Consider the following 57010-nt stretch of genomic DNA (forward strand, 5'->3'; position numbering starts at 1 on the left):
TTTGCGGAAAGATGAACCACATCCAGTGCGACTTCTTTTTGCCATCACGCAGTTCTTGCAAAGCGTTGTCATATACCTCGTATTGCGCTTTGACGAACCGCCCCAAGTCAAATCCCATTTCTTTGTCTTTCGCTCGCCGTGTGAAATTCGGGTTGGTAGGAGACGATAACCGCGTCGGTCCATTTCCAACTACGCGATCATGCAGCCCCCAGCCGACATAGGTCACGAATTCTTCCGAAATCGCGGTCATTGAAGACGGAACTCCGTCCTTAAAATACGTTTGTTCATTCTATGTTCCGGCCGAGGAGTCAATACAACTGAGCGGCAGGAATTCAGTCCTAAGAATTGACAGTTCGGAGATTTGAAAACGGAATCAAAACCCTAGCAGACACGCGGCGGCCCGGAAAAACTTGAGCTCGACTAACTGTCCTGACCAACTACGGTAGGACCAAAAGAGAACCTGGAGATTGCTTTCACTCATGGTCCGCTTTGCGCCCTCGAAGCGGACATTTGCGATTGCCGGCGAACTGCCTATTGTGCGACGTCGAAAAAGTCGGGAAAGCAAGTGTCGCTTTAATTGGGCAGACCGTCTGAAAACTAAGACGGTTTAGTTGCGGCCATGGAAGGACGTGATGCCATGCGTGCCCACCATTCCTGTAGGTTTGCGTGTTCGCGGATGAGTTCTGCCCCCTCGGATGTCATAAGGAAATAGTCGAACATGGGAGCGACGTACAAATCAGCTAGGGTTAGTTGCTCGCCAACGAACCATGGGGCATCTCTCATCAATTGAGACATCGCGGCCAAGCAGTTCCGTGCTTTCGGGAGCGCCGCGAAGAACTTGTCCTCGTCGGTGGGAACGCCTCTGCCAGGCTTTGATATCCGCTCCACGTAAACTCCCCACACCAGGTTAGGATACGCATAGTTGTCAGCAATGCTCATTAACTGATTGCATCTTGCACGGTGTACCGGGTCTACGGGCTGAAGTTGCGGGCCGTCGAAAGCTTCATCGATATATCGAGTGATCGCACTGGTCTCATAGAGACTAAACTTTTCATGCTCGAATGCAGGAATCCGTCCGAACGGGTGCTTCGCTAAATAGTCGGCTGGAGGTCCACCATCTGCAAAGATATCGAGCGGAACAAGTTGATGTTCGATGCCTTTCTCAATCAGGCACAGTCGAGCAATCCGGACGTAAACGCTGTAATCTGCTCCAAACAGGCGCGGTTTTGCTGTCATCTGCTCACCTTCGTGCAAGTGCGAACGCGTTGGGATTCAAAGCAAGCCGCGTCCATGGTAGTTTATGGCATGGCACATCTTTCAGGAACAGATCGCGCGCAATTGCTGCTTCTGCCGGAGGCGGTGGACGATTACGTGGGGCAGGACAACCCGGTCCGCTTCATCGAGGCCTTCGTGGATGGCCTCGATCTTGCTGCCGCGCCGGTACCATGGTGACTCCATCAGTTTCGAGGCATCGAGATAGAATATATCGATCTTGTTGAAGGGCCTGAAGTGAGAGACGCAGTGAAGCGTACCTGGCAGCCACTCGTTGAACAAAAAACCGGGCCACTGCTTCGGAAATTCCCGGCATTAGGTAGCAAAAACCACCGAAAGTGGCCTACGTATTTGAATTTGAGAGTGATTCCGCTAGGCGTTTTCATAGCGCCCAATGCGCGCATTCGTTGTCAGTTTGATAAGGGTTGAGCGGTAGGGATTGTCTCGGGCGCGCGACTTTCTCGCTTTCGGCGTGTCTTTCATGTTGATTTTTACGAAGAACTTCGTATATTGAGGGTGAAATGGCTTTCAAGGGCGTCACGTATCGCGTCATCAAGGCACTAAAGGAAGGTACTTATCAGCATGCGGCTCGTGGGAGCATCGAGGACAAGAATGCCTTGATGACCGGCGATATTTCCCCCGAGGACCTGATAAAGATCATCGATAGGTGCAATGGTACGCATCATGAGAGTTCTGAACACCATGAGTTCAAGGGCGTTGAAGTACACATCCTCAAGCGAGATGACTGGTACATAAAATTCTATTTCGTTGACCCTGACACGGTCTTCATAAGTGTACATCCATCAAGGTAGGCGAACATGAAAATCTGGTATGCTGGAGATAAGAGCAAGGCGCTCTGCGAAAAGTGCCGAAAAGTTGTTGCGACGACTTTCGACTATCACGATGTGCCTTTCGAAAGCGGGATCGGCGTAGCGAAGCAGATCATGGCGGCTACCTGCGACGAGTGTGGTACCGTTGTGGCTATCCCGCCGCAGTCGACGCCAGCAATCCGTGTTGCTCGCGAGATTGCCTCCAGACCCCTGGAAGTGGTTATGGCTGCGCCGTTTATGGACACGTTGGACCTAGCGTCCTATCGGATCGATCCTTCGGCTGGCGTGATCCTTCGAAAGTCACTGATCGCGTACTTCGTGCACAGGTCTGTAAACGACGATTCCTTGGTGGAGAGGCTTCGCAGAAACGCAGAGGTCCATCGCGAGAAGTGGAAAAGCTGGCACGATACACCGTCTAAGCGTCTTTCGATGAAAGTGACCCCGCGCGTTGGCGACGAGTTTAACGAGCTCGTCAAGAAGAGTGCGTTGAATAAGACAACGTTGGTCAAGTCCATCGTCATGGATATTGCCTCGGAAATCGTTGAACCTGAAGAGCCGCGGATGATGCCCGAGTTGCGCAGGATGGCGGCGGCGCTTGCAGCGTAGGGCAAGCCCGTTAACCATCTGATCCTCCTCCGATCAACTCATCATAAGATTCCAGGTAAGAACTTGGGTCATGTTCAGGATGATACGCATACAGCTCTGATTTTCCGGCGGTCGTAATCGGCCGCCGATCCGCTGTGTCTGCCGTCGACTTCTGGAGCCTAAACATGACCATCACCACCGCCATCGCCCATCCGTCCCACGCCGCCGTGTTAGCCATCAGTACCTTGGGCGGCGGCTTAGAAATACGCCCGACCTTCCTCCGGATCGCGGAGGGGTTGAGCCATGGCAACCCCCGAAGACACGCGCAAGGGCCAGCACTTCCTGCAGTCGCCAGAGTGCCGAACGCTGACAGTGCTCCATCTCGTCAAGATGCGGGATGCGACAAACTACGACCACCTGTGCCTCCCCGAAAGTGAACCAAAGCCAGCACCACTTATGAATCGCCCGCAAGGGACCGGCTCAACCGCAGCGTTGTATATGGAGTGCCAGCGATTACAAGAAGAGCGGCGACTGAACAGCATTCCGGCTCGCGTCCGGAGAAATGCAAATCCGCGACTTTTCCAGGTCTATCCGTGCCAAGTGAGTGTCGGCGCTCCGCCGAACACCCCTGAGCGATACCACCAGCTTGAGGCAATATCGAAGAGCGTCAATGACCGAAGCGAGCGCATGCCACTAATGCTGCTTTCAGGACTGTTGAGCTTGTTTCTGAATGGCCCATATGGGTCGTAAGCCGCGATCGGCAGATAGGCATTGAACTGCAGCTTTTCGGATCACGTTCTGGAAACGGATTCCGTCGGCGGCCTTTTGAGGGCCTCAGAATGACTATGCTACTGCATTCTGCCGAATTCGAAGAGCGTCTGCCCAGTCCTTTAGGGCCTTAATATCGTCCGAGATCTCCGATGGCGGCGGTGGCTCCTCATTACGAACGCGCGACGGATCATGCGCCTCGATGATGTCGCTGCATTTCTTGAACGCTGCTCGGAACGCTTCCGTATCCGTCTCCAAGAGCGCGGTGACCTTCTTCAAATGCTTGGTATCAATGTAGTCCCGGTGCCGCATCAGCACACCCGCGAAAACGATCTCCTCGAGCGCGCGCTCCCACGTAGCCCGCAGAAAACCGTAAAGTCTGACGGCGGAGCTGCGGTAGGCGTCTTCGTCGTTGGCATCATAAAGAGTCTTGGCAGCCCGTTGGTCTTTCTCGAGCCGATCCAGGCGCGCCTTGACGCCAGCATGATCCCACGGCAATCCATCGCCCACGATACCGGTACCTTCCGGGCCGCGTGAGAGGTTTGCAAGCTTGGCGGGAATGCCTTGGCCGCGGGCACTGTCATTCAGGTCGTTCACGAACACCAGGTCGTGGGTGAAAACAATGATTTGACGTTCCTTCGCCTCGTCCACGAGCCTTTGCGCTACCTTCTTGCGCCAGCGGTGGTCGAGCGATGTAACAGGGTCGTCGAAGATGAGTGCGGATTTGTGTGTGGCTGTCGCGAGCTCGGTTAGGAACGCTGCCAGTGCTACGCAGGTTTGCTCGCCTTCGCTCAGCACCAGATGCACCTTGGTCTTGGGATTTGCGAACAGACGGATCTGGTAGTTTGGCGAGCCGTACTGGCCGCCGGAACGCACCACCTCAACACGCACCTTTTCCGCCGCAAGCCTGACAATCTCTCTCTGGAAGCGGTCACGCATCCGGGGAGTGATGATGTCATCGGCAAGTTCGTTGCCAAGTTTCGTGATAGAGGTCGTCGCTGTCTGGCTCAGGCACTTGGCAATGCGCTCGAGCTTTTCCAGCCGCTCGACTTCTTTCGTGGCGACCTCGTGAAGGGCCGTAGCTGCAGCTCGGTCTTCGAGCTCGTTATGCTCGGCCTGCAGGATCTGGCGGCCTCCGACATCGGCTGCCGCCTCCAACTGGCCGGCATAGGTGCGGGTGTCACTTTCAAGTGCCAGCAGCTCTGTTTCCGGGATTACTGACATCGGCGACAGGGTCATGACACCGTTGTGCTCGATATCTCGCAGACACTGTAGTCTGCGTAGATCGGCGGTGGCCATAAAGCGCAGCACGCCGGCGGCTACATCAGAGTGCTGGATGGCAATCCACCTCCGTATGTCCGCGACTAGTCGAATGTCCGGTTGACGCGTCCGGAACTCCTTGAGTGTCTTCGTGTAGACGTTCTCGGCCGTATCAGCCTGCTTTTCCGTATCATCGCGGATGAAGCCCTCGAAGCCGCCCAGCCGCGCACCGGTCTCGGCGTCTAGCGGCTGATGGCACAGCACGCAGTGTTCACCTTCCGCCGGCGGGAACTGCCGTTCAACATGCTTCGAATAGTGCCGTGCCGCCTCCCATAACTCCCGCCATACTTCCGCGCCGACGCCGGGCAAGGTGGCGTCCTTGAAGGCGTTTTCCGCTGCGATCGTCGCGGCAAACCGTTTGGTTCTGGCATCGTCTGCAAACGATTTCAGCGTGTTGAGAGCGTCGTCGGAGTAGAATTCCTCAACCTTCTTGAGATAGCGCAGGAGCCTCGCGATACCTTCGGCGAACTGGTGCTGCTCGGCGGCCGCCTCAACCGGATTTTTGGCGAGGTCTTCGGTGAGTTGCTGGAGCCGTGCCCGTTCGACATCGGTCATGACTGCGAGGTTCGCCAGCGGTTCCAGCTTGGTATTGTGCTTGAGATTGGACATGATACGCCCAACCGCTGTGGTCGCCCCCCAAGTAGGCTTCTCGAACACTGGATCGCGGAGCGCCTTGAACTGGGTCTCTTCGCTCTGCAGCAACACCTTGATTTGCGTGCAGACTGCCGCGAGGTCGTCGGGAATGTCCAGCCCGAACGGCCGGAAGGCAACCTCTGTCTTGTCCTGGATGTGGACTGCGCCGCATTCGCGGTCGAACACGCTGACGGCAGAAAGCACCGGATCAGGATTCGCGTTGTCCTCCCACGGCAACACAGGCTGCTGCACGCCGTCTTGCGAGATTGTAAAACTGGCCGTGGCCTTGCCGCCGGTCGTTAAGGAAAAAGCGTCGGGCATGATTTCACCGGCCTTGCGTGCCCTGCAGGCGCGCTTCAACACTCGCCCATATCCCGATTTGCCGGCTCCGTTGGGTCCGTAAACAACTGTCAGGCCCTGTTGTTCGAACGCAAGGGTCTGCCTCGAAGCCAATTGATTCACGCCGACGACATCGCCAAGGGAGACCAAAGTGATGGTCGCGCCGTTACCGGGGTTCGCAGGCAAATGTACCGCTTCCAGCGCTGCGGCCGTCAGTGAGATATCGGGCGCGCCGTGCTCTTTCTTACAGAGGTCTAAAACTTCGTTGATGGCCGCAGCATCAAGTGTACCACCCGTTACAATACGCCGCAGTGCATCTCGCTGCCACAGTGGACGCCCTTGCGACCAATCCAGTATCGTTTGAGGCACAGTTTTCGGCGGGCCAGCTTGGTGCATGATCACAGCTTTACTTGGAGGTGTTTTGCGACAATGGCAGCAGCCCGCAACCTATACTAGCGCATGAAACATGCAATCGATGGGGTGTCGGAACTCGTAGTTATCAACAAAACGCAGGCCCGACGCCAGCGGTGTGTTGATTTTCCCCCCATATTTCACTCCGGGACACACCCCGAACGGTGCCCCGCTTACCGCAATGCCGAATGCCGATCGATGTCTGCCATGGCCATCAATTGGTTCAAAGCCGACAGGCTGCCTCCGGTCCTTAGCGGGCATCTGGAGCAAGAGCGGCCCGATCGCCAAGCGTCATCTAGATCGGTCCACAAAAGCACGGCTTGAAATGGAAACGGAATCGCCAGACGGGTCTTTGGCATTGGCGAATACATAGCCATCGGCCTGGTGAACCGGTCCGAAAGCAAGTCCCCGATCGGAGGCAAACCGAACAAACTCGGGTACGTCCTCGACATCGAACACAAGTTTCACAAGAGCTTGCCCCTCTTTTTGGGTCTTGGCCGCAGGATGCAGCAGAATGGAGACCCCGTCGCCATTCGGACGGAGCTCGACGAGCCTGTCCCCCCGGTCGTTGCACGGCTACGAACCCGAAAGCCTCGGAATAGAAGGCGACCATCTCGGGAATACGCTTCGTATAAACGATGATGCGGCCTACACCTGAATGCATCGGATGCCTCTCGCGAATTTCTATTGAGTTTGACCCACTCTCGCGAAGTAGGCAACGACCGCTTCGGAGTCTTGAAGCGCATCGTCGATTTGCTGACCGATGACAAGGCGGCCGAGCGCCCTTGCCACAGGCAGCTATCTCTTCTTCTTCGACTGGAACACCCGGATGACCTTCGCTTCGTTCTCAACGTGAAGGGTGTAATGGGCGCAATGCCGGTGGGCATGCAATGCAACTGGCATCTGACATGGCCGCATCCGGCCCAAAGCGGACACTGCCTACCCGAGATTGACAGCAGAAAGACTTCTGCGCACAATCGCGTTCGGTAGATACAGTCTGCTGCTTGCGCCCCGTTGGGGTACGGTGAATGTATCGAGCCATCTACGGCTCACTTTGCCCGGACGAACGGGTCAGCAACGCAAGCTCCTGACGATATTCGTTCGTTTGACGCAAAGGATTATCTCATGCGCGATTTTCGCGATGCCAAAGCTATGGCGAAACGTTACGTGATGCACTTCAGGTCAAATCTGTCGTTTTGACCACCAGTGAGAGCCAGGAGCTTGTCGCTCGTATTTTCGGCCTTCGAGACTGGAACGTGTTGGCCGCGAGGATTAACGAAGCGGCACATCTGCCTGTTTCCTCTATGAGAGACAGTGCCCCGAATCTCTCCGAAGCACGCATCCCCTTGGTTCCTATGCGTGATCTTGTATTGTTCCCGCATATGATCTCCCGAATTTTCGTGGCACGCGATAAATCTCGCCAAACTGTGGAGCGCGCGATCAGCAGCGATCAGCCCATCCTCATTGTCGCCCAGAGACATGGCAAAGATGATTATCCCGACACACTCGAGGCCTTTCATTCGGTAGGCGTCATAGCGAGCGTGGTAGACCGCCAAACCCAGGTGGATGGAGCTCTCAAGGCTACTGTGCGGGGACTAAAGCGGACAAAGCTTATTCGCCTCATTAAGGGCGAGTACTTGGCGGCGGAGATTGCGCCGATAGAAGAACAGCGTGGCCAATCGAAGGAGGCGGTTGCACTTTCGAGTGCGGTTCTCGATAGCTACTAGGCCTATGCCGAAGTTGATTTTTCCGCGCTTCCATCGGGCTCCAAGGCCCGCTTTAGTCTACCTTCTATCGGCGACCCGAGCCTTTTAGCCGATACAGTTGCCCCGTTGCTATCAAACAGCATCGAAGTGAAGCAGCAAATATTGGAAGCTAGTTAGCGCTGTGCAGATGCCATGAACCCAGCGGCCAGCAGGATCATTCCGCCCGCTGTTCCGTCGATCAACCTACGCTTCTTGTCGTTGAGGTTGCCACCGCCGAGACGGGACAAAGTAAGGCTCAGGATCGAGTAAACGACCGCACACCAGAACATGAACGCGAGAGACAGGCTGATGGCCTGTAAGGTCACGTTGCCCGCCTGATGGTCCATGAACTGGGGGAGGATGGCGACGTAGATCATCATGCCTTTTGGGTTCAGGAGCGCCGTCAGGAAGCCCTTGGAAAGCTGGTTCTCGACCTTCCGTCCAGATACGGCAATGTCTTGGGACTGCATGGCCGATCTGATAAGTTTGTAGGCGAGAAAGAGCAGGTAGGCGATGCCGATCCATCTGATCGCCTCGAACAGCACGGGAGAGGCCGCGACGACGGCGGCAAGCCCAAGGGCGACCAACAGGGAGTGAACGCCGTAGCCCAGCACCACGCCGAACGTTGCACGCAGCCCGGCTTTCGATCCCCCGGACACGGCCTGGGACGCGATGAAGAGCATGTCGGGGCCAGGTGTGCAAATCAGCGGCAGAACGGTGGCGGAGAAGAGCAGGAGCAGATGTGCGTTCATATCAATGTTGTATCTGAATGCGAGCGCAATCGGGTTGCTAATGTTGCTTGAAAAAGGAATATATTGGCACGCAATGCCAAAAAAGGGCGGATTCATATGCTTCAAAAGCTCGATGAGATCGACAGGCGCATCCTGAAGGCTCTTCAAGGCGACGGCAAGATGCAGAACATCGAGCTGGCTAAGGAGGTCGGCCTGTCGCCTTCTCCTTGCCTTCGGCGGGTGAAAGTCTTGGAGGAGGCGGGGGTTATCAAGCGATACGTCGCGGTTGTTGACCAGGCGAAGGTCGGCCTTCCCCTGTCGATGTTCTCGCGGGTCTGGCTGACGGCGCAGGATGCCGAGACGATTGACCTCTTCATCGCCGCAATGCGACTTCTCCCGGAGGTGGTTGAATGCTACATCATGCTGGGGGAGAGTGACGCGCTGCTGCGCGTTGTCGTCGCCGATCTCGATGACTACCGCCGCTTCCAGTCCACGCACCTGACGCGCAAGAACGGTATTCAGTCGGTGAAGACAGACGTTCCGAGCGAGGTCATCAAGCAGACGTTTGCTCTTCCGGTTTGAACGCGGGGCAAGCACCATGTGTCCGGTGTTGGCGCAAAGGTGCCGGGTCGCTTCAGCCCTAAACGGGCAATCTTCACCTACCGTGGTATTGCAGTTCTCTGGAAAGTATCCCCATCATCAGGCCGTCTTGCCTGACGCCATCGACGAATGCAGTTTCCCGCTCGCGTCTCTCAACGATGAAGCCGCACTTTTGGTAGGCCCTGGTAGCTCGCTCATTATAGGCTAGGACCCGTATGCCAATCCGGTGGAGGTTCAGTTGCGTGAAGGCGTGGTGCAAAAGCAGTCGGATTGCTTCGCTTCCAAATCCCATTCCAAGCTGCTGGGGGTCGTAGACCGCAATTGCCATAGACGCTCGTCGATCCTGAGCATTCACACTATGGAGTTTGATTTGACCAATGAACTGCCCAGCAACTTCAATGATCCAGACGTATGGATTAGCCGCGCAGGCACGAGCCCACACTTCTGCTGCATCCATTGTCATAGGTTTGGTTTCGGCATGGCTGACACCGAACATCCGCACAATTTCCTGGTTGTATCCCAACGAAAAGCGGGCTGCGGCATCATCAGCCGTCGCGGGCCGTAGGCGCAGGCTTTGGCAATGCAGGTCATTATCGCCTCAATCGGAGTGTGATGAAGGTAGTCTACGCGAAACCAGGGTTTGCACAATGATGCAGTTGGCGCTTCTGCGCTATGACAGCCGTCGGCCCATATCAGACGCTGCGCGCCTTCAAGCCGAGGTTAATCCTATAAATATCGACGGTCGCACGCCAGGATTTCGCACAACACGTTACCGACAAATATTCTGGACGATCAGGGTGAACTGATCTTGCTTTTCGCCTTTCCAACAAAAGTTATCACTGATATGTTCCTGATTTGTTCGGCGACTCTCGAGGTATGCTGAATGTCTTACCAATACACGGGTACAGATGGCGGCTTATCTCGACAAACTGAATGATCGGCAACGTGAAGCCGTGGTGCATGGGGTCGGCAATGCTGATGACGTGGTCGGCGGACCGCTGCTGATCATCGCCGGCGCAGGTTCGGGCAAGACCAATGCGCTGGCCCACAGGGTCGCGCACCTGATCGTCAATGGTGCCGATCCGCGGCGCATCCTGCTGATGACGTTTTCGCGCCGTGCCGCCTCTGAGATGGCGCGCCGCGTGGAGCGCATCTGTCGGCAGGTGCTGGGCGACAATGCAGGCGTCATAACGGACGCGCTCGCCTGGGCAGGCACGTTTCATGGTATCGGCGCGCGGTTGTTGCGGATGTATGCCGAGCAGATTGGGCTGAATATCGACTTCACCATTCACGATCGCGAAGACAGCGCCGACCTGATGAACCTCGTCCGGCATGAACTGGGCTTCTCCAAGACCGAGAGCCGTTTCCCTACCAAGGGAACCTGCCTTGCGATCTACTCACGCGTAGTCAACGCCGAGACCTCCATCAAGGAGGTGCTCAAGTCGGCCTACCCCTGGGCGATCAATTGGGAAGAGCAGTTGAAGCAGCTCTTTGCCGGTTACGTCGATGCCAAGCAGGCACAGAACGTCCTCGATTACGATGATCTCCTGCTCTACTGGGCACAGATGGTCTCGGATGCCGAGCTTGCCGCTGATATCGGCGGGCGGTTTGATCATGTCCTTGTCGATGAATATCAGGATACCAATCGTCTGCAGGCCTCGATCCTGATGGCTCTCAAGCCCGGCGGGCGTGGGCTGACCGTCGTTGGCGACGATGCCCAGTCGATCTATTCCTTCCGGGCGGCGACGGTTCGCAACATTCTCGACTTTCCCAAGAAATTTTCGCCGAGGCCCGCAGACGTCATCACGCTCGATCGCAACTACCGTTCGACGCACCCGATCCTTGCGGCTGCCAATGGTGTCATCGATCTGGCGCGTGAGCGGTTCACCAAGAACCTCTGGACCGACCGCCAGTCCGAGCAACGCCCCTGGCTGGTCACGGTCAAGGATGAGACGGACCAGGCCAATTACATCGTCGAGCAGGTTCTCGCCGCTCGGGAGGTCGGCGTCGCATTGAAGCAGCAGGCTGTGCTGTTCCGCACCTCCAGCCATAGCGGCGCGCTGGAAGTGGAGCTGACACGGCGCAACATCCCCTTCGTCAAGTTCGGCGGTTTGAAGTTCCTCGACAGCGCGCATGTGAAGGACCTGCTAGCGACACTGCGCTTTGCCCAGAACCCGCGGGACCGCGTGGCCGGCTTCCGGCTTCTGCAGATGCTGCCGGGTATCGGACCACATAGATCGGCGAAGATTCTCGACGCGATCACCACCGATCCGGAGCCCCTGCAGGCGCTCGCGGAAATCCCGCCACCGCCGAAGACCGGCGATGACTGGCCAGCCTTTGTGACTTTGCTGTCAGGTCTACGCAAAGCGGAAGGCGGCTGGCTGAGCGCCGAATGGGAAGCGGTGAAACACCTTCAGCGCCCGCTCCCTGACGATAGTCTGGTCCTGGTCGATCCGCCCGCCAAGACCGTCCCTGGCCTCAGATCTGAGGCATGTCATGCCGACGACTGAAGCAGCCACGGTGACAACGAATGACATCCTAGAAGGCTTGTCACCCCCTCGCCTGCGCAAGATCATCCATGTCGACATGGACGCCTTTTATGCTTCGGTCGAACAGCGCGGCAATCCCGATCTGCGCGGCCAGCCGGTGGCGGTCGGCGGATCGGAAGCACGTGGTGTCGTGGCGGCGGCGAGCTACGAAGCGCGGCCTTCGGTGTGCGCTCGGCCCTGCCCTCTGTGACCGCCAGACGCCGCTGCCCAGAGCTCATCTTCGTCAAGCCGCGCTTCGATGTCTACCGCGCCGTCTCCGCCCAGATCCGCGAGATCTTTGCAGAATATACCGACCTTATCGAGCCCCTGTCGCTGGACGAAGCCTATCTCCACGTCATCGACAACAAGCACGGCATCGCCATAGCCACCGAGATCGCGACACGGATCCGCGCCCGCATCAAGGAAGTCACCGATCTCAATGCCTCGGCCGGTATCTCGTACTGCAAGTTCCTGGCGAAGATGGCGAGCGACCTCAACAAGCTGAATGGCCAGGCGGTCATCACACCAAAGGCCGGACCGGGTTTCGTGGCATCGCTTCCAGTCAAGAAGTTTTATGGCATTGGCCCTGCGACGGCCGCCAAGATGGAGCGGCTTGGAATCGTCACGGGCGCCGATCTCAGCGCAAAGCCGCTGGAATTTCTGACCGCAAACTTCGGCAAGTCCGGCACATGGTATTACCGCATCTCGCGCGGCATCGATGAGAGACCCGTGCAGCCTGACCGACCCCGCAAGTCGATCGGGGCAGAAGATACCTTCAGGGTTGATCTCTTCGACTTCGCGGCCGCGAAGGCGGAACTGGCACCACTGACGGAGAAGGTGTGGCGGCATTGCGAGGCAAAGGGAATGGGTGACCGTACAGTTACCTTGAAGGTCACGTTTGCAGACTTCCAGCAGATAACCGCAGCCGCTCACTTTTCCAGGAGCGATCGCCTCACAAGATGAACTGCTCGATAACGTAGCCGACCTGCTGGAGGATGTGTTTCCTGTTGTCGAAGGGAAGTCGACTGCTGGGAGTGACGATGTCCTCACTGAAAGCGAAGGGTCTGCGTCGACAGACGGGCAGTTGGCGCTTTTCTGAAAATGGCGATCCTACCGCAGACCAGCTAAAGAGGCCTTGCCTCTATCAGAAAGAATCCCCGTCTTCCAACTGCCCAGGAGAAGTCGCCCATTCCCCGACCGACCGCTTCTCACCCAGTACAAATTCGATGGTGAACCGTCCGTTAGGAGCCTTAACGACAACGGGCGCCTGAATGGCGGCGTCAAGAACCCGAGCGGGATCGGCTTCGAATTCTTCCCGAGTGCAGAAATCCTTGATCGGAGCTTGTTCGTGCTTCATCGACAACCAAAATTCCGTAGGCGCCCAAGTTAGTTTTTGACGCCGACATCAATCTACTGTTTTCTTCGATTCAGAGCAATTCTTGGTTTTTCGAGCGGAACGATGTTCAATGGCGATCAAAGCCCCTTGGACCGGGCCAGGCCGTTGTTGCTGCTGGACACCAACATTCTGAGCGCACGAGCCAGAGTGAGGCCGCCGGTCGGCCTAACGGAGTGGCTGAAGGAAGCATCAGACACTGTCGACTTTTGCGTCTGCTTCCCAGTTCTGGTCGAAATCAAGCGCGGCGCACTACTCGCTCTTGACCCCAGCCAAGCGAAGAGAATACGAGACGCGATCGACGCTATTATAAGAACCGACTTTATTTTCCTCGGCGCCGGGGAGGAGACGGCAGAAATCTATGCACGAATGCTCTCAACAAAAGCGTTGAAAAACATCTGGTACGTCAAGCCGTACTCGAAACACAACAGGATCAGCCAGGACCTTCTGATCGCGGCCATAGCCATCTCGCACGGCATACCCATCGTCACGTGCGATTGCGACTACCAGCTCATAGACAGCTTCTTCAAGCTTCCGGGCGTCTACGACCCAATCACCTCTAAATGGACAATTGAACCCGCCGTTCCCATTGACCTGCCAACATTACCGCAGGCACGCGGAGCTTTAGGCGCTTCCTGAACATCGCCCGGCCAGATGGCCGGCTGAAAGATGACGCACCCCGACTATCTCTTCTCGGGGATGAGCCTTTCGACGCCACCGTAAAATGTCATTGCTCGAACGGAAAAACCCGTTGTCGAATCGGATATGCCCAAATCAAATCCAGCGAAATGACCAGATCAGTCAGCACAGGGACAAACCAGATCGGCGAAATCAGTCGCACCCACAATAATTTCAAGACGTTAACCCATGTATTGGCGACCCCTGCAGGAATCGAACCTGCGACAACCTGCTTAGAAGTCTCATTTTAATTTAATAAAAACAATGGCGAGTTTCCAAACCTTTATGGATGGCCACTTATCAATTTCAATGAGTTACGGACCGTTTTCAAACCAACAGACCGCCCTTCGAGGCCATCCGGGCCGGCCATCTTTCAACGGTAACTTGATTTTAATGAACGGCAATCACGTTAAGAGAGTAAGAAGCATATATTCCCGCAACAGGAGATTTGACATGGCCACAACTAATCAATTCTTAGGAACGAATTGGACTACCGGGGCAGCCCTGGAAGCATCATGGCAGTGGAGATCCGGTGGCACCATGTCCCCCTGCGGTACGATCACGGTCAATTCGATATCTGACTTCGAAGTAGATCTCAGCGTCAACGTCACTATCCTGTCCGGCACATTCGACAACCGCGTTATAATCAAGCTGCTTGACCAGCTCCCAGAGGCAACAACAGGACCAGCCCAGGTCGCAATAGGATCGCAAAATAGCAATGTTAATTATTTCGAGGGTCCCGCACATAACCCAGGAGATTTTCATGGCGGTAATGCCATCAAAATGAATGGCATAGAATACAATCACGTCGACATTAACATACAAATTTGGCCAGTCGGCGAGAAAACTTTGCTTTATATCGATTCGTCGTATCTCTCTTTTTGGCTTGCAGCCTGAATTTATTGGCGCATCACTCGATAACCAGGGCGCGCCAATTAGCTGCCACAGCCTACCTATGAGCGGCAGCCCAGAACCTTTTTGTATTCAACATCAGTAACACGTAGATTTTTCGGCACGAGAAAATCTCGCGCACTCAAGGCGGCTTTGAAGTGAAGGCGATTAAGATCTTCCTGCTGAAATGATAGGGCTAGATCCTACGGTGCTGAACTGTGCCCGCTGAAGGCCGAAGCCGGTCGGCTGGTACAACCCCTAGTCCGCCAAAGCTAGCAGACGCTCAAGGATGAAAATAGCGAGTAAGATAACCACAGTGATTGCGTGGACGCATCAGCTGCTCTTGCCTTTCTCCAACCATTGAGCGAATTTCTCATACCGTGCAGTTTATAGGAAAATGCATAGGCAACCTCGGGGGGTGGGATGAAAGAAGCGATGAAGGTCTATCGAGCAAAGCTGCTCGATGATCGATTTAAACACCAAGAGATTGTATCTTCTATGCAATCAGGAAGACTACAATCATTTGAACTAGACTCAGCAGGCAACAGGACAGAATGCACTAGCGAACGTATAAGAGACCACGAGAGCCTAATCCAAACTTTAAACGAGGTTATCGCGGCGATTGACCGTGGAGACTTCGGGTAATTTGCTCTTACCTTCGATTTCATGCCCAGTATTTACATTCGTAACGTAAACCATCTACGAAAGGGATGAGTATGGAATTCCAAATTGGTGATGTTGTGCAGCTAAAGTCAGGCGGCCCTTTGATGACAATAGCTTCTCAAGAAAGCGGCGGCGCTTGGAATTGTGTATGGTTTAACGAAAAAGATGGGGCTCACGAGCCGAAGATTTATATCTTCAAATCCCAAGTACTAAAAAAGAAGTAGAGACCTATGTACATCCCGCCGTGTGAGAAAAATCTGCGGGATGTATTTACTTCAGCTGTCGATTTGCGGGTCCCTCCGGGCCCACCATTTTTCTTAGTTTTCAAAGGTGTTTAGCGGTGATGTGGCTAACCTTTGTTCTCGTAATATTCCGATTTCTGGCGAACCTTAAACGATTGCCGCTTTGCCGCCGTTCATGAAACCACTAATGTGCGCGGATCGTCAGACGGGAATCGACAGCGTTGAAGATCAAACACTACATCGTCACTTACAAAAACAATCCGAAGCTCGAGACGTGCGTTGAAAGCATCTTGAACACACCAACGGAGCATGACCGATCCATCTATGTGATCGCCAATCACTCGCTCGATTGCTTGCCTGATCGCTATCCAGTCAAAATGCTGCGGAACGAGCTAAGGCCTGACTTTTCGACCGGCCACCTCGCCAGAAACTGGAACCAAGCTTTGATCAACGGCTTCGTCGATCTGAAATCACCGGATGCAGACCTCCTAATCCTTTCCCAGAACGACTGCGAATTCGAGACCGGCTACCTCGATGAATGCATCCGCCTCCACCAGACTTACGACCTGGTAACGTACGGAGAGGGCGATAACTGCATCAGCTATGCGCCCCGGGCTGTTGCCCGGGTTGGTCTGTGGGATGAGCGCTTCTGCAATATCGGCTACCAGGAAGCAGACTATCTCTTACGCGCCGCGATTTACCTGAGGGACAAGGCATCAATCAACGACGGCGCCAATCATAAGCGGCAGCACAACCCGATCGATACAGTCGAGAAAGTGACGAAGCGGCTACCGACCGGCTACGATCGCAAGGAAGAATCGCACATGGCATCGATGAGATATCATCGCCATACCCATGATCTCTTCCTCGCCAAATGGAAGCGGCCTCCGGGCGATTGGGCTGATGACTACCTATCAACCCAGCAGCATTTGCTTAATCACATCTACTACCCCTATTTCGAGGCGGATGTCGAAACCCTGGCTGAGCAAAATTACTTGGCTTTTCTGTAGGATCGCACAGCGGGTGAATTAATCATTTACTTCCCCGCCGTCGCTACAGATATAATCGCAGTAATATAATCTTCAATCTGACGAACACACTGCATTAGAGCATTTACAGCTCCTTGATCAAGTTTAGATTCTAGTATATTCCCGTCTCTTGAGTATGTAATGCTATCTTCAGTCATCATTCTGCTAATGGAAACCTTACCTCCATCACTTTTAATTGTACCGGTTATTTCAAACGGCCCCTTCATAGCATTGCCCTTCCGGCGGTTCGGACGGGTATAGTTTTCAGCTTCATGTGCTACAGTGTTTCTCGCATTTTTTTGCGCCGGGAACGCGATAACGAACGTCTTATTCCAAGCTTTGGGAGCCGTTATTTGACTTAGTGGCAAATGCGTAGATTCTTTCAGCTGTACATTGAACGCTGTTAAGGCGTCATCAAAATGTGAAATTGTCATAACGCTGTCTCGGAAAGCGATAGCAGTCCAACGCTGAAGGAGAGTTAACCGACTGCGCGCCGCGCCTAAGGCTATGCGGTCCTCGACCCCGCCTGCGGTCGCCCCTCCCCGGACAGGTGCACTAATTGCCTCAGCAAGCTGACGGCATTGGGCAATCAGGCTTTCTTTCAATTGGAATGCAGCCTCAAAATTTTTGTAATAATCCTCAATGTGGCGATGTAGGTCAGTTAGGTGACGCAACTCGTCATGTACGCTTTTGCCCAAGCCAGCTTGAAATACCCTTTCCATGACTCGCGCTTCGAACGGTAAAGATGAAGAAAAATCGGACATTCACTCTCCCTGAAGGCGACGCATCAACTAGCTAACTCTAATACAAAAAACGTCGATAAGAAAAGTCTTAAACAACACGGTTTAAGCACCCATGGGATAGCGGCCTTGTGATCTTTTAGAGCGCGATCAGCTCCGATCCAAGAGTGGGCAACGGGGAAAACTCAGCCATATCTTCTTCACGATCTCGAAGCTGATGAAGGAATGCGCGCGGGTCTGAAAAGTCCAAGTCAGCAAACTGCGGGAGCGCGAAACGCCACCACCGGCTCTCGAGCAATTCGCGGCATAACGCTTCATCGAAACGATATCGAACGTGGCGGGCCGGATTACCCGCGACAACCGAGTAGGGTTCAACACTCTTTGTCACGACTGATCCGGCAGCAATAACTGCCCCCGTCCCAATAGTAATGCCTCGACCAATCAGCGCGCCTTGGCCGATCCAGACGTCGTGCTCGATGACTGGAAAATCCGGCGTCTCATCGCTGTGTCTCACTGGCACCGGAACTCCAAAATCTTCCTGAGCGTCCCTGTAGGCCAGAATTTGCCGGTCGTAAAACATGGAAGACGTGGACAAACTTCGCATCGGATGCCATCCACCCATGAACTTAACGTCGTGAGCGATACAACAATATCGCCCTACGACGACGTCAGGAAACATTTCAGACCACGAATAGCTGAAGGAGCCCATGGAACAAAATCCACTGCCCACTATGAAAGTAGCATACGGCTCAATTCTCGCCGTTTCTCGCAGGAATATAATGTGCCCTTCCGATAACCGGCATTCCTGTTCATGATGTGTGTTGATACGCCGCTCACGTAAAAAAGCGATATGTCGGTTGGTTGCAACGAACTGACGCACGATACTCCCCTTGGGTTGCGCCTGTTTACAGCACGCTTAATCTGCTCTCACAAGTACGATTTTCAGACGCGTCGTATTTGCGGATCCTCCCACGATGTCCACGACCTTTGTCGTGCCGGAGATCGTACAAGTGGCGTAAAGCTGCTCCCCTTTTTTCAAGTGAAACGATCCACCTGCATGTCCAAATCCGGTGACCGGATTGATCCCATAGCGAAATGCTACCATCGCAGTGGACGGTCCTGCGACAATGGTGATGATGCCACTGGTCGCACCTGAAAAGTCGGCTAACTGAACGTTGACATCAACTTGATATTCCCCGGAGACGGGCGCCGTGAAGGTGCCATTGGATGCCAGTCCGCCGCCGAGGTTCAGTGTGATCGCAAGCGGATTAATCCCCGACGCGCTGCCATCACCGGTGATGTTAGACAACGTAGCCGAGGTGTACCCCTCGGATGAGGGAATGGCTTTAGCCGCACCGATGTTCCGAGTAACGACATTGCCCGCGTCAATTACCGTGTTGTTGCCAGTGTTATTATCCGCCCCCTGATCGAGAATGCCGCCGGATGTCATATTGACGTTTCCATATGCATCAATTCGGTTATCCGTGACATCGCATCCAGTCGTATTGTTCCTCAGGTTTACAGGTATCGCAGCTCCAGAAACGCCGTTGTCGCTCACTGTAGCGCGGCCAATCTTTGTTGTATCGGTGATAGAACCAACGACAATTCCATACGAGTTGTTTTGTCTTGAGACGCCATTTGCATCCGTCTCACCACTTATATGAATTCTGTTGCCTCTTGCTGCAGCATAATTGCAATTTAGGATGATCGAGACATATTGAAGGGCCGAATATAATTCCGCTTCTGATCGCAGGAAGAAGCAATCCTCGACGGAGGAAAAGTCCGAACCGTTCACACTATCCGCTCCTAAAGACACCCCAATCCTGGTGGTGTCGAAATGGACGCCTTTCGCAACATGGTATTGACCCGGCGACAAGGCGACAAATCCCTGCCGCATCGCCAATATCGAACCGCTGTTGATCCGGATAGCTTCAGTCGGACGACCTTCATTCTTAACTAGGATACCCAGTTCGCCCCAGGTGACATACGGATTGTTGAGGTCAACGGTGTTGCACCCATCAGAAAATTCAACCCCAACCTGAAGATCGTTGGCCGCAAGGGAGGAGCGCCCTCGTACATAAATAGAGTTGATGACACTACCGACTGCGCGCTTGATAACGCCGCCTTTACTCCACCCTTTGTTAGTTTCAACCCCGTACAGCCGCAAACGCTCGAAATGGAGAGACCTGACGAGATTATCAGCAATGTAGTCTGACCCGACAAAACGTAATCCGACGCCAACACCATCAGTTTCCGTGTAAAGCCCCAGCCCGTCGATACCAAACGTGTTGACGAAGCCAGAGGCTACAGCTGAGTTATCAATAACGAGCCCATCAGTTCCGCCCGAGAAGATAAGTCTTCCTGCTCCGGCGGCTCTCAGCGTTGCCATGTAGCCTGAAAGTGTCTTGCTCGACGCAAGCCGAACAGGAATATCAATAACGCCGTCAACGCCCTTGTCCTGTAGCTCTGCGAAGAACTGCGAAAATTTGGTATCCTCGTTTGTCCCATCTCCCAGGCAATAGAGGCTCACTTTCAGCGGGGAGCGAATAATTGTGACGACGGACGCAACCGTCGCTGCGGTAGCCGCCTGTGCGGCTTGCGATGCCGCGCCGATATTTGCAAGGGCCTGGTCTTTCTGAGTGCTTGTCAGGCTCTGTGCGGCGTCGTAGCGAACGCGGTTGCCAAGCGCTGTTGCCGTGGTCGCGGCAAAATTGGGGTCATTGCCCAGCGCCGCCGCCAGCTCGTTCAGCGTATCCATCGCAGCTGGAGAACTGTTCACGAGCGCGGTGATCGCGGCGGAAATGTCTGCTGGCGTGGCCTTCGCGGCCAACGCCGCAATCAGTCCCGTGACCGTCGACATCGGCTGCTCGCCGGTATGTGTCGTCCGATCCCGAAGCGCGGCGTCAGTGGCATTGGCCGTGGCGCCGTTGGCAATGCCGTTCAACTTCACCTTGTCAGCAGCAGTCATCAGCCCATTGTCAGCCGTCGTCGCCAGGTCCTCGGGCTGGACAGCGCTGTCTGCCTTGGCACCCTGCGCCGACGAAGCAAAAGCCGCTGCGTCCTCATCGGCCGCACTGCCCAGCTCCATGGCTTCGCGCAACGCTGTCTTCAGTACGCCGGTATCGCCAGCGAGGTCGTATAGAAATGCGTCCTTGCTCTGGACCTTGCTCATGCGGAAGCCTCCAGGGGCGTGTAGACATAGGCCCCGTTGCGATCGATCAGGTAAAGTTCGGTGGAACCGGTGCGCACGACCCAGCCCATGCCATCGGGCGGGCTTTCGGTTGGCGAGACAGGCGTCCAGGAATAGAGAGAGCCTAGCGAAACGCCGGGCCGGCCAAAATGCAGGGGCATGGCTCAATCGCCCTGCATTTCGACGCGCAGGCCGTCGGACCCATCAGGATAGCCATAGACGTCACAGGCTTCCGTGAAGCTCGCGGCATAAGGCTTCAACGCCGTCATGGTCATGAAGTGGAAACCCACATCAGCCGGCGCGCCATCCGGATCAGGCGCCACGGTGGGTGCAGTCGCCCCTGCCGAAACGCGACGAATATACAGCGTGCCGGTCTTGGGCAGGTTGACGAGAATGTTCAAAACGCCATCCGCAATCAGCGTCCATTGCGAGGCAGCACAGAGGACAGCACCGTCTTTCAGGGCCATGGGATATCCTTTCGCCGCCACTGATTGGCGGGTCCATCAAGGGTTAGAATGTTGGACGGCGTTACGCCGGCAGCGTCAGACTCTGCAGGCCGGTCAGCCCGGGGGCCGCTGGCTGTAGAGCTGCCGCTCGAACCGATCCTGCCGGTCGCGCAAATCGATCATCAGGTCGCGGGCACTATAGGTGTTGGCCTGCCCCTGTTTCAGTTCGTCGATCTGCTTCTGCATCTGTGCGCGCTGCTGGTCTTCGGACTGCCAGGCCCTCTCCAGCTCCGCGCGCGGCACCTGGTCCTTGCGGATAGTGTCGAGCTGCATGTTCACCTGGTTGAATTTGTCGATCAGGTCCGCACGGGAAACGACCCTGTTGTTTTCATAGGTCGCCTTGAAATCGGTGAAGGCGGCGACGGAAAGCGAGTTTGCAGTCGCTACGCGCAGATCCGTTTTCGTCTCGGCAACCGCTTCCTTGATCGGGCTGAGCGCCTGCGATCCGAGCGCAACGATGATCCCGAAACAGACCCCGGCCGCTGCCCAGATCACCGGCCACTGCGTCTTGCTGCTGCTGCGCAACTCGTTCGAGAGGGCGTTGATCGAGGATTGGACACTCTGGAAACCGGTGTTCATGTTCGACCGAAGATCGATGATATCCTTGCCTTGGTTCTCGACGCGCTCGCTCAGCCTCGCCCATGATGCCATCGGGTCGAACATATTGGTGCTGGCTGCCACGTCCTGCTCTCCTGTCGCCATCAGCCCCTAATTCCCCTGCAATGAATTGATCGTCGCCGCCTTGGCAGCATTCAAGGCCCAGCAATCCGCCAGAGCCTTCCTATCCTGGCCCCACAGCCGGTATTCATCATCCCGGTCGATACCGGCCGGGATGTATGTCACACTCTTGCAATCGGCCATTACGGCGGCCGATACGTTCGGCTTGCGGTCAGCGCTTGGTGGCGCCGATTGCGTTGAGAGCGTTTCGCACCCTCTCAGGGATAGCATCGCTGGCAGCAATGCAGGCAGCAACGCCAGGAGCACTCGATGTCGCATTCTTTTTTTTCCTTTCGTCCGCAAGCGCTGCTTCCAATCCAGCAACCTGCTCGACATGCGCGGCGATGGTGGTGATCAAGGCCGCATCGGCGGCGTTGATCTGCTTTTGCTGTGCCTCGACCTTGGCGATTTGCTTTAGATCAGCCCGGCGCTGCGCCTCGGCCCACTGCTGGCGGACTTCGACCCGACCCAATTCCTTTGCTGCATTGATCTTGCCGTCGACGATCTGCCAACCGACAAGCGGCACACGCAGACCTTCATAGCTGACGGCTGTTGCGCCCCACGCCAGCAGCGCGCCGACAATGAGGCCGATGACGATCGAGAGGCCGATCTTGATAGGGTCCGTAAGGCTACTGAACATTTGGCAGCCCACTGACGCAAAGCTCGGCTTCGCCAAGTCGCTGGGCATCGCCCATTTCCCGACGGATCACGAGGCCATTCACGACCTTGCCACCGGCCCGGTTCCAAGCCGTCTGCGCCTCGCATGCCTGACGGAACTTGCCCTGCGTAACCAGCCGCGCGGCAGTCGACCGGATTTGCCCTTCGGTTCCGAAATTGTAGGCTCCCGATATCATCGAGGCCTGGACACTATCCGGCGCTGTCAGGAAGCCTTTAACGCGCTTCGCGAGAGGCAGGTAATAATCGTAAAAGACGCGCTTCTTCAGCATGCTCTCGCATTGCTGCGGCGTGAAACTCATCCCTGCCCGGACAGGCTTGCCATCGACAACAGTCTCGCCATAACAGACGGTCCATACGCCGACGATATCCTGATAGGAGACGAGCCGAAGGCCCTCATACGGCTTGATCAGCCGATCGATCGCCATCTCCACGGCAGGTGGCGTCATCTGTTGTTCGACATAAGCCCGCTCGATCTGAGCGGGCGTCGTGGTCCCCGGCGAGAAGAATGCCACCCAGCCGCCGACAATAGCGGCCGCAAGGCTGGCGGCTACGGCGGCCTTTCCGCGCTTCGTTGCGGTGATCTTATTGATCGGCATTTTGATATCCTTTGGGAGGAGCGGAGAGGCTGCGCTGCGCGACCAGTCGCGCAATGGTGCTGGCCATGGTCGTGAGGCCGGAAAGGGCGGCAAATAGGCCTCGGGGAATGCTGACCCACTGGTCGATAATTGGCAGAGCGATCTCCATGCCAGCGAAAAAGCCGGCCAGGATGTTGAGCCGAATCGACCAAGCATGCTTCAGCAGCCGCCGCCATTCCGGGAGGAGGTCCATAATCGTTTCCTTATGTTCGTTAAAATCTAGCGGCTGTCCTGGCCGGCCTTGCCCTGCGGCTCACTCAGGCTGATCGAGGTGGTGTAACCAGACGAGCGGGAAAGCTCGTCCGTCACGCTCTTGATCGTGTAGGTTCCATCTACCCCCGCACGGAGGCCGGACAGAATGCATTTGCCGCCCGGCTGCGGCGTGGCGTCGCCGTTGATGACGATCGATCCCTCTGCCTTGTCGCGCGCCGCCTTCTTCGCACCTGCCTTCGCCCGCCGGCTGGCATGATCCTCCGACGAGGCGGAGAAACCGGATTGCAGATCTGCATCCACCGTGTCGCCGCTGGCATATTGCGCGGCCAGACGGGAGGCCTTGTCGAGATCGTAATAGGTCTCGACCTTCTGTTTGATGCGTGGCCGGTCCGTCACAGGAGCAAAGCCGGAGGCGGACAGAAGCATGCTCCGGGTGACGGTGAAGGCCGAAAGGTCAGCGCCCGTCACACCTTTGCCGTAGGGCACGAACACGGCGGACGTCCCGGAAATCCGAAAGATCGCCCCATGCTCTCGGGCCAACCGCTCTCCAAAGGCAATGAAGCTCTCCGCATCCATCGCCTCCCAGTCCAAACCCGTATCGGCGTAATCGGCATGGACCGAAACCGAGATGCCGGCGTCTTCACCCGCATCCTGGAGAACGGTTTTCAGAGGCTTGCCGTCCCAGTGCTTCTCCTTGCTCGCCTTCGCCTTGCCCTTCAGTGAGACCGACCGCGCGGTTACCGAGAGAACGGAACCGGCGCTGCGGCTGAGCGACCAGCTGGCGGTATCGACCTCCCCATCGAAGACGCGGATCGCCCCACCCTCGCGGCCAAGTTCGACATGAACCTTCTGCCCGGTCTCCGGCCAGCGCAGTGTGCCGCCGCGATCGTCCAGATCGAATTGCGCGGCATCCGCCGTCTTGTCGACACCCTTGGTGATGGAGGCCGAAAGCAGAACGGGCAGGAAGTTCTTCGTTACCACCCGCCCGTCGACCGAAACCAGAAAATGCGCCTTCGCCATCAGTCGAACAGCCCGGTTACCTTGCTATTGGTCGTATCGGTTGTGAGGGCATCCTTTACCGGCACGATCAGCACAGTGCCCCGTGGGATTTCAGCGCCCTTGCGAGCAAGATCCTGATTGAGCGACCAGACCTGTTCGCACGCACCGGATATCACCTCACGATAATGGCGGGCCAGGACGCCAGACAGGGTCAGCCCATCACGGGCAACGGTGATGGTTTCCGTCTCGCTCAAGACACCAGCTCCCATAAGGTCGAGAAATAGCTTTCACCGTCCGGCGCGTCGGCCTTCTTCAGTTCGATCTGCATTTCAAGCACCTGACCCACCCCCTTGGCGTTCAGATAGGTATGCCCTTCGGTGATCCGCGTGATCACAAACCAGCCCATCACCTCGCCATCGCCGCGCAGCACCAGCTGCGGCACCTGGTTTTTCAGCAGGGTTTGTAGCGTCTTCAGGTTTGATAACCCGCCGAGCTTGTCGGGAAACAGCCGACCGGCCAGCGTCATCTGCTCCGGCCCCTCGCCCATGGCTTCCAGCGGTGGACGCTCGCCAATGACAGGCTTGTCGACAAAATCCGCCGTCGTCTCGCGCGACACCCCATCAAGGTTGAACTTGAGATCGAAGGTCACGACACCGATTTGATAGAGCATCAGGGTTGATCCACGAACTGACCATTGGTCTGCTGTTGCAAGGCCTGCCCGGTGCTGCGCGGCATACCGCCGCCGGGATTGGCCATGAATGCCCCAAGGGCACCTGATATCCGCGACAGAAAGGCAGAGCCGATCGCGTTGCCGACAGCGCTGGCCTGGCTCTGCATGTTATCAGCCGCCGCCTTCCCCGCTGCGCCACCGCCCTCGACAATCTTTTCGGAAATCGCAGCCCCCACCTGAGGAAGCTTGTCCGGCCCGGCAAGAAAGCTGTCGAGCGACTGCTGCCGCGCCAGGTCGTCCGGATTGGTGACCGGCGCAGCCGCCGGCTTGCGAAAGTGATTATACTGGTTGCCGTAGACCGGGTGATTTTTGAAATCGTCCATGACGCTCGACTGCGTCCCAGCCCCAACGCGCGCTGTGGCATTCATATAGGCATCATTGACCTGAAACCACCAGGCATCCGGATTACGCGCACGGTAGGCGTCCTTATAGGTCTTCGCTTCCGTACGCCGCTGCTCTTCAGTCTTACCCTCCTGTGACTTCATCTGGTTGCGGGCAGATTCAATTGCCGAATTCAAATAGCCAAGCGTCGGGTTTGCCACCACAGCAACGCCGGAACCGACATTCTTCACGAACCGATCCCAGTTGTTCGACAGGTCCTGTATCTTTGCAGCGCTGTCGCCAACGACCTGATTGAAATCCCGGAGCGTCGAACCATCGACATTCTTCAGTTCGGCATTGAGCTTCTTCATTTCTTCGCGCTGGCTGATCAGGCCACGCACACCGGCCTGCATCTGCGCATCCGGAAACAGCAGAGACAGTTTCGACAGATCGCCCTTGGTCGCAACCGTGCTCATATCGAGCAGGACGTCGATCACGTCCCGGCCACTCTTGCGCGCCTTATCAAGCGCCTTCGGCAGATCGATCCCAAATTTCTTGAATTTCGCTGCGGTATCGGCCGAATACATCTTCTGCATGATGTTGGCGAGATTGGTCGCCGCCTCGCCAGATGTGCCTGTCTGGTTGCGCAGGACCTGCAACATCGCAACCATTTTCTCTAGGCCTTCGGTACCCTTGTAGCCCAAGGCAGCGAATGCAGGCAGGAGACTGGGCAACTCGCGGGCCATATCCTTCAATTCGAATTTGCCGGCCTTGCCGCCTGCCACAAGGATGTCGAAGGCATGCTGCATATCCTTGGCATTGATCTTCAGGGATCCCGCCAAGCTATCAGCGGACAGCGCCATATCGGAAACGGCGGCACCCGATGCCTGCGCCGTCGTCGTCACAGCAGGCAGAAATGCCATCGCCTCATCAAGGGTTCGCCCGGACGAGACAAGCGTCTCAAGCCCTTCCACCACGTCGCCGAAGGCCATATGCGCATCTGCCGCGACATCCTGCATCTTGCCGATGGTCGGCTGGATGGCATCGGCGCCCTTGTCGGCGTTGATGACAATCCGGTTGACCCGGCGCTCCAGCGAAGCAAAATCGGAATAAGCCTTGCCGGCTGCCACACCGACGGCGACGGCGGCAACCGTCCCGCGCGCAAGGATCGCATTGTGCCGTTCAGACCGCAGCGCTGCGGCTTCCTTCGCCTTCGCGGCGCGCGCCTCAAGCTCGGCCTGACGCTCGGTCAGAAGCCGTTCCATCGCCCGGTCTTTGTTGGACAGACGCAAGCCTTTGCTGGACAGCATATAATCCCGTTCTGCCTTTTGCAGACGGTTCATATTGCCGATCACGGCCGATGTCTTGGCACCGGTCTTATCGACCAGGTCGACCACCAGCGAGGCCTGCAGTTTGCTCAATGGACTATTCCCCAATCATGAAGGACGGCACGATATCGCGGTAAAGCTGAAACACAGCCTCCGCGTCCGGCCATTTCAGCCGCTTGATCACGACGGGATGCAGGCCGGTCAGCCGGGCGAGCATGCCGCGTGTTCCATCGACGCCGCCGGAATAGAAATCGTCGATATCCTGCTGTTCCGGCATCCGGAGCGTGATGGTCGATAGGATGACGCCATTCACCTTGGGCTTTTGCACCAGCGTGTAGGTCCGCGATCCCGCAAGATCGTCGTCATAGGCGACAACAGGATCACGCGCTTCGTCAGCCGAATTGTCACCTGCGTAAAGCTCGCCAGGCGATGTGGTAAAGGCGTCGAGGTCGATCATCGTAGCCTTGGGCGCTGCCACCGGCTCCGCTGCTACGGGTGCAGGCCCCGCAAGAGCCTGCCCCAAGGGATCGTCAACCGGTTTGCGGCTGCGGCGCGGCTCGACCATCATTCAACTCCCAGCGCTACGCGCACGGCCTGGGTTTCATCATTGCCGAACTGGCGCACGGTCGAGGTGAAGTAGTCCAGATAGAACCATTCCGTACCGTCGACCGTCAGCTGATAATGGGTCACTTCCGTGATGCCATGGTCGTGACCGAAGGCGCTGGCCCGATCGAAACTATCAGGGGTCAGCTTGCCAATGATGCCCTGAAGCACGGCCTTAGCCTGAAGGACCGCGCCGGTCTGCTTGTTGCGCAGCACGCCATAGGCGGTGAATTTCTGAGAGGCGCTGCTGCCGATCCCGAGATATTTGTAGGATGTCTCGGTAAAGCCGGCCAGTTTGAAGCTGGGCTCCAGCGCATTGAAGGCGCCGACGGTCCAGTTCACGCCCATGACGGCGCCGCCGCCAAGATGCGAAACAGCGGCGCGCTCGAGCGTCGGCAGGCCGAGGCTTTGCAGCTTGACGTGATTAGTGTCTTCCGGATCGGCATCACCGACGAAGATGTTGACCTGTTCGAGGATAAGCAGTTTTTCAGCCATGTGCGTGGTTCCTTAACTCGCCAGCGGTCAGGCGTTCTGTGCCGCCAAGATTTCGTCGATGGTGGCGTCGAGCGCCGCCGCATAGGGCCGGGAGGCAACGGTCAAGCGCTTGAAGACCGGTGCTTCTTCGAACTGCATATCCACATAGATGTGGCCGGCGCGCAGGTCGCTCGCATTGTTCTTGTCCGCGTCGAACCGCACCCGGAAACCGAGGATGTCGCCATTCGCCTGGCGGTTCTGGCAGATGGTCGAGATCGTATTGACGACAGACTGGATGGTCTGGGTGGTCAGATTGTAGCGGCCGAGATAGGACCGGACTGTACGCAGCACGGTGAGCTCGATGAAGTCGCGGCCACGGACCTTGTGATACTGGTCCCAGACGCTTTCCTCGGAGAGATTGTCCGTGCCGATGAAGACATAGCCGCCATCGGAGATCGAGAAGTCGTCGCCGCTCTCGCCCCGCACGATGATCCCGCCATGGGCGGCCAGAATCTGCTGGCCCTCGGTCGAGCCATCCGTGAGCGAAAACCGCAGGTTCTTTTCGACGCCGATGATGCCATAGACCGTCTGGTTCGCCACAGACTTGAACGGCGAGCCGTCATTTTCATAGTCGCGCCGCACGAACAGGCCGGCAACACGCGGGCTCATTGGCCGCAACACGCTGGCGCCGCTGCTGTCGGTCGCGTAGACGCCTCCGGAAACCGGGATGATCCGCATGCCGGCATGCTGCTCGACCCAGTCGGTAAATTCGTCGAGACCGGCAGGCCCGTCTGCAATCACCTGAGCAAGGATCTGGTTTGCTACCGTCGGAAGCGAGGTGAGGACAGGATTGGCGGCACCATCGGCATGAGCCTTGGTAAAGCCGGGGCAGATCAACAGGCGCGGGAAAACCCCGACATCCGGACCGGCGTCGAGGAATGCGAAGATCCCCGTCTTGGACACGGAACTGCCGGTGATATTGGCCATGGTGGCCGCATCGTCGACGCCTTCGGCTACGCGGACCACGACCAGGGTTGCCGCCGTCTGATAGCTGCCGAGCTGATCGTTGATCCCTTCGATCGCGTCGATGAAGCCGCCGTCCTGGTCGCACAGCGCCAGGATACTGGTGTCATTGCTATTGAGCGTGACGCATGTGTTCAATGGAAACGCGGCGTCGAACGCCCCCTGCTGTGCGCTGGCTGCTTTGTCGATCGGCATGCAGATGCCGACAACGCTCATCTGCGCCTTGGAGGCCGTCGTCGCCTCGTTGGCGCTTCGGTTGATGGTAATGCCAAATGTCGGGTCGGTCATGACCGAAGCTCCTGTTCATGAAAAGCCCCGGCCAATGGGCAAATACGGCCATAAAAAAAGCCGCCAGAGAGGCGGCCCGATAGGGTGATGATCAGAAGATCAAGAGGACATTTTCCACGTTCCGACAGGCTTGCCAGCGGCAATCCACTCGGTAATGGCAGAACGGACGGCAGACGCGATGCCATATGTATCGGTCGGGCGACTGGTATAATGCCCAGATAGATCGTTGCCATTGCTGTCGGTCATGACGATCTCCGCGACATAGACCCTCCGTTCATCAGTCTGATAAACGGCATTTAAGGTCTTCAAATTCAACGAAGTCATCCGATCCTCACCGCCTCATACCATTGACGGCTTGTATCGCCACAGCCGCCGCGCGTGACCCATTGCCCTGACAAAGCCGAACCCGACGCAGATTTCCCGGCGATGATATAAGAACCGGCATTGTTCTTATTGATGCAGGGGACAATCGTGGCATTACGGCTGATGGTGACACCGCACTCCACGAGAATTCGCTCACCCAAAGGGTAATCGGTCAGATTGGCGTCATTTCCGGAATAGACTTCCGCCGCCAGAAACCCGAGCGCATGATCATGTCCAGACGTATCGACCGTGCCGGTCGTACTGTTGGTGATCGCCCGGGCACTGCCGAGAGACAAGGACCGATCGCCGCTCAAATCGCCACCGCCTGTCAGGCCATTGCCAGCCGAAACCTTGCGACCGGTCGGCACGGTCGCTGCCGCAAGCGCCGAGAGCGCCGTTGAGACGGATGAAAGGGCATTGGATATCGCCGTCGTGACGAAAGACGTATTCGCAAGCCGCGCGTTATTGCTTCCGGCCGTCTGCGTCGGCGCTGTTGGGTTCCCCGTGAAAGACGGGCTGTTGATCGACGCCTTGTTCGTCAGGTCGGATGCCACCGATGCCGCGAAATTCTTGTCGCCGCCGATAGCGGCAAACAGTTTCGCCAATGTGTTCCCGTCGGCAACGACGCCGCCGAGAATGGTGCTTTTGATCGCCTGGACCCAACCCGTGGTCGGGATGATTTGCGAATTGTCATCGGCAGCCGGCGTCGGCGCTGTCGGTGTGCCGAACAGATTGGCACTGTCGAGCGGAGCGCGGGTATTGATGAGCGCCGTCAACCCGGTGACCGCATCCGCGTCACCAAGGGCTGCCTGCAATTCGGTGATCGTCGCGATTGCCCCTTCCGCATCGGACAGGAACTGCGAAAGGGCGGCTTTGACATGAGCCGTCGTCGCCACCGTCGCGTTGTTCACCGTCGCCGGCTGTGTCGGCGCTGTGGGGTTGCCGCTGAAAGCGGGGCTCTCGACAGCCGCCTTCAAGGCCAGCGCCGTCAGAATACTGGCGACATCCACATCGATGGCCGAAAGCGCCGAAACAAGCCGCGCAACATCATGCGCCATCGTGTTTTCGATGTTCGGCAGCGGGTAGTTCCGGTTGCCGGTTTCAAGATCAACGGTCATGGGTCAGCCTCAAAATGTCCAGGCGCGCAGGTCGGCAATGGCAGGACGTGCAGCCGGCGTGCCAGTCAGCGCCAGTTTCAATCGGCCGCCGTCTGGAGCCTCATGGCTGGCGATCTTGTAGGTGTATTCTACCCACCCATCATCCAGTGCCTCGGCTTTCGCCAGGGACGCCGCAGCAAATGTGCCGTCGTTGGCATCGGCCGAGACCGCCACTGTCGATCCGTTCGGCAACAGAGCGGAAAAAACCACGTCCAATTCGACACCGGCTCCCATGGTGAAGCTGCGACCGACATAATCACCCATCGCCCGCATCGTGCCAAAAATCACGGTGACATCCTTGTTGATGAGCGGCGAGACCTTGGATGTGCCTACCAACACTGCCGTGATGGTGACCGTCCCGGATGCAAAATAGTCCAGCTCCAGCGTCTGATCGACGGACACAGTATAGGTCGCATAGGTGGTTACGCCGCCTGAGACCTTCGGCACCTTCACCTGGAACACCACGGAACAGCTGCTTTCCGGCAGGATCACATCCGTCCGGATCAGGATGTCAGAGACATTGGCCACGACGAAATTGCCGATCGAAATGCTCTTGGTCGTCGGCGAGAACACGGCGGCCCGCATTTTGAAGCTGACATCGCTGGACGGATGCACCAACCAGCTCTCATTGTTCGAGCCGGAAAACCGGTCGCCGATCGTATATGGCTGCGATGTCACCCAAGCCTGCGCGCTCGAATCGAAATCACCGAGAGTGGCGATCCCGATAGAATGACTGGCGTCGTCAGTCCGCAGCTTAAAGGCCAAATACGTATCAGCCGGGTTATAGACCGGGCAATCGAGAAGTGCTTTCGTCCAATCACCCAAAACCACCGAATTCATATCCACGCGCTTCGTGGCAAAGACGGAATTGGTCGGAAATCCGTTCTCCATCTCGACGAAGTCGATGTCCACAGGCTTCGAGCGCGTGCCGATGGCGCAGAATTTCACATCCACCGACGTGATGTACCGGCCTTCGGTAAGGGCGTAGCTCTGCGCCTGCGGGTCGGAACTGTTATGGCCTCCGCTTTCGTGTTCGCTGGTGACTGTGACAGTCGAAAATCGTTCGATCACCGTCGTCGTCTGCAGCGTCGTGGTTTCCAGCCGCCCTTCCCCGCGAAACGTCGCCGAAGCCGAAAGACCCGCGCCACCGGTTGCCGCGATCGTCTTGGTTCCGGCCGAAACATTGGCAGGAATCTGGAACGAGCCGGTCGCGGTCCCGTTCACATCGGCGACGATACCGGCGGGGGTCACGTCCAGCCCATCGAATGTCAGGCTCGCCAGCGTCTCGCCGCCGCCCATGCCAGTGATTTCGAACCCGATATCGATCTGACGCAGATAGGCAATGACGGTGCTGGTCGTCGTGGATGACACTGTCGAGGAACGCACGCGGCTTTCGTTGCCGGAACCGAAGACCTGCGTGATCGCCGAAAGCGAAACCGTCTGGGTCTCTGTCCAATAATCTGTCGACGGGTCGATGGTGAGTTCGAATGGGACCGGATTGAAATTCTGATACGGGTTGATCTTTTCACAGGCCGTATACAGTTCCTGCGAAACGATCACTTCCTCGGTATAGTCCAGCAATCCCCAATCGGCCAACCGGACGGACCGCACATCGGCATCGATCGCGACCTGCATCGATCCGTCAAACACGGCAGCAGTCTGCGCCACACCGAAATCACGATAGGTATCGTCCCAGAGAGGGTCGGTGAACACCCCGAGGGTGGGACCAGCAGATCGTGCATTCGCATCGGACTTCAAGCGCTCGATCAACACCAGGTCGATCACTTCCGAAAGTCGGTCCTGCAAATAGTTGAGCCGCTTGTAGCCGATGGCCCGGGTCGCATCATTGGTGATGACAGGCGTGCCATACCAATCGTTCTTCACAGTGCAGAGCGACAATGCATCCTCAGGCTCGGACGGCGCGTGCGGATTGGCAAGCGACGGAATGCCCTTCAGATAAGAAAGCGAGCCATCCGACGATATCAGGATCCGGTCATAGCGCGGCAGCTTGTAGGAATACTCAATGAACATATCTGTGCCATCGACGCCACCGGACACGGTGATCGTCGTTGACGTGAAACTGTCGGGCACGACATCGGCATAATAGAGATACGTGACCTGATAACTCGATCCGGTTGCCGGCTCGGCGCCGCCGGGAGCCCAGCTCACACTGTCGCCAGATCGGATATAGTCGGTATCGACGACATAGGTGGTCGAAAGCTGCACGACGCTGAGAATGCTGACGACACCGGTGTCAGGCAAAGCATCAGCCGATCCACCGACACCCTTGGTCAGCGATACGGTCTTTTGCTTCGTGATCGTGACGCTTTCGATTGCCGCGATCGGGGGTCGACGCACCGAAACGGTGACCGTCCCCGTGCCGCCGCTGGCAAAGGTGTGGCCTTCAAGGCTCACGGAAGCAACGTCCGGCTCCTCCGTGACAGTCAGCCTGTTATCGCTGCCCCGGGTCACCTTCGTCCCTTGCACATTGCAGACGCCAGCACCGACAGAAAAGACCTGCGCATCACCTGTCTTGCCCAAGGCGGTAACTGCGCATCCACGCACAACGTAATTGCCGTGCGCATCATAGTCGTAGGTGCCGATCTGCTTTTGCACACCCGTCAGCGTCGGCGGCGCATCCTGAGAAATCACCACACCGTCGCGCAGCATCGCGTAGGCATAGAAATCGCCCTCGCCGCCATCCGTCGCCGTCGCCCAGGTGATCGCCATATTGGTGCGGACAGCACCTTCTTCACCATAGGCCTCCGTGCCCGACACCAGGCCATAGAAGATATCGTCATCAGCCGCCGTCAGTGGCGTCACCACGACACGCACGCCGAGCGATACGTCACCCGTCATCGATACGCCAGTGAGCGTCCGAGCATCGACGCTGCGGGGAGCGCCCTTCAGATAGATCGAACCCTGCGTGATCAGCACCGTTCCAGCGTCAGCATCGACCACGATATCGGCGCCGGACAGACGATCGCCATCAGAAGCGACCAGATCGCCGATTGCAGTGCGCTTCTTTTCCTCGATCGAGAATGCCTCATTGATATCGGCGGCCTGCGCAAAATCACCCTCGCCAAAATAGACTCGGTCAATGTCCGGCCGATCCGTGGATCGATCATGCACATTGGCCAGATCCGGGTAGGTCCCGGTATCGAAGACATTGGTTGTCATTGAAAAATCCTGTTAGCCGAGGCTCAGTGCCGGATTTGCGTAATGCACCGGCACGATCTGGATCGGATTGATGGTCAAGGTGACGGTAAACAGCTCACGGACCGTCTCGAAAAATCTGAGCGCGAAGTTGGTTTTGCCGACCTCGATGCCGGAACCGGTAATCACTTCCGACGGCTCCAGCCACGATTTGTATGGCTTGACCCCGTCGACAAGCTCCAATCCGTAGACAATGCCGATCTTGGCCGATGTCTGGCCGGCACCATTCCCGAAACGGGTACGCGCCTTATAGACGACGGTCACGTAGTCATCGCCCTCTTCGGTCTGGTTTTCGGCGGCCATGATGATCCTGCTATATCCGATCACCGCGCCGGCCGCCGTGTAGAAGACGAGATGCGCGACCTCTTGCAGCAACAACCAAGCCTTCATCGTCGTCGGAGACCCAGCCGCCGACCAGGGGATGGTGACTTGCGACCACGCAATGGCAGGCCAGCCACCATCCCCGAAGGCGGAAAGCGTATCATTCCAGCCAAACCGCTCCCATTCGTAGAAGGTCTCCTCGATGGCAATGGCATGGCTGCGGCCATGGCTCCATTTGACGGGATTGCCATCGATCCGCGCGCCGGATGAATCCCCCCAGAGCGCCGAACCCCATTTTCGACGGCTCCAGGACAGACCTCGGACATCATAGGCAAAATAGCCCCGGAAGAATTCCGAGCGCACCGGGTCCGACAGATCGGCCAGATACCAGGCATTATAGAGCCGCTGCACCTCGTCATCACCGGGCAACTCGCCCATAGCGATCTGATAGAGATGCCAGCGCCGACGGCCTTTCACCTGATCTTCGATTTGCGGGCCGTAATAGGCGATCCAGCGCAGCGCATCGAGAATGGCCTTCGGCGTTCCGCGAATGGCTTGCCAAGCCCTACCGCTATCGATCAGGTCTTCAGCCGTATCGAAGAAATCGGCAATCGGGCCAAGTCCGTATTCCTGAACGAGGTATGGCGCGACGGTGGCGTTCAGTGGACGTTGGTACCGGAACCCGCGAACGGCCTCGAGATCGGCGAGAGCCGCATCGAAAGGATCGGTCGCAACCGCCAGCGCCTCTTCCAGCACCGTCGAATTGCTTGGAACAAGCACCGCCGTCATTTCGAACGGCCCTTGTATGTCAGGGAGATTGTCCCGAACGTCGCGGCGGAATGGCTGTCAATGACCATATCGGCCGCTGGTGCATTGACGACAACCTTGGCGACACCCGACACCATCAGCTTGGCGATCAGCCAGGCTCGGTTCACGTCGAAGCCGAAGCCGCCTTCGCTATCCAACGCGCTGCGCAAACCCTCTTCCAAGCCATCGAACACGGCGGTTGGCGTATCGGGCAACAACCAGACATCCGCCACCACGTCGACCGTGGTCTTGGTACCGGAAACCACGGACACGATGTCGTTGACGCACCGCACGGCGGTCGAGGTGACCTTGGCAGACACCTGCGCCAGAAGCGCCGCAGACGGCGTGCCGCCCTCCGCCGTCGACAAGATCGCGACCTCCATTTCCGGACCACTTCCCGTTCGATAGACCGCGACGGCCTCGACCTCGGCCGAGACTGACCGGGCCTGATAGGCATACCATTCCTCAGACCCGGCCGTAGACGATCCCTGGTCGGCCAGCACGATCCGCTCACGCAGCTGCGCATCGGTTTCGTCGGTAAGCCGGGTGACGCCATGGTCGGCGGCGAGCGCGTCAAGATCGTTACCAGCAGCGAAGGCCAGCAGATTGGATTTCAGCACGTCATTGAAGGCGGCATAAAGAGCCGCCCGCTGATAGGCCTGAAACTCGATCTGAACCGCAATCGGCTCACCCTCCAGCGAGACGATGCCCGTGACATCAACGCCATAATTGTCCTGCGCCCACGCGACAAAGGCCGTGGCCATGGTCGTGATCATCGCCTCCGCATCGATGCTCTGCAGCATCTGCGGGGTCGGCAGCGTCGTCAGATCGACCATGATTTACCCTGCGATGATGGTGGAGGTCCCGTCGGAACCGAAAGAAAGAGAAACCTCGCCGGCCTCTGTGAGGTCGCCAAGATGTGCCCGAGGCCGGTAGGTGCCGCGAATGGTCCAGGTCGAGTTTCCCTTGCGGTCGAGCCCGTCCATGGTGACTTTCGTCGGCTTGAAACGTGGTTCGAACAGTTCGATTGCCAGAACCAAGGCCCAGCGAAACTTCAGGATCGTCTGCACATTGGCCGTCTGACCCAGAATGGTCGGGACGGGAGAACCGACATACTCCCGCAGAACCCGCTCGAAATACCGCGTCGTCAAGAGCTTGCCGATGGCGACAGCCACACTGTCCCAGCCAGACACCCACTTGCCAGTTGCCGGGTCCATGCCAAATTGCATGCTCATTCCGCGTAGACCTTCTCGGATGCCTCTACGATGGGCCAGAGACCAGCCGACGATCCGCTGGCAACCCGGACCCGATCGCCAAGACGGGCCACGCGCTTGCCGTCCGTTCCGGCGAGGTTGACCCGTTCGCCATGCAGTTCGGTCACATCGCCATTGCCGGTGAACCCGATCAATCCGGCCCCGAATGACGACAGGATGCGAGCATCGAGCGCCGAGGACGGCGCCCCGTTGGCATCCGAGAATGTCAGCGGTACAGCCACACCTTGGCGCATATCGCCGAACGGCGAAAGCATGATCATCTGCTGGCCTTTAGTCGGAGGCCGCCAGCTCTTCTCGGATCCAGCCACCTCAGACCATGGCCGCCAGGGGCTCAAGAATTCCGATCCTTCGGCACCCGCAAACTTCATCCGCATCCGGCGGCTATCGCCATCAACGGCATGGACGGTCCCGACCCGCTGCATGCCCTGCACGGCACGACGCAAGGCGGCAACCTCGGCCTTCATCTCGAGGATGATGTTGACCAGAACCTCATCGCTCATGCCTCTGGTGCCTCGATTTCGCCGGCAATATTGAGCGATACCGCGCTGGTCAGCACCTCTTTGCCATTGTCAGGCGTTCCAACGCCGATCAGGCCAGGAACCGGCTGGGTCACACCCAGCATCGCCTGCACGTCCTGCCATTTCGCAAGGTCAGCACCGGCATATAGCGAGGCCGTGAAAATCCGCGACAAATCGACATAATCCGTGCTGGCGGCCATCTTGTCCAAGCCAGCGGCAATAGCCGGCGGCACATCCTGCCCCAACGCTGGCTCCGCGATTGGCTCAAGCGTCACCTCGATGATCCGGGCCGCGTGCTTGCGCCCGCTTTCAGGATCGACCATGCGGACATCGCTGATCCGCCCGAAGCCGGCGATCAGGTCGCGCAAGATTTCGGCCCAAGCGTTATCCGGATCAGACAGGGCCAACCGCCATTGCCGATCAAGCAGGTTCAGGCTTGCCTCCAACGCCGCATCCGTGGTGCCGATCTCCAGCATGGAGACATTGCCCGACCCGCCATCCTCGTCCTGGACTGCGACCGTGACGGATTTTGCCACAGCCATCTGCAACTGCAGCGTCAAGCTGACGTCGGTCCGAAACAGACCGTCGCCTGTAGAAGGGCTGAGACTGTCCTCGACCGACACGGCAATGATGGGCGCCGGAGCATCATCCATGATCAGAGGCAGCGCCATGATCAAGCTGTCCTTCACGCGGTCCTCGGCGATAGTGCGCCCGAGAAGCGCTTCCGTCGCAGCGATCTGGATCAACTGACGAACGACACCCATGGTTACACCTCGGACAGCCAGAAAATCACGCCGGCACCAGCATCCTCGCCTGGCCGGACGATCTCAAAGACATCGCCATTCCCCCGCGAAACTCTGTCGCCTTGCTTGGGCAGCCACGAAAGAGCAGCGCGATCGAAGCTGACCGTCTTGGTGGCGGCGCCGACAGTCGCACGGCTGCGCACGACATCGCCGCCGCCCAGCGCCGTATCGTCGGGCATAGAATCGAACCGCGCCATGATGCCGACCTGTAAATCGCGGGACAGGTCACGGTCGGATTTCATCTTGCCCATCGTCATCGGGGTGATCGTCGCGGGCTCCCCAAGAAGCGACCGCGTCATTGATGGCAATGCGGCGCGAGCGGCGGCGATATCCATCGGTCAGGCCTTATTCAGACCGTTGGCGTCGGCCGCAGCTTTCGCAGCGGCGGCGGCCTCTTCATCGACTTTCGCCTTGGCAGCCGCTTCCTCGGCGGCCTCTTTATCGGCAGCATCCTGGTCAGCCTTGGCCTTGGCCGCAGCGGCGTCTTCAGCTGCCTTCTTGTCGACCGCGTCCTTCTCGGCCTGCGCCTTTGCTGCCGCCTCTTCAGCGGCTCGCTTTTCGGTAGCTTCTTTCTCGGCTTGGGCTTTCGCCGCAGCATCTGCCTGAGCAGCTTTTTCCTCAGCGGAAAGAACCCGCTCGAATACCAGGTCGAGTGCCGTCAAGCGTTCAAGATCCTCGTCATCGAGCGCAGGGTCTGGCGTCAACGTCTCGGTTCTATTTGGACGGATGGTGCAATGACCGCCGCGCACGCGGATGGCCTGTGCACGAAACCCATTGTTCGTCACATCATAGGAGGCCATGATCGGTCCTTTCGAAACGACATAAGAGTGGAGAGGGAACGGCGGGACATCCGCCGTTCATGCCTTGACCGAGGTGCGCTTAAAGCGTGGCGCGCCGCAGAACCTGCGGCTGAACGCACATGTAGAGCGGATAGGAGTAGAGTTCGCCCTTCGTCCAGGCCTCGCGGTCTTTGTCAATGATATTCATAGCGTAGACATCCTGGCCCTTGGTATTGACGAAAGGCATGAATTCATCGGCAGGCGAGACGAACTTCTTGAAGACATTGCTTGCGCCGACCGGGAAAATGCTTGCTTCATCCGTCGGAATGGCGACCGTCGAATTATCGTCCGTGCCGCGATAATTGTGCCAGGTCACACCGCCAAAGGTGAAGGCCTGGAACGCAATGTTCTGACGCAGATCAGCAGCGGCAGCCCAGTTTTCATAGGTCCGGATAACCTTCGGATGGTTCACGAGAGTGTCATAGAACTCGTCGCCCGCAAGAGCATGAACGCTGGTCGCCGTCGTAAACGCCCCTTTGGCGGAACGCGCCATGCTCCGGGTCAATTCATGGAGCTTGCCACGAACGTCAGTGGTGTCGACATCGAGAGCGAGATCAATGGCCGCAGGCTCGGCAATATCGAATTCATCGAAGTAGTCGTAGATGACCGACGTGCCATTCGCGTCCAGCAGTTTGCCCTGCAACGCACCGAGGCGATGATATTCGTGGGTCAAGTCCATGTTTGTCCGCACGGTCGCCATGCGCTCGGCATATTCGGTCTGCACGACCTTCAGCTCGCTTTCCGTCCCGAAAGCGCGGAAGCCCGCAACTTCGGAAGCGTAAAGGGTGAAACCATCGGCCAGACGGACAGACCGAAAATCTCGGACATTGCCTACGTCAGGCGTGGACTGGCGCGGCGGAGCGCCATCCGGGGACGTCGGGATCAGGCTGAGAGTGTCCCCCTTCTTTTCGACGGCGATCTTGCGGAGATAGACGCCCTTTTCCTCGAAAATGCCGAGTGATCCCAGCAACTGAGGCACGTATTCGACTTCCTTCACCGCAGCGGAAAGCTCCACCATGCTGAAGGCATCGTCCCTGAAAATGTCCATGGATGCCATGGTATTGCTCCTTATCGCGCGATGATGCCGAGAGCCGCAAGCGCGGTGATCCCAGCGGTTTTCTGGTTGTCGGTCGCACCACTGAACCAATTCAGCAGCGGCGATTTGACCTGGCAGTGACGGCGCAACACAGTTGCCTCGTCTTCGCCGGTCAGCGGATAGATCAGAATGCCGGCAACCGTCTGGCTGCCGTCACTGTTGGCGGGGTTGTAGATTGCGTATTTCCCGGATGCCGTGATCTTGCCCAGCACAGTGTTTGCGGGCAGCGTCACGTCGACGCCAGCCGTAACAACGACGACGTCGCGGCTGTAAAAATGATCACCTTCCTGAATGATGCAGGAACCTGGGCCGAGCTTTTCGGTCAGTACGGTCATGGGTTATGCTCCCTTCCGGCCGACGCCGGCTTTCGCGATGGCATCCTTCCAGGATGCGCCGACACTTTCCTTAGCCGGCGCCTGCGAAGCACCCGGCATGGCGAGATTGGCAGCGGCGAGACGCTGCTGTTCATAAGAGGCGTTCGGCTGGCCAGCCGGAGCGGAAGCCGTCGTCGCTGCCGTGGGCGTCGCCGGGGCGGCTGCAACAGCGCCGGCTACATTGGTCGTGATGAAAGCCACGACCTGCTCAGCCATCATGCCAGGAGCCGATTTTGCCAGATCGAGAGCGGCGGCCATGCGGTTGCCGTCACCCTTGATGCCTTCCGCCGACAGGATCGTGGTGATCCGGTCCATGGCGGCCTGAACGCCGTCGCCACCACCCTGAACGGCGGCAGCGACGGCGGCGATTGTACCGGTCGCGGACGCCGCGCCGGGCACTGTCTGGTTTGCAGACATGTCACCTCCAGTGGTTGATGCCTCGGGGTTAAGAGGCGCTTCAGAAAGGGACGCTGATGCGTCCGGCTCACCCTCGTCGAGGGCATGGAAATGCGGGTCCGGAGAAACCATCCCCCGGATCGCGGCAATCAAACTTGTCATGGGATCAACTCCGGTTAACTTCCTTCACGAAGGCATCGAATGCCTCGATCGGATCGCCGATGGCGTCGACAAGCCCCATCGCAAGGGCCTGTTTGGCGTCATAGACATCGGCCTCCGTGGCCAGTGCCTTTGCCTTCGTGATCCGGTTCTTACGGCCCTTCGCGACGGTTTCGGCGAATTTGTCGCGCATCTGGTCGGCCTGCGCCTGCCAGCGGCCCGCAACATCGGCCGACAAAGGCTCGTAAGGGTTGCCATCCGCCTTTTTCTTGCCGGACCGGATGATGGTGACCTTGATGCCGTCCTGGTCGAGCGCCTGCGAATAATCGGCATGCATGATGATGACGCCGATAGACCCGGCGCCGCCGAATTCCGGCATGACAATGCCCCGGGCCTGCGATGCTTGAAGATATCCCGCCGAATAAGCAAAATCCGTCAGGATCGACAGCGTCGGCTTTTCCCGCGACAAAGCCTGAATGGCAGCGGCGGTTTCAAAGCCGCCGTTCACCTCCCCACCAAAACTATCGACTTCGAACACCACGCCTTTAACGCCCGCATATTTGCGCGCCGCCGAGATCTGGGCTTGCAAGCCCTGATAGGACGTCTCACCCGAAGCTGATCCGATCCACCCGCCCTTATGAACGAGGCTTCCCTCGATCGGAATGATTGCAACATTGTCGATCATGTCGAACGGCAGCATGTTGGCGCGCTGATAGGCCCGCTCCAGACGATTGCCGACCTTTCCCGCCAAAGGCCGTCCGTTGCCGAAGGCGACATGATCCGTTGCACCGGCCGGGTTGGCGATTACGACCGTATCGCCGGCGATCCGGCTTCCCATACCCTGCAGGAACGCTTCCGCCTTGCGCGGATCGTAGAGCAGCGGGGTATTGAACACCCGCTGCGCGACATGGCCGTAGCGAAAACTCATGATCTATCCTCTAATACCGCAGGGACCAGCGGCGATTTGGCCGGCGACCAGTCGTCTTTTGCTGGCAGGCGGCGGCAAGCCGGTTCAATTCCTCATTGAGCGCCGACATATTTGCCGCCGAAAACACCACCTGATCGCGGGTGACTGGCGACTGAATCGAAATCTGGCTGACCTGCTCGCCCGCTAGGATCTTCAGCTTCACCGAATAGAGCGCCTGGAACAGCGCGCATGGATCGTCCTGGTCGACCTCGGCGCCATTGATCGTAACCATCGCCATCAGGCACCCGCCGTCTGTTCTTGGCTACCAGTCTTTTCCTGGCTGCCATCCTGCTCGCCAGATGCAGCAGGATCGCTGGGCAGGCCGCGCTCGAACGGCGATGGCAGGCCCGCCTCTTTGTAACGGTTGTGCCACCAGACGCGATCTTCGAAGACCTCTTCGGCATCGGAACCGAGTTCGCCAGTTTCGGCTGTGAGCATACCAGTACCGTTGGCAATCCTCTCGCTCGATGCCTTCGCCCGCTTCAAATCGTCCGCTGTCGGTTTGGCTGGGCCGTTGCAAAGCGCCCATTGCACCGCATCGCGGTTGGCCCGGTAGACCTCGAGGCCGCCCTTGAAGGGGATACGGCCCTCTTCGATCATTTCGTCCAGCCAGCTCCCGTAAGGCACAAGCACATGCTGGGCGGCGATCCTCTGTGTCCGGCGCTGGGCAATAGGCCAAAGCGCCGAATTCTCCATCATCGTCGAGGCATAGGTGGCAGCCGTGTAATCCAACGTATACCCGCCGTAGCTCATACCGAGCCCACGCGCCGTCTCTCGATGCAATGCCGCCATGAAATCCTTGTAATAGGAACCGGGCGCGGTGATGTTTTTGAACTCAAGGTCCTCGCCAGGCGCCAGATGAGAAACACCGGCCCCCGCCCCCATCCGGATTTCAGATTCGGCGGCCCGATCCATCTGCGCGCGGAAATAATCGACGACATCCTGCGCCATATCCTTGGCACCGTCCAAGGGGCTATCTCTGAGGCTTTCCAGCGCCTCGAACACTTCAGCGCTCGGCTTGTCACTCTTCAAAACCGCCGAATAGATGGTCTGCATGAACATGACCTGCGCGGTGGCGTCATCGGTGTTTTCGGCCATCAGGTATTTTCGGAACGTCGGTACCAGCACGGAAATGCCGCGCACATCCTCCGCCGAAAACGGATCGAAGGCATGCAGCACGAGCTGCCGGCCATCGGCATCCGCTGCGGCATAATCCACCGTCGTCTCGAAACCGTCGCGTCGTTCCTTGAACCGATAGACCTGCGGACGGCCATAAGCATCATGGAAGATACCCTGATAAAGACCGACCATCTCATTGGTATCCTGCACCAACTTCTGCGGCGACAGTATCAACATCTTGGTGCCGGTCCGGCATCCCGGCAGGCGCTGATTGCTCGGCAGATAGGAGACGACGCCGGTGCTCTCACCGAAGGCCAGCCAGTTGCGCATGCCGACATCGGTTTGCTGCGGGATAGTCAGCTTCGCACGAAAATCGCATTCACGCGGGTTCCAACTCCAAGTTTTCCATTCGGCCTTGACCAACCGGGTCCAGGCAATCGCCTCCAACTGGTCATAACCGAAACGGGTCAGATCCGGCTTCGGGTTGAGCTGCAACTCGACCCCGATCGTGTCGGCGAGGATCTGATCGGTTGCACCGCGCAGACGGCCGGAATTCTGCAACATATCCATGGCAAGGCCAGCCGCCCGCCACCAGATGCGGCGCACTTCGTCGCGATGCTCGCGCAGGGACGCCGGACGGGACGCGATGACGCCGGACTGACTGTCGCGCATATATGCGGACGAGGCGCGCCCGTTGCGGGGCGCACCCGTGGGGCGTACAGCCGGCACGCTCACGCTGCCAGCCTTCACCCTCACCCGTGGCTTTTCCGTCATTTGCGATTCTTCCACCTGTTTCCAGTCGGTTTTTCTGGCTTCGTCTTTTCCAGTACCGGCGCAGCTGGAGCACTGACCAACGTTCTGGACGGCTCGACTGGCCGCTCCTCATGCAAAACCTTATGGCTGACCGAAGACAGCAGATCCGGAATGATTTCCGGCTCCAGCATTGCCCGCAGCCTCGCCCAATCGTCTTTGCTCAATTTCGAAAGGCCAAGATGTTCGGCCATAGCCATCGCATAGATGCGGCAGTCGAGAAAATGGTTATGCTCTCGCCGCTTCTTCCACTCCTCGTGGAGCTTGCCCTTCACCAATGCCTGGTGGAAATATTCCCCGGTGATCTGCTGGAAATATTCCTCGCCGAGTTCCTTATGGAAATGGCAATAGCCGGACGGGTCCTGCGCCTCTCCAGCCGCAAGACCGATCTTGTGCAAATTGCCGTAAAACTCTGCCTTCAACGCCCATGTGCCGACCGGCCAGGACATGGCCGAACCGAACCGCTTGCGTCTGCCCCGCTTCGTGACAGTCTTGCGCGACGGCATGCCGATCGCTGGCAGGCCTCGGCCCGGCTGGCCTTTCGTGGCATAGGCATTCGGATGACGACGACACCATTCCATAACCTGGTTGGTGCGCCAGCCTGCATCGACGGCCAAGGCATCGATCTTACGCAGCACCCCGGACGCATCCGGAAATTCCTGCGAAACGAATTCCTCAAACAGCAGCCAGGCTCCGGCCTGAGGATTGTCCGTCGCGCCCTCAAAGAACTCGGCGAAGACGTTCCAATTCTGCCGATCTTCTCCGAAGGCAACACCTTCGCAATAGATGCCATAGCCTTGGACGTCTGCACCGGCCACAAACAGCAGTCCGCCAGGAGGGATGACGCCGGGCTTGTAATCCTCGCGCCGCTCCATCAGCCGTTTGTGGTCCGGTGCATTCCCTTTCATCTGATAGGGCTTGGCCAAAATCAGATTGTGGTAATCCTTCGCGCCGGCCTCGCCCTTCGCTTCGTAGCTGATTTTGTCCTCGGCAATCGCCTCATAGGACATCATCAACGACATGAAGGCGTCGACATGAAATCCGGGATGGCGATCCGGCCCTGACGACGCAGGAATATACCGCCCTTCCCGGACAGCTGATACCCTCTCCATCTCCGAAATATGATGGCCACACCGGGTGCAGCGCATCACAGATTTGTGTGGCTGACCCCGGTTGATCAGAAAGTTCTGATCCTCCTGGACCTGCTCGAAAGCGCATTCTGGGCACTTGATGTGCCAGAAACGCTGGTCTGATCGCCGGAACGACCTGTCTATCCGGCAATGGCCCGGCCCCTCGCCCAGCGCATCGCCGCTGTCCAACTCTGGGGTGGACAGCTCGAAAATCTTATAAGTCTTCTGCCGGCGAAACGCCGTGAAGCGACCGAAGAACAGGTTTTCCGGATCAGCGCCATTCGGCAGCATGTTCCATTTGGACACCTCGTCCTTCACGCCGAAGCGCGCCGTCTTAGCCGACAGATCCATGACAGTGTTGGCATTGGCCAGGTAGATCGCACCACCGGCGAACTTCTTTTCGTAGGTGGTCGACCCGACGCCGGACCGGCTGGTCGCAGGGTAGATCGTCTCCTTACCTGTCCGCTTCTGCCACTCGTCGATCAACGGCTGCAGCTTGCCGGAGTTGATATCCTGCAACGCATCGATTCCCGGAACGCCATAGAGCGCGTTGTCCGGGCAGTTCTCGGCGATGTACATCATCCAAGACAGCGCCAGGATGGACACGCCGGTTTGCTGCGACTTTCGAACCGAAACCAGATTGCACGGGTGCTCCTGGCTCAAACACTGCGCGATCTCGACCAGATAGGGCGCGTCGGCTGCAGACCAGAGTTCGCCTTTCTTAGGGCCGTCGACCAGCACGACGTTCTGCGCCAACCACCGATCGAAAGACACCGGAGGCGTCGGACGAATGGTCGATGCTGCCGCCGATGCAACGCAGCGCAGCGCACCAGGATGAACCGTCACCCTTCCTCATCCTCGATCAACGGATCACCATCAGGCGCCTGGCTGGCAATCGCTTCAAGCTTGTCCGCCATCTCGTTGCCGATCTCAAATGCGATCTGCCGCAACGCGACCCGAACACCATGAACGCCCTCTTTCGAAACAGCGAGCGCGATATCGTCGGCCCTGTTCGGTAGGCGGCGGATGATGGCCTGCAGCTCTGCACCGATGGCACGAACCGCCGCATCGACGCTGTCTTTGCGGACCAACTGGCCGCACTCCTCCTGCCGCCGCAATTTCTCGCGTCCGACGGCCAGCCATTCCTTTTGCCGCCGCGCCTCATCGAAGCTCTCGCTCTGCGGCAAAAGTGGACCGGATGCGGGCGGCCTGTCGTCGGCGCCAATCTGCCGGATTGGCGCCGAGGCCTTCGCCGGGTTAATATGCCGCGCCCGGTAATGGTCGTAATGGGCAAGCGACAACCGCATGACTTGGCCTTGTGGCCCGCGCTCGACCGGCGTGTCTGGCTGGCTTTCCAGCATCTTCTTGACGGCCTTGGAAATCGCAGCCTTCGAGACGCCGTCTCTCACCGCAATTTCGGTGATTGACCACATCACATCAGACATCGACTACCGTCACCTTTCAACCGTCAACCCGGTCAACCACGCCGTTAACCCCGTCAACCGCGTTAACCCAATATTTTGACCACTCCGACTGACAGAAACCCGGGCACAAGTCTGTTCGTGGGCTGGTCGCCGCTGGGTACGGTCCCTTGACCAGGGGGGGTGTGGCATTTCTGCACCATGGTCGGCTTTGGGGTCGAAATCGTTGTTAAAAACAACGTTTTCAACATCCAAGCCATTGATATCATTCAAAAAATCCGGGGATCAGATATCGGATCTCATGCATCACCCTCGTCGGCAGGTCGGTGTCGACGGTCTCGGTGAAGACCTTGGCACTTGCACCCGTCACCATCTCGGCCGGAATGATCACCCCAGAGTTTTGAAGCTCGATCGGGTTTCGACCTTTTCCCGCCCGGCGGAAGACGTGGCCGTGAAGCGATGATGCATTCACCCGGCCAGGGAAACGCCCGCCCTTCATGAACGTGCCAGCGAAGAGCGTGCGCTTGCCGAATGGCGCTGCGGTCACACCAGCCTTGGTTTCCCGGGCCTTGAAGTATTTCAGGGCAATGTCGCCGCCGCGCGCCGTGATCGTGTAATTGAACGACGCATCGGTAAACGAGACGATCTCGCCGGTCTCCCGACTGATGCCTGTTCCCGTTGCCTTGCCGACCTTCAAAGCCTTCTTAATCGTGCGGTATGGCAAGCCGGTCTGCTTTGCCAGCGTCCGCGTCACCTGAGTGAGCGCCTTATCGCCGGTATGGTTCACGGCCCGCTGCAGGACGATCCTCTTCTGCGGACCATCGAGCCGCATCATCGCGTTTTCCAGCCGCTTCAGGCCGGAAACGTCGCCCCAATGCAATGTCAGGTCAGCCATTGCGCGCGTGCTCCGAATTGGTTTAGGCGATCGCTGGGCCGCTTGAGGATGTTCGGTCGTAATAGTCGGCTGCTATCCCAGGACAGCACCGAACATCATCGCCTCTCACTGAAAGCCGCCATTACAGCAGCGAGTTCATGGTCGCCTCCATCGGCTGGAAATGCGAAACCCGCCGAGCGTTTCCGCCAGCGGGTTTTTCTTATCTTTTTCAGTGTGTTCAACCTATGTCAAATATTGGTCGCCCGTCAATTGACCGCAATTGCGATTATTCGCCAGTCTTTTCAAATACCTATGCAATTTCGATGGATTTTTCTTCATGCGCCCATGGTTCAAGATCTGGCTCGAAGGGCATAATCTCGTGGCCAAGCAAATCAGTTAGGTCTGCCGCCAGGATCATGAGAGCGGATTGCCATTGCTGCCATTCCATGCGGTCGAGGATTGCGCCACGGATCGAAGATGCCAACTGGTATTTGCGATAGGCGCCACGGCGCGGCTTGCGGGTGCGGCGATCAAAGCCGTCCGTCTCAATGGTATATGACCGGCCAAAGGCATCCTTGGATGTCTTCTGGCAGAACCAACGCGGGTTATTGTCCTTATCCGCCACCATGGCTTCGCGCGGCCTAGTAGCACGCCAGTCCGGCCCCCGGTTCAACAACGCACATGTCGTCACCAGGGCGGCAACATGGCGGCCGGCCAACCTGTCGCCCTTGATCATCACTTCCGCCCGCACACGTTCGACCTCCGCCGCGATCAGGCCATGATCATCAGCCCATTCCGGGAACGGGTTCCAGCCCTCTGGGATGTCGAGTGCAACAAACGACAGCTGTCGAACCGCGTCCCCCGCCCGGACCGCATCCGAATGCGGCAGACCGTCCTCAATGAAGTCAGGGATCACGCCATAGCCGTTCGGGCTACGGTCGATCATCGTGCCCAATTCGGCAAATGAGCCCACCATGCCCCATGCAGACGCAATCGAAGCGAGGCTGCCGTCTGATCCAGACCCAACCTTGCAAAGCTCTTTGGTGAAAGCCCAATTCAGAAAGGCTTCAATCGTGATTTTCTTCATGAGATACACCTTCTGACAGTTTTGACAGTTTACCTGACAGTTCTTTGACAGTTATCATTATATATTACAATAACTTAGACAGTTTTGACAGTTATTTCACCTACACATATAGAGAAAATTCGACACAGACCTCCCGACCTCCCCAAACCCTTATACGTATAGGGCCGAAAAACTGTCGGAACTGTCAGGATTTGTTGATTTCGTTGGGAAATTTCGGCTTAAACTGTCGGTGAAACTATCTGACCAACTGTCAGAACTGTCAGATTTCAGACAGTTATCAGCACTGGCAAGATCTGCGCAGGGGTTCCGGGGAAACGGCGCATGGAAGAGGCGAAGAACGATCTGTGATGGATGGCCGCGCCAAAAGCAACGATAATCGTCAGCGCGCATCAAAATGGCCCGCCATAGCTCTCTGGCCCGCTCGGAAACGGCTCTTCATGATAGCGCGCTGGCGGCCCGCTCTGCGGCACGTCTGGCACATTCGCTAGGGAAATACCGCGATAAAGAACGATCCCAGACGTCCGGTCCTTGGCAAACTTCTTGCCCATTTCCCGCCCAAACGCAGTCACGTTCATGGGCTTGCCGCCTTGGTCGATGGTGAAATCGCAATAGGCCTGATACAGCACCTTGCCTTCGACAGGATCTGCGCTCTCATTTTTGACCACACACCGCGCCACGAAGGCAGCCGTGCGGTCCATGTCATCGCGATATTGCTGTGTGGCGACTTTGACGGCCTCAGGAATGACCAGCCCTTCCCGCAGATAGATGAAAACGCCTTCGATCAGCCAGTTCAGAATACCCGAATGTTCTGGCACGAACGACTGCACAACCTCTTCGAAGTCGCGCCGGTCCTCGACAGCAATCTGGCGCGGCCAATGGACAACAGCCATTCGCCGCCAGATACCATCATCCGTACCGCTGATCTTCGGATAGCCGTTCCCACTCATCATCGCGATGAACAACGGCTGGAAATCCATATATCCGGAAAACAGATCGCGCGCCGTGACGGTTTCCCCGCCTGTCAGTTCCTTCACCAGGTTCTCGCGCAGATCCTCACCCTCGGGCAACTCCTTCACTCGCAACAACCGTTTTCCATACAGGCGGGCAACATCAGGGCTAGCACTTCCGGACGACCCGCCCTCACCGATCAAGCTGCTCGATGGCAGTGTCACCGAGGCATCGCCGATGATCCGGCAGAGCGTTTCCATGTAGACCGACTTGCCATTGGCGCCGTTTCCGTAATGGAAGAACAGATATTGCACCGATACGCCGAGCAAACTGAGACCAGAACTAACCTGGACCAAGCGCCGGACCGATTCATCCGGTAATTTGCTATTGAGAAACGCATCCCATTGAGGGCATTTCGCCTTCGGATCATAGCGAACCGGGACGACATGCGTGATCAAGTCCTTGCGTCGATGGCCTGGAATGACCACGAGCTTGGCGTCGGTGCACACCTGCAGGTATTCCGGCGCATCAGGCGTCTCCTCGACACTCTTGTGGCGCGCATTCTTCTTCCGGGTCATGGTCCGCTCGAACCGCAATGTGGCGTTCTTCACCGCGACCATCCACTTGTCGGCGTTGAAATCGTCAGGCGATTTCATGATGTGCGGCGAGAGGCATTCCAGCATGGCATTCAGCCGGGCAACGTTTTTCGAGGTGACGGCATGGTTCAGCCGCTTCGCGACCCGCTTTCCATGAGACTCTGACGCAGCCTGCGCCGCCGATACCAGCTTACGCTCCTCGGCATCACGCTCGCTCTCTTTCTTGGCCAGTGCATCCTTAGCGCTATCGATCAGGAACTGCTCAAATTCGTTCGGCTTGATATATTTGATTTCCGCAGCGATCCGGCTACCGAGGCGCTGCGCAATGGCCATTGCTTTGGGCTTACCATTGGCAACATCCCAGTGGCTGCCAGTCCAAACCGCATAGAGCGGCGTTTTCGCCTTCTCTTGCGCGATGACGGTCATATCGTCGCCAAAGTGCAACCGCAGGCGCGTAGCATTATCGGTGTCGGAATGGTCCAGCTCCGCGCAGAATTCAACGACAGCGTCATCAGGATCGCTATCACCAGCCAAAGCGGCAGGGGCATCACCCAAAGGGTCTTCAGGGGTTTCGGGGTTTGGCGCATAACCCTGACGCTGGGCAGCCGCCATCTGCAAGATCTGATGAACTTCCTGAGGCAGATCCGGCTTTTTGGGATCAGTCATTCTCATCGCACTCCAAAAAGGCGGGCAACTCTCTACCCGAGAGGGCCCAGTGCCTAACGCCATCAGCGAAGGCATCCGAAAAATCCGTGCCTTCCGGCGGGTAGACGATCTGGATGTCGAGCCCGGGCCGCTCCAGCCGCGCGGCCATGCGGGCGAGGCAGGCGGCGGTCTGGACCGGCTCGCTATCGCCATCGGCCAGCACCAGCAGCGTTTTCACATGCGCCGGCACCTGCATGGCATCATCGGGCGCCTGATCCGGCTTCGGAACCGGCCCCTGCACTTTCACGGATCGGGCGCGGCCGAGCTTGTCGAGCGTCTTGAGCGTTGGGTGAACGAAATCCGAGGCCGGATCACGCGGCCCCGCCAGATTGCCGATATCGCCGGCGGCCAGATAGAAGGTATCGTCGCGCCAGCCTTCCGGCCCGGCCCACGCTGCGGGGTTTTCAATCCCCTCGCCTACAACCCAGCGATCGGCATCAGGGCTGCCGAAGACAGGCAGGAACGACCCCCGCTTGGCGCCGTGCATTTTCTTCGACGATAGGGGTTTGCCTTCGGCATCGATCAGCATCGGCCGGAATTTCGGCTTGTTGGTCAGATCGATCCAGATCTGTTGGCTGCCGGTGATCCGCCCCTCGAGATTGACGAAGGGCACCGACAGCGCCGGTCCGACATAAAGAGACACAGGCCTGCGAAACTCGTCCTCACCATGGTAATAGGTGGCACGAGGCAGATAACGGATATGGTCGAACACGCCATCATGCGGCCAGAAGCCGGTGCGAAACCGCAGGTAACGGCGGACCAGCGCATAGCCTTCTGCCGGCCGCTGGCCGGCTGCCATGCAATCCAGCGCATTCAGCCAAAGGCCTCGGCCGAGATTGATCGCCTTCTGGCGCTCCTTTTCAACCTTCTCCTCACGCCGCGCATTGTCGGCCTGCGCCTTGGCCCGGAATTCTGCCGTGCGCTGCTCGCGGGCCGCCCGCTCTTCATCCGTCTCTTGCTCGCCTTCGGCAGGCACCACCTCGCCCAGCGCATCGGCACAGGCCAGCAGAAATTCCGCTCGTGTCCGCAGGTTATAGCCCCGCCAGTGGGCAGCAAGGCCGATACCGTCGCGCCCACCGCCACAGCTGCGGCAATTGAAGACATTCTTGGACAGATTGACGGAAAACCGGTCCTTCCCGCCACAACGCGGGCACGGCCCCTGATATTCGCCGCGATCCGGGGCTCGCAGTCCGATGCGCCCGGCCGCTTCCGAAACAGTGATGGTTTTCGCGCGCTCGATAAAGTCGTTGATGATGGGGCTGGTCATTCAGCAGCCTCCCGAAACTCGACAAGATCCTGGCAATTCGCCGCAACGATCGCCGCATAGGGCGGCGGCGAGACGCTATTGCCGACGCATGAGACCTGCACGCTCTTCGGGAAATCGACCCAGACCGGCGCTCCGCCGTCGCTCGGCGTCTGCCAACCGCCATCGATCACGTAATCCGGTGGGAAGCCCTGCGCATTGTAAAGCTCGCGTGGCGTCAACATGCGGATGCCGATATCGACCACGACATAGGTCTGCCCATCGATGACAAGCGTCACGAATTCCCGTTCGTCCCAGAAGCCGAAAGACCTCAAGAAGTCGGCAACCTGTCGGGCCCGGTCTTCCTGGCCAGCGGTAAAGGGCGGGACGGAAACTCCGGCCTCGACATGGCCATGACGATCTTTCGTCGTGATCGTATGGCAGGGCTCGTCTTCCGCGCCCTTCGTATCCATGCCGTAATACGAAGCCATAAATGGCGAGACATAGGCCGCGTGGCCGCCGCCAGCCGTGATCGTCTTTATCGGGACACGAAGGTCGCCCTGGCCGCCTGCGGTGTTCGACGTGTAGAGATGAGATAAATACGGCGTGACCAGTTGTGACTTATTCACACCCGCGACCACCGTTCCTGCCGGTTCTTCAACTGCATGGCCGGTACTGTTGCCAAACTGCCGGGCAATGAAAGCGGATACCGCACCCTGCTGCGCACCGGATTGCGTCACGGTTGACATCGGCTCGTCGGCTGCCCTACCGGGATTGATGCCACCGACGCGGCGGCTGTCATTGTTGTGCTGTGCAAGGAACGCGGCGGCCACGGCATGCTTCACGCCGCCGGCAACCACCGTGCCGAGCGGTTTCTCAATGTCCATGGTGCGAGGGGCTTGGCCTGCTCGCTCACCATAACCAGTCTGCACGAGAGTCGGGATGATGACCGAGTTCTGATCTTTGGTACTGGCGCAGATGGTGTGGTGCGGCGCTTCGACAGAGCGGACTGCACCGCCCTGTTGGGCATGCGTCAGAACCGGGGCAACGACGGAAAGCCCAGCGCCACCGGCGGTGATCGTGTGGGCTGGCTTATCCGCCTCGTTGAACGGCTTTCCGGAATTGCGCATGGTCATCAGGTGCGGCGCAAGCACACCTAAAGGCGCGCAGCCGCCTGGTCTCTTGATAAAACTGTTCGCGGTCACGGTCGACAATGGCTCATCCATTGCCGAGCCGGTCGCCCCCGAATTGAACCGGCTGATTGATGGCGCGATCAAGGAATGCCGGTTTTCCGTTGGGATAGTTGCGATCGGATCATCAAGCTCCGAAACCCGCTCCGACCGACCATCCATGTGGCTATAGTAGGAGGCCAGATGCGGGGAGACGACAGCATGCGATATGCCGCCACTGGTCACGGTGCCCATCGGGTCTTCGATCGAATATTCGCGCCGGCCCCCACTGTAGCCATGGGCCACCGACACCAAAAACGGCCGCTCGGCATCGAGAACATAGCGCTTCATACCCCGCGCCACCCGCGCCATCGTCGCATCGGCAAGCGGACGAACGGCCCGCAGGCGATGCTTGGTGAAGATGTTGGCGGCGGTATCGAAGATCGACGGGCACGGAAGCGACCAATCGATGCATTCCGCAGCCGTGCGCCATGGCAGCTTCTTGCCAGCGATCACATCGGGATCATCAGGCGCGCCATGCGTCGGCTCTGGCCACACGATCGGCTTGCCGTCGAACCGGATCACCAGGAACAGCCGCTTGCGGATGGTCGGTGCGCCAAAGTCACAGGCCCTGATTTCCCGGAACTCCATCTTGCCGCCGAGCTTCTTGATTGCCTTGCTCCACGCGGCAAAGGTTTCGCCGCGGCGTTCCGGATCCGGCATCAGGCCCTTGTGGGTCTGCACCAGCGGTCCCCAATCCTTCCATTCCTCGACATTTTCCATGGTGACGACGTCGACCTTGCCGCCGCTTTTCTGGATGCGCTCGATCCATCCCGGAATGATCCAGGCGAGATCGCGGATATTCCGCTCGACAGGTTTGCCGCCCTTGGCCTTGGAGAAGTGCTTGCAATCGGGGCTGAAATGCATCAGCCCGATATGCTTGCCGCGCATGTGGTCGAGCGGATCGACCCGATAGACATTTTCCGAAAGGTGAAGCGTCTCTGGATGGTTGGCTGCATGCAGCGCCAGCGCTGCCGGGTTGTGGTTGATGGCGATATCCGGCGAGCGGCCAAGCGCCATTTCGATGCCAGTCGACGCGCCGCCGCCACCGGCGAAGCTGTCGACGATCATGGGTCGACCGGCAGTCAATGCGGGGGTAGAGGTCGAAGCCAGGAAGTCATCCGGCAAAAAGCTCATATTCATCACACCATCTCCCCACGCAATTCGCGCAATTCCTTGAACCCGATTCTCCGCAGCCGCCCGTGCGCCAGCAGGCTTTGCGCCAGATCTTTCAGCCGCACGTCGGCTCGGCCAAACAGGGTAAAATCGATCAGGCAGGGCGTGCCCTCATGCCAGCCGCGCAGGCCTTCGGGATCGGTAATCACCCGAAGCGCCCGGCCATCGCAGAGGCGACCGCGTGGCACCTGCCAGGCGTCCAATGTCTTTGCCGCCGCTTCACGGCTCGGCGCGATGATCAGGGTGATTTTCTGTTTTTCACGCATCGGCGGCCACCGATATGATGGTGGCGAAGGCAGCGCGACCGGCCTCTGTGGCAACCCACGTGCTTTGGCGCGGGCCTTTGCCGACGCGCAGGCATTTGATAAAGGCGTAGGCCTTCAGCGTATCGAGCAGCCAGCGCGCCGACCCGCTCGTAATGCCGGCTTGCCGCTCCAGGTCCGCATAGGTCATGGTCACCGGACCATCGGCAACACAAAACACGGAAAGCAGCTTGCGGGCCGGGTCCGACAGATCGCCGTCATCAGATCTCGCTGGCAAGTTCCGCTCTTTCTGATCCGCAAGAAAGACCTGGTGGTGCTGATTGCACAGAGCCTCGAGCATCTGGATCGGCTGGCCCGTCATCTCCTCCATGGACTGTTTCGAGAGCCCGCGCTCGCGCAGCATACGTGCCAGAAGGCTCTTGGTCGGATCGTCGAGGTCGGCGAAACTGGCAGGCGTGATGAAAGCCGGTGTCTTATGGCTGAACAAGGAAACGGATGTCATAACCACCTCGATTGTCTGGAGTGTGCGGAAGAAGAGGGAGGAGACGCCGCCCGGGCAGCGGGAGGCGCATGATCCTGCCTGTCGGCAAGGGGTGCGGGCTCGGCAGGCGGCGCGCACGCCTCAGCCCATCGCTTGTCGTGCCAGGCCTCGAGCGCGGCGACATGAACGGCATAGTCCATATCGAACTCCCGCCGCAGCCGCTCTTCGCGCCAGACCTGTTCGAACAAACCGGGCGAGCCGTACCAACGGTTGATCACCTTCGCCTTGGTGGGGATTGCCGCGATCTCTGCGACATCGCTGACGATCTTTGCCCATGCAGGCACAAGCTCGGGGTCGCAGCGGAATAGATCGATTGCCGCTTGTTGCGGATTATCGGTGCAGACGAAGAGGCCAGCCGGCTTCATTGCGCCGCCTCCATCAGGTCGAAAAGGCTGGGCATGGCCATTTCCCGCGCTGCCGCCTCGACATATTTGCAGCCGTCGAGGAAATAGGCGGGGTTAAGCTCGGTCGCGATGCCTTTGCGGCCAAGCTTGATCGCCCGATATGGCACCGTCATCAGCCCGCCAAACGGGTCGAACACGGTCTCGCCCGGCTCGGTATATTGGCCGATGGCCCGGTCGACGATGTCGAATTGCAGCGGGCAGAGATGCATTTCCTTTCCGGCCTGCGCCTGCAGCGTGTTCATCGACAGCATGCGGGCGACATCGGTCCAGACATCGTCATGCTTGGAATGCGGCGGCAACAGCATGAAGGTCGAGGGCAGCATGCCCCGCTCTTCCAGCACTTCGGCAATCTTCACGTGATGCTCGAAATCGTAGACAGATTCGAGGGAGTAGCGTTTCCAGAGCTTGAAGATCTGATGATGCTCCAGCCCGGCCAGATCCTCGATCGGCAACAGCCGGTCGCCAGAGCTCGGCATATAGCCATGGGCATCGAGCTGCCACCGCGCCCGGGAATAGCCGGTCTCGTTCGACCATTCCCCGGCTTCATTGCTCCATTGCCGCTTCTCTTTCTTCACCGGCCGGTCGGCATAACCGTTATCGGCCGAACTTGGCGGCTTGCGAAAAATCAGCAGATATTCCGGCATGCCGTTGCCCATGCGGCTGCCATCCTTGCATTGCTCGGACCAGCCGAGCCGATAGGTCTGGTTGTTTTCCCGCACCACATCGGTCGTGATCGTCTTGCGCGAGAGGAAGGCGAAGCCATGCTTCTGGAATGCCCTGATACAATCGTCGGAAAACGGATAGACGCTCTGGAACCCGAGGCCCGTCATGCCGCCGGGCACGATCCGGTCTTTCACATGGATGGCGGCGATCCGGCCCGGCGAAAGCACGCGCAACAGCTCGGGAATGAGAAAGTCCATCTGTTTCCAGAAGTGGTTATTGTCATCCGTGTGGCCGAAATCGCAGTAATTCGGGCTGTACTCGTATTGCGTCGAGAACGGGATAGAGGTCACGATCAGGTCGACGCTGTCAGCCGCCATGGCCTGCGTTTCCAGGACGCAGTCATTGTTGATCAGCCGGTAGCTGTCGCCAATCGCCTCTATCCGGTCGACGCCAAGCGAGCGTTGCAGCGTGGCGGCCATGGCGGCGGCCGACAGGCCGTATTCCTTGATGATCTGGGTCATGATTGCTCTTTGCTCTTCGTGCCGCCGCCATTTCGCTTCCAGCACATCGCGCACCGGCCGCTCGGCCTCGGTGAAAATGAGGTCGAGGCGCACGCGCCGCGTCTGCAGGAATCGGTAAATGCGGTGGACCGCCTGGATGAAATCGTTGAATTTGAAGCCGATCCCGAGGAAGATCGCCCAGCTGCAGAACGGCTGGAGATTGCAGCCCGAGCCCAGCATGGAGGGCTTGCCCGCCAGTTCGCGAATACGTCCCTCGGAAAAGCCGATGATCGAGGCTTCGCGCATTTCCAGATCCTGCGCGCCGTAGACGGTTACGGCATCCGGGATGACAGCCTCGATCGCCAGCCGCTCGGCTTCGAGATCGTGCCAGATCAGCCGATGCTCATCCGGCGCCAGCGCCCGCAGATCCATCAGCTTGGCAATGCGCGCCGGCAGGCTGTCGCGCTTTTCCCGCGCGGCGTCCGAGAGTGATGCCGAGGCGTTGCGCAGCAATCGCCCCTGCCCGTTCTTTTCCGCGCCGGCCTGTCCGTGATCGCTCGGCACCTCATGCCAATGCACATCCATAGGCGGCAGATCATACCCGTCATCGGAAAAACCGAGATCGCTCGGCCGCTCGATAAACAGGCCCCAGCTTGCCACCCACAGCCAGAATTCACGCTGCTTGTGCGGATGGATCGTCAAGCTGTCGGCTTTTTCGGAATTGCGTTTGAAGAACCTGGTCTTTGCCTGCCCCACATCCATGATTTCGAGGAAGGCGGAATAGGCCAGCAGCTCGATAAACTCGTTCGGGCTCGGCGTGGCGGTCGCCACGAACTTGAAGCGGATCCCGTCAAACAGCCGCATGAACTCGCGGAATGTCTTCGAGCCGCCAAAGCCTCGCAGACAGGA

At 58.1% G+C, this 57010-nt stretch carries 58 protein-coding genes and 2 pseudogenes (1 of these 60 cut by a window edge); 11 read left to right on the forward strand and 49 right to left on the reverse strand.

The genetic code is table 11. From position 1 onward, the window contains the following. Both BJF91_RS25310 and BJF91_RS11110 read right to left on the reverse strand, forming a co-directional pair. Positions 1 to 250: DUF1810 family protein (locus tag BJF91_RS25310; RefSeq protein ID WP_234801610.1), on the reverse strand; the 250-nt coding region annotated here is incomplete at its 3' end. 347 nt (positions 251 to 597) lie between these two features. Beyond that, positions 598 to 1236, reverse strand: coding sequence for a glutathione S-transferase family protein (locus BJF91_RS11110; protein WP_075614609.1), 639 nt, complete (start codon positions 1234 to 1236; stop codon positions 598 to 600). Between the two features lie 69 nt (positions 1237 to 1305). On the opposite strand from BJF91_RS11110, the gene BJF91_RS24985 reads away from it, so the two are divergent. The 3 genes from BJF91_RS24985 (at position 1306) to BJF91_RS11120 (ending at position 2708) form a co-directional block, all read left to right on the forward strand. After that, complete coding sequence (locus tag BJF91_RS24985) at positions 1306 to 1452, forward strand: hypothetical protein (RefSeq protein WP_162843856.1); 147 nt, start codon at positions 1306 to 1308, stop codon at positions 1450 to 1452. 341 nt (positions 1453 to 1793) lie between these two features. Beyond that, entirely contained in the window at positions 1794 to 2084 is a 291-nt protein-coding gene (locus BJF91_RS11115) for a thioredoxin domain-containing protein (protein ID WP_139310669.1), read from the forward strand. Positions 2085 to 2090: 6 nt separating this feature from the next. Next, the gene (locus BJF91_RS11120; RefSeq protein ID WP_075614611.1) at positions 2091 to 2708 is read left to right on the forward strand and encodes a hypothetical protein; all 618 of its coding nucleotides are present in this window, start codon (positions 2091 to 2093) and stop codon (positions 2706 to 2708) included. An 822-nt stretch (positions 2709 to 3530) separates the two neighbouring features. On the opposite strand, the gene BJF91_RS11135 is transcribed toward BJF91_RS11120, so the two are convergent. Next, positions 3531 to 6143: an AAA family ATPase gene (locus tag BJF91_RS11135; RefSeq protein WP_075614614.1), complete on the reverse strand. Its 2613-nt coding sequence runs from the start codon at positions 6141 to 6143 to the stop codon at positions 3531 to 3533. 1211 nt (positions 6144 to 7354) lie between these two features. On the opposite strand from BJF91_RS11135, the gene BJF91_RS11145 reads away from it, so the two are divergent. Further along, positions 7355 to 7885, forward strand: coding sequence for an LON peptidase substrate-binding domain-containing protein (locus BJF91_RS11145; RefSeq protein ID WP_075614615.1), 531 nt, complete (start codon positions 7355 to 7357; stop codon positions 7883 to 7885). A gap of 152 nt (positions 7886 to 8037) precedes the next feature. On the opposite strand, the gene BJF91_RS11150 is transcribed toward BJF91_RS11145, so the two are convergent. Continuing rightward, positions 8038 to 8751 carry a LysE family translocator gene (locus BJF91_RS11150; protein ID WP_234801611.1) on the reverse strand — a complete coding sequence of 238 codons (714 nt, stop codon included), beginning with the start codon at positions 8749 to 8751 and terminating at the stop codon, positions 8038 to 8040. On the opposite strand from BJF91_RS11150, the gene BJF91_RS11155 reads away from it, so the two are divergent. After that, complete coding sequence (locus BJF91_RS11155; protein ID WP_075614616.1) at positions 8752 to 9216, forward strand: Lrp/AsnC family transcriptional regulator; 465 nt, start codon at positions 8752 to 8754, stop codon at positions 9214 to 9216. It abuts the gene before it with no gap. Positions 9217 to 9289: 73 nt separating this feature from the next. Here the strand turns inward: BJF91_RS11155 and BJF91_RS11160 are convergent, their stop codons facing one another. Then, a complete protein-coding gene (locus BJF91_RS11160) occupies positions 9290 to 9820 on the reverse strand; it encodes a GNAT family N-acetyltransferase (protein WP_162843876.1) in 531 nt (176 codons plus the stop codon). 322 nt (positions 9821 to 10142) lie between these two features. Between BJF91_RS11160 and BJF91_RS11165 the strand changes: the two are divergent. Further along, positions 10143 to 11615, forward strand: a pseudogene (locus tag BJF91_RS11165) (ATP-dependent helicase); the annotation flags it as partial. A 115-nt stretch (positions 11616 to 11730) separates the two neighbouring features. Then, positions 11731 to 12861: pseudogene (gene dinB / locus BJF91_RS11170) on the forward strand (DNA polymerase IV). A gap of 45 nt (positions 12862 to 12906) precedes the next feature. On the opposite strand, the gene BJF91_RS11175 reads toward dinB, so the two are convergent. Further along, positions 12907 to 13119, reverse strand: coding sequence for a hypothetical protein (locus BJF91_RS11175; protein WP_075614618.1), 213 nt, complete (start codon positions 13117 to 13119; stop codon positions 12907 to 12909). A gap of 102 nt (positions 13120 to 13221) precedes the next feature. On the opposite strand from BJF91_RS11175, the gene BJF91_RS11180 reads away from it, so the two are divergent. The 4 genes from BJF91_RS11180 (at position 13222) to BJF91_RS11200 (ending at position 16639) form a co-directional block, all read left to right on the forward strand. Continuing rightward, complete coding sequence (locus tag BJF91_RS11180) at positions 13222 to 13794, forward strand: type II toxin-antitoxin system VapC family toxin (protein ID WP_075614619.1); 573 nt, start codon at positions 13222 to 13224, stop codon at positions 13792 to 13794. Between the two features lie 492 nt (positions 13795 to 14286). Then, positions 14287 to 14730 (forward strand): hypothetical protein, encoded by a 444-nt coding sequence (locus BJF91_RS11185; RefSeq protein WP_075614620.1) that lies wholly within the window; start codon positions 14287 to 14289, stop codon positions 14728 to 14730. 710 nt (positions 14731 to 15440) lie between these two features. Then, positions 15441 to 15611 (forward strand): YodC family protein, encoded by a 171-nt coding sequence (locus BJF91_RS24560; protein WP_267890152.1) that lies wholly within the window; start codon positions 15441 to 15443, stop codon positions 15609 to 15611. Positions 15612 to 15850: 239 nt separating this feature from the next. Further along, on the forward strand, positions 15851 to 16639 hold the full coding sequence (locus BJF91_RS11200) for a glycosyltransferase family 2 protein (protein WP_075614622.1): 789 nt from the start codon (positions 15851 to 15853) through the stop codon (positions 16637 to 16639). Positions 16640 to 16665: 26 nt separating this feature from the next. Here the strand turns inward: BJF91_RS11200 and BJF91_RS11205 are convergent, their stop codons facing one another. The 43 genes from BJF91_RS11205 to BJF91_RS11415 all read right to left on the reverse strand — a co-directional run. Beyond that, positions 16666 to 17421, reverse strand: coding sequence for a hypothetical protein (locus tag BJF91_RS11205; RefSeq protein WP_075614623.1), 756 nt, complete (start codon positions 17419 to 17421; stop codon positions 16666 to 16668). Positions 17422 to 17536: 115 nt separating this feature from the next. Beyond that, positions 17537 to 18277, reverse strand: a complete 741-nt coding sequence (locus BJF91_RS25495; RefSeq protein WP_139310670.1) for a CatB-related O-acetyltransferase — start codon at positions 18275 to 18277, stop codon at positions 17537 to 17539. A 36-nt stretch (positions 18278 to 18313) separates the two neighbouring features. Then, a complete protein-coding gene (locus BJF91_RS11215; protein ID WP_075614625.1) occupies positions 18314 to 20569 on the reverse strand; it encodes a hypothetical protein in 2256 nt (751 codons plus the stop codon). Beyond that, positions 20566 to 20748: a hypothetical protein gene (locus BJF91_RS11220; RefSeq protein ID WP_075614626.1), complete on the reverse strand. Its 183-nt coding sequence runs from the start codon at positions 20746 to 20748 to the stop codon at positions 20566 to 20568. The genes BJF91_RS11215 and BJF91_RS11220 overlap by 4 nt, the downstream gene beginning before the upstream one ends. 3 nt (positions 20749 to 20751) lie before the next feature. Beyond that, entirely contained in the window at positions 20752 to 21054 is a 303-nt protein-coding gene (locus BJF91_RS11225; protein ID WP_075614627.1) for a hypothetical protein, read from the reverse strand. A 93-nt stretch (positions 21055 to 21147) separates the two neighbouring features. Further along, positions 21148 to 21774 (reverse strand): hypothetical protein, encoded by a 627-nt coding sequence (locus BJF91_RS11230; RefSeq protein ID WP_234801613.1) that lies wholly within the window; start codon positions 21772 to 21774, stop codon positions 21148 to 21150. A gap of 208 nt (positions 21775 to 21982) precedes the next feature. Continuing rightward, positions 21983 to 22450, reverse strand: a complete 468-nt coding sequence (locus BJF91_RS11235) for a secretion protein HylD (RefSeq protein WP_234801614.1) — start codon at positions 22448 to 22450, stop codon at positions 21983 to 21985. Then, positions 22440 to 23084 carry a lysozyme gene (locus BJF91_RS11240; RefSeq protein WP_075614629.1) on the reverse strand — a complete coding sequence of 215 codons (645 nt, stop codon included), beginning with the start codon at positions 23082 to 23084 and terminating at the stop codon, positions 22440 to 22442. The genes BJF91_RS11235 and BJF91_RS11240 overlap by 11 nt, the downstream gene beginning before the upstream one ends. Beyond that, complete coding sequence (locus tag BJF91_RS11245) at positions 23071 to 23316, reverse strand: DUF7940 domain-containing protein (protein WP_075614630.1); 246 nt, start codon at positions 23314 to 23316, stop codon at positions 23071 to 23073. The genes BJF91_RS11240 and BJF91_RS11245 overlap by 14 nt, the downstream gene beginning before the upstream one ends. A gap of 26 nt (positions 23317 to 23342) precedes the next feature. After that, positions 23343 to 24356 carry a phage late control D family protein gene (locus BJF91_RS11250; protein WP_075614631.1) on the reverse strand — a complete coding sequence of 338 codons (1014 nt, stop codon included), beginning with the start codon at positions 24354 to 24356 and terminating at the stop codon, positions 23343 to 23345. Continuing rightward, positions 24356 to 24589 carry a tail protein X gene (locus BJF91_RS11255; protein WP_162843859.1) on the reverse strand — a complete coding sequence of 78 codons (234 nt, stop codon included), beginning with the start codon at positions 24587 to 24589 and terminating at the stop codon, positions 24356 to 24358. Before BJF91_RS11255 ends, BJF91_RS11250 begins: the two co-directional genes overlap by 1 nt. After that, positions 24586 to 25005 (reverse strand): phage tail protein, encoded by a 420-nt coding sequence (locus tag BJF91_RS11260; RefSeq protein ID WP_075614633.1) that lies wholly within the window; start codon positions 25003 to 25005, stop codon positions 24586 to 24588. The genes BJF91_RS11255 and BJF91_RS11260 overlap by 4 nt, the downstream gene beginning before the upstream one ends. After that, entirely contained in the window at positions 25005 to 26807 is a 1803-nt protein-coding gene (locus BJF91_RS11265) for a phage tail tape measure protein (RefSeq protein WP_075614634.1), read from the reverse strand. Before BJF91_RS11265 ends, BJF91_RS11260 begins: the two co-directional genes overlap by 1 nt. A gap of 4 nt (positions 26808 to 26811) precedes the next feature. Next, on the reverse strand, positions 26812 to 27282 hold the full coding sequence (locus BJF91_RS11270) for a phage tail assembly protein (protein WP_075614635.1): 471 nt from the start codon (positions 27280 to 27282) through the stop codon (positions 26812 to 26814). After that, on the reverse strand, positions 27279 to 27812 hold the full coding sequence (locus BJF91_RS11275; RefSeq protein ID WP_075614636.1) for a phage major tail tube protein: 534 nt from the start codon (positions 27810 to 27812) through the stop codon (positions 27279 to 27281). Before BJF91_RS11275 ends, BJF91_RS11270 begins: the two co-directional genes overlap by 4 nt. A 27-nt stretch (positions 27813 to 27839) precedes the next feature. Then, positions 27840 to 29102: a phage tail sheath protein gene (locus BJF91_RS11280; RefSeq protein ID WP_075614637.1), complete on the reverse strand. Its 1263-nt coding sequence runs from the start codon at positions 29100 to 29102 to the stop codon at positions 27840 to 27842. Between the two features lie 99 nt (positions 29103 to 29201). Beyond that, a complete protein-coding gene (locus BJF91_RS24990) occupies positions 29202 to 29348 on the reverse strand; it encodes a hypothetical protein (protein WP_162843860.1) in 147 nt (48 codons plus the stop codon). Between the two features lie 74 nt (positions 29349 to 29422). After that, positions 29423 to 30583, reverse strand: a complete 1161-nt coding sequence (locus BJF91_RS11290; RefSeq protein WP_075614639.1) for a hypothetical protein — start codon at positions 30581 to 30583, stop codon at positions 29423 to 29425. A 9-nt stretch (positions 30584 to 30592) separates the two neighbouring features. Continuing rightward, on the reverse strand, positions 30593 to 33802 hold the full coding sequence (locus BJF91_RS11295; RefSeq protein WP_075614640.1) for a DUF4815 domain-containing protein: 3210 nt from the start codon (positions 33800 to 33802) through the stop codon (positions 30593 to 30595). Positions 33803 to 33814: 12 nt separating this feature from the next. After that, positions 33815 to 34948 carry a phage tail protein gene (locus tag BJF91_RS11300; protein ID WP_075614641.1) on the reverse strand — a complete coding sequence of 378 codons (1134 nt, stop codon included), beginning with the start codon at positions 34946 to 34948 and terminating at the stop codon, positions 33815 to 33817. Next, positions 34945 to 35802, reverse strand: a complete 858-nt coding sequence (locus tag BJF91_RS11305) for a baseplate J/gp47 family protein (protein WP_083943277.1) — start codon at positions 35800 to 35802, stop codon at positions 34945 to 34947. The genes BJF91_RS11300 and BJF91_RS11305 overlap by 4 nt, the downstream gene beginning before the upstream one ends. 3 nt (positions 35803 to 35805) lie before the next feature. After that, entirely contained in the window at positions 35806 to 36201 is a 396-nt protein-coding gene (locus BJF91_RS11310) for a GPW/gp25 family protein (protein WP_075614643.1), read from the reverse strand. Further along, the gene (locus BJF91_RS11315) at positions 36198 to 36740 is read right to left on the reverse strand and encodes a phage baseplate assembly protein V (RefSeq protein WP_075614644.1); all 543 of its coding nucleotides are present in this window, start codon (positions 36738 to 36740) and stop codon (positions 36198 to 36200) included. Before BJF91_RS11315 ends, BJF91_RS11310 begins: the two co-directional genes overlap by 4 nt. Next, the gene (locus BJF91_RS11320; protein WP_075614645.1) at positions 36737 to 37522 is read right to left on the reverse strand and encodes a hypothetical protein; all 786 of its coding nucleotides are present in this window, start codon (positions 37520 to 37522) and stop codon (positions 36737 to 36739) included. Before BJF91_RS11320 ends, BJF91_RS11315 begins: the two co-directional genes overlap by 4 nt. Positions 37523 to 37524: 2 nt before the next feature. Continuing rightward, on the reverse strand, positions 37525 to 37896 hold the full coding sequence (locus tag BJF91_RS11325) for a hypothetical protein (protein ID WP_075614646.1): 372 nt from the start codon (positions 37894 to 37896) through the stop codon (positions 37525 to 37527). Positions 37897 to 37899: 3 nt separating this feature from the next. Further along, positions 37900 to 38361, reverse strand: coding sequence for a hypothetical protein (locus BJF91_RS11330; protein WP_075614647.1), 462 nt, complete (start codon positions 38359 to 38361; stop codon positions 37900 to 37902). 79 nt (positions 38362 to 38440) lie between these two features. Continuing rightward, positions 38441 to 39457: a major capsid protein gene (locus tag BJF91_RS11335; protein ID WP_075614648.1), complete on the reverse strand. Its 1017-nt coding sequence runs from the start codon at positions 39455 to 39457 to the stop codon at positions 38441 to 38443. An 11-nt stretch (positions 39458 to 39468) separates the two neighbouring features. Continuing rightward, a complete protein-coding gene (locus BJF91_RS11340; RefSeq protein WP_075614649.1) occupies positions 39469 to 39831 on the reverse strand; it encodes a head decoration protein in 363 nt (120 codons plus the stop codon). A gap of 3 nt (positions 39832 to 39834) precedes the next feature. Continuing rightward, positions 39835 to 40287, reverse strand: coding sequence for a hypothetical protein (locus tag BJF91_RS11345; protein ID WP_075614650.1), 453 nt, complete (start codon positions 40285 to 40287; stop codon positions 39835 to 39837). Positions 40288 to 40432: 145 nt separating this feature from the next. Then, positions 40433 to 41353, reverse strand: a complete 921-nt coding sequence (locus BJF91_RS11350; protein WP_075614651.1) for a S49 family peptidase — start codon at positions 41351 to 41353, stop codon at positions 40433 to 40435. 10 nt (positions 41354 to 41363) lie between these two features. After that, the gene (locus tag BJF91_RS11355) at positions 41364 to 41630 is read right to left on the reverse strand and encodes a hypothetical protein (protein WP_075614652.1); all 267 of its coding nucleotides are present in this window, start codon (positions 41628 to 41630) and stop codon (positions 41364 to 41366) included. Then, the gene (locus BJF91_RS11360; RefSeq protein ID WP_075614653.1) at positions 41630 to 43285 is read right to left on the reverse strand and encodes a phage portal protein; all 1656 of its coding nucleotides are present in this window, start codon (positions 43283 to 43285) and stop codon (positions 41630 to 41632) included. The genes BJF91_RS11355 and BJF91_RS11360 overlap by 1 nt, the downstream gene beginning before the upstream one ends. Next, complete coding sequence (locus tag BJF91_RS11365) at positions 43282 to 45297, reverse strand: terminase gpA endonuclease subunit (RefSeq protein WP_075614654.1); 2016 nt, start codon at positions 45295 to 45297, stop codon at positions 43282 to 43284. The genes BJF91_RS11360 and BJF91_RS11365 overlap by 4 nt, the downstream gene beginning before the upstream one ends. Beyond that, a complete protein-coding gene (locus tag BJF91_RS11370; protein ID WP_075614655.1) occupies positions 45294 to 45896 on the reverse strand; it encodes a hypothetical protein in 603 nt (200 codons plus the stop codon). The genes BJF91_RS11365 and BJF91_RS11370 overlap by 4 nt, the downstream gene beginning before the upstream one ends. A 241-nt stretch (positions 45897 to 46137) precedes the next feature. Further along, a complete protein-coding gene (locus BJF91_RS11375) occupies positions 46138 to 46767 on the reverse strand; it encodes a phage tail protein (RefSeq protein WP_075614656.1) in 630 nt (209 codons plus the stop codon). 289 nt (positions 46768 to 47056) lie between these two features. Further along, the gene (locus BJF91_RS11380; RefSeq protein WP_075614657.1) at positions 47057 to 47833 is read right to left on the reverse strand and encodes a hypothetical protein; all 777 of its coding nucleotides are present in this window, start codon (positions 47831 to 47833) and stop codon (positions 47057 to 47059) included. A 389-nt stretch (positions 47834 to 48222) separates the two neighbouring features. Then, positions 48223 to 50043 (reverse strand): DNA primase family protein, encoded by a 1821-nt coding sequence (locus tag BJF91_RS11385; protein WP_075614658.1) that lies wholly within the window; start codon positions 50041 to 50043, stop codon positions 48223 to 48225. Continuing rightward, positions 50036 to 51349, reverse strand: a complete 1314-nt coding sequence (locus BJF91_RS11390; protein ID WP_075614659.1) for a hypothetical protein — start codon at positions 51347 to 51349, stop codon at positions 50036 to 50038. The genes BJF91_RS11385 and BJF91_RS11390 overlap by 8 nt, the downstream gene beginning before the upstream one ends. Continuing rightward, complete coding sequence (locus BJF91_RS11395; protein ID WP_139310723.1) at positions 51346 to 53691, reverse strand: DNA cytosine methyltransferase; 2346 nt, start codon at positions 53689 to 53691, stop codon at positions 51346 to 51348. The genes BJF91_RS11390 and BJF91_RS11395 overlap by 4 nt, the downstream gene beginning before the upstream one ends. Before the next feature lie 5 nt (positions 53692 to 53696). Continuing rightward, positions 53697 to 53996: a hypothetical protein gene (locus tag BJF91_RS11400; RefSeq protein WP_075614660.1), complete on the reverse strand. Its 300-nt coding sequence runs from the start codon at positions 53994 to 53996 to the stop codon at positions 53697 to 53699. Beyond that, positions 53989 to 54495 carry a hypothetical protein gene (locus BJF91_RS11405; protein ID WP_075614661.1) on the reverse strand — a complete coding sequence of 169 codons (507 nt, stop codon included), beginning with the start codon at positions 54493 to 54495 and terminating at the stop codon, positions 53989 to 53991. Before BJF91_RS11405 ends, BJF91_RS11400 begins: the two co-directional genes overlap by 8 nt. Next, positions 54492 to 54899 carry a hypothetical protein gene (locus BJF91_RS11410; RefSeq protein ID WP_075614662.1) on the reverse strand — a complete coding sequence of 136 codons (408 nt, stop codon included), beginning with the start codon at positions 54897 to 54899 and terminating at the stop codon, positions 54492 to 54494. Before BJF91_RS11410 ends, BJF91_RS11405 begins: the two co-directional genes overlap by 4 nt. Continuing rightward, positions 54896 to 57010, reverse strand: partial view of a DNA methyltransferase gene (locus tag BJF91_RS11415; protein ID WP_075614663.1) — the 3' portion only. 495 nt of this gene lie beyond the right edge of the window; the window shows 2115 of its 2610 coding nt (coding positions 496-2610); the start codon falls outside the window, past its right edge — the gene reads right to left on this strand; the stop codon is at positions 54896 to 54898. The genes BJF91_RS11410 and BJF91_RS11415 overlap by 4 nt, the downstream gene beginning before the upstream one ends.

The sequence above is a fragment of the Gillisella taibaishanensis genome (assembly GCF_001938985.1).
Lineage (GTDB): Bacteria > Pseudomonadota > Alphaproteobacteria > Rhizobiales > Rhizobiaceae > Allorhizobium > Allorhizobium taibaishanense.

What these genes read in the sequence shown, in the direction of transcription:
- BJF91_RS11115 (WP_139310669.1), top strand. Translation starts at nt 1,794, where the DNA reads ATGGCTTTCAAGGGCGTCACGTATCGCGTCATCAAGGCACTAAAGGAA.
- BJF91_RS11175 (WP_075614618.1), bottom strand. Translation starts at nt 13,119, where the DNA reads ATGAAGCACGAACAAGCTCCGATCAAGGATTTCTGCACTCGGGAAGAA.
- BJF91_RS11290 (WP_075614639.1), bottom strand. Translation starts at nt 30,583, where the DNA reads ATGACCGTTGATCTTGAAACCGGCAACCGGAACTACCCGCTGCCGAAC.
- BJF91_RS11275 (WP_075614636.1), bottom strand. Translation starts at nt 27,812, where the DNA reads ATGGCTGAAAAACTGCTTATCCTCGAACAGGTCAACATCTTCGTCGGT.
- BJF91_RS11345 (WP_075614650.1), bottom strand. Translation starts at nt 40,287, where the DNA reads ATGTCTGCAAACCAGACAGTGCCCGGCGCGGCGTCCGCGACCGGTACA.
- BJF91_RS11375 (WP_075614656.1), bottom strand. Translation starts at nt 46,767, where the DNA reads ATGGCTGACCTGACATTGCATTGGGGCGACGTTTCCGGCCTGAAGCGG.
- BJF91_RS11400 (WP_075614660.1), bottom strand. Translation starts at nt 53,996, where the DNA reads ATGCGTGAAAAACAGAAAATCACCCTGATCATCGCGCCGAGCCGTGAA.
- BJF91_RS11320 (WP_075614645.1), bottom strand. Translation starts at nt 37,522, where the DNA reads ATGGGTGTCGTTCGTCAGTTGATCCAGATCGCTGCGACGGAAGCGCTT.
- BJF91_RS24560 (WP_267890152.1), top strand. Translation starts at nt 15,441, where the DNA reads ATGGAATTCCAAATTGGTGATGTTGTGCAGCTAAAGTCAGGCGGCCCT.
- BJF91_RS11395 (WP_139310723.1), bottom strand. Translation starts at nt 53,691, where the DNA reads ATGAGCTTTTTGCCGGATGACTTCCTGGCTTCGACCTCTACCCCCGCA.
- BJF91_RS11390 (WP_075614659.1), bottom strand. Translation starts at nt 51,349, where the DNA reads ATGACCAGCCCCATCATCAACGACTTTATCGAGCGCGCGAAAACCATC.
- BJF91_RS11370 (WP_075614655.1), bottom strand. Translation starts at nt 45,896, where the DNA reads ATGTCTGATGTGATGTGGTCAATCACCGAAATTGCGGTGAGAGACGGC.
- BJF91_RS11315 (WP_075614644.1), bottom strand. Translation starts at nt 36,740, where the DNA reads ATGAGCGATGAGGTTCTGGTCAACATCATCCTCGAGATGAAGGCCGAG.
- BJF91_RS11280 (WP_075614637.1), bottom strand. Translation starts at nt 29,102, where the DNA reads ATGACCGACCCGACATTTGGCATTACCATCAACCGAAGCGCCAACGAG.
- BJF91_RS11330 (WP_075614647.1), bottom strand. Translation starts at nt 38,361, where the DNA reads ATGGCCTCCTATGATGTGACGAACAATGGGTTTCGTGCACAGGCCATC.
- BJF91_RS11245 (WP_075614630.1), bottom strand. Translation starts at nt 23,316, where the DNA reads ATGGACCTCCTCCCGGAATGGCGGCGGCTGCTGAAGCATGCTTGGTCG.
- BJF91_RS11220 (WP_075614626.1), bottom strand. Translation starts at nt 20,748, where the DNA reads ATGCCCCTGCATTTTGGCCGGCCCGGCGTTTCGCTAGGCTCTCTCTAT.
- BJF91_RS11155 (WP_075614616.1), top strand. Translation starts at nt 8,752, where the DNA reads ATGCTTCAAAAGCTCGATGAGATCGACAGGCGCATCCTGAAGGCTCTT.
- BJF91_RS11305 (WP_083943277.1), bottom strand. Translation starts at nt 35,802, where the DNA reads ATGGTCGATCTGACGACGCTGCCGACCCCGCAGATGCTGCAGAGCATC.
- BJF91_RS11215 (WP_075614625.1), bottom strand. Translation starts at nt 20,569, where the DNA reads ATGAGCAAGGTCCAGAGCAAGGACGCATTTCTATACGACCTCGCTGGC.
- BJF91_RS11260 (WP_075614633.1), bottom strand. Translation starts at nt 25,005, where the DNA reads ATGCTCTATCAAATCGGTGTCGTGACCTTCGATCTCAAGTTCAACCTT.
- BJF91_RS11235 (WP_234801614.1), bottom strand. Translation starts at nt 22,450, where the DNA reads ATGTTCAGTAGCCTTACGGACCCTATCAAGATCGGCCTCTCGATCGTC.
- BJF91_RS11325 (WP_075614646.1), bottom strand. Translation starts at nt 37,896, where the DNA reads ATGGATATCGCCGCCGCTCGCGCCGCATTGCCATCAATGACGCGGTCG.
- BJF91_RS24990 (WP_162843860.1), bottom strand. Translation starts at nt 29,348, where the DNA reads ATGACCGACAGCAATGGCAACGATCTATCTGGGCATTATACCAGTCGC.
- BJF91_RS11380 (WP_075614657.1), bottom strand. Translation starts at nt 47,833, where the DNA reads ATGAAGAAAATCACGATTGAAGCCTTTCTGAATTGGGCTTTCACCAAA.
- BJF91_RS11350 (WP_075614651.1), bottom strand. Translation starts at nt 41,353, where the DNA reads ATGAGTTTTCGCTACGGCCATGTCGCGCAGCGGGTGTTCAATACCCCG.
- BJF91_RS11355 (WP_075614652.1), bottom strand. Translation starts at nt 41,630, where the DNA reads ATGGCGATGGTTACGATCAATGGCGCCGAGGTCGACCAGGACGATCCA.
- BJF91_RS11120 (WP_075614611.1), top strand. Translation starts at nt 2,091, where the DNA reads ATGAAAATCTGGTATGCTGGAGATAAGAGCAAGGCGCTCTGCGAAAAG.
- BJF91_RS11300 (WP_075614641.1), bottom strand. Translation starts at nt 34,948, where the DNA reads ATGACGGCGGTGCTTGTTCCAAGCAATTCGACGGTGCTGGAAGAGGCG.
- BJF91_RS11340 (WP_075614649.1), bottom strand. Translation starts at nt 39,831, where the DNA reads ATGACCGTACTGACCGAAAAGCTCGGCCCAGGTTCCTGCATCATTCAG.
- BJF91_RS11185 (WP_075614620.1), top strand. Translation starts at nt 14,287, where the DNA reads ATGGCCACAACTAATCAATTCTTAGGAACGAATTGGACTACCGGGGCA.
- BJF91_RS11150 (WP_234801611.1), bottom strand. Translation starts at nt 8,751, where the DNA reads ATGAATCCGCCCTTTTTTGGCATTGCGTGCCAATATATTCCTTTTTCA.
- BJF91_RS11335 (WP_075614648.1), bottom strand. Translation starts at nt 39,457, where the DNA reads ATGGCATCCATGGACATTTTCAGGGACGATGCCTTCAGCATGGTGGAG.
- BJF91_RS11270 (WP_075614635.1), bottom strand. Translation starts at nt 27,282, where the DNA reads ATGATGGTCGAGCCGCGCCGCAGCCGCAAACCGGTTGACGATCCCTTG.
- BJF91_RS24985 (WP_162843856.1), top strand. Translation starts at nt 1,306, where the DNA reads ATGGCACATCTTTCAGGAACAGATCGCGCGCAATTGCTGCTTCTGCCG.
- BJF91_RS11180 (WP_075614619.1), top strand. Translation starts at nt 13,222, where the DNA reads ATGTTCAATGGCGATCAAAGCCCCTTGGACCGGGCCAGGCCGTTGTTG.
- BJF91_RS11295 (WP_075614640.1), bottom strand. Translation starts at nt 33,802, where the DNA reads ATGACAACCAATGTCTTCGATACCGGGACCTACCCGGATCTGGCCAAT.
- BJF91_RS11405 (WP_075614661.1), bottom strand. Translation starts at nt 54,495, where the DNA reads ATGACATCCGTTTCCTTGTTCAGCCATAAGACACCGGCTTTCATCACG.
- BJF91_RS11360 (WP_075614653.1), bottom strand. Translation starts at nt 43,285, where the DNA reads ATGACGGAAAAGCCACGGGTGAGGGTGAAGGCTGGCAGCGTGAGCGTG.
- BJF91_RS11250 (WP_075614631.1), bottom strand. Translation starts at nt 24,356, where the DNA reads ATGGCGAAGGCGCATTTTCTGGTTTCGGTCGACGGGCGGGTGGTAACG.
- BJF91_RS11225 (WP_075614627.1), bottom strand. Translation starts at nt 21,054, where the DNA reads ATGGCCCTGAAAGACGGTGCTGTCCTCTGTGCTGCCTCGCAATGGACG.
- BJF91_RS11410 (WP_075614662.1), bottom strand. Translation starts at nt 54,899, where the DNA reads ATGAAGCCGGCTGGCCTCTTCGTCTGCACCGATAATCCGCAACAAGCG.
- BJF91_RS11385 (WP_075614658.1), bottom strand. Translation starts at nt 50,043, where the DNA reads ATGACTGATCCCAAAAAGCCGGATCTGCCTCAGGAAGTTCATCAGATC.
- BJF91_RS11205 (WP_075614623.1), bottom strand. Translation starts at nt 17,421, where the DNA reads ATGTCCGATTTTTCTTCATCTTTACCGTTCGAAGCGCGAGTCATGGAA.
- BJF91_RS11110 (WP_075614609.1), bottom strand. Translation starts at nt 1,236, where the DNA reads ATGACAGCAAAACCGCGCCTGTTTGGAGCAGATTACAGCGTTTACGTC.
- BJF91_RS11240 (WP_075614629.1), bottom strand. Translation starts at nt 23,084, where the DNA reads ATGCCGATCAATAAGATCACCGCAACGAAGCGCGGAAAGGCCGCCGTA.
- BJF91_RS11135 (WP_075614614.1), bottom strand. Translation starts at nt 6,143, where the DNA reads ATGCACCAAGCTGGCCCGCCGAAAACTGTGCCTCAAACGATACTGGAT.
- BJF91_RS11310 (WP_075614643.1), bottom strand. Translation starts at nt 36,201, where the DNA reads ATGAGCATGCAATTTGGCATGGACCCGGCAACTGGCAAGTGGGTGTCT.